We start from the raw sequence: 56,342 nt of genomic DNA, 5'->3' as shown, positions 1-56,342 counted from the left end.
ACAGCCTCACCGGCATGGAAGCGAGCTTGCGCTTCGTCGGCCCCGAGACGATGGAATCGAAAATCTTCTCGCGCCTCACCGCGTGGCAGAACTGGATCTTCCAGCGCCCGAACGCGGTCGGCGAGGAAGGCGCGCTGCGCCGCTACGGCAGCGGCCAGAAGCCGAAATTCGATATGACCAGAGTGTAGCGAATAGGGAGTGGCGAATAGCGAATAGGGGACTTCCATTCGCCATTCGCGAGCGAACAATTCGATCACAGCGATCAAGTAAGCCAGTCCCACACGGGAGGTCCTCCATGAACATCATGAACGTCGACTACTCGACCAAGATTCCGAACAACGTCAATCTGGCCGAAGACCGCCAGGTGCTCAAGGCGCTGGAAGGCTGGCATCCCGGCTACATGGACTGGTGGAAAGACATGGGGCCGGAAGGCTTCCAGGAATCGCTGGTGTACTTGCGAACCGCTTATTCGGTCGATCCGCGCGGCTGGGCCAAGTTCGACTACGTGCGCATGCCCGAGTATCGCTGGGGCATTCTCCTTGCTCCCCAGGAAGAGAACCGCGTCGTGCCGTTCGGCGAGCATTTTGGCGAGCCGGCCTGGCAGGAAGTCCCGGGTGAATATCGCGCCATGCTGCGCCGCCTGATCGTGATCCAGGGCGACACCGAGCCTGCCTCGGTCGAACAGCAACGCCACCTCGGCAAGACCGCGCCCTCGCTCTACGACATGCGCAATCTGTTCCAGGTCAATGTCGAGGAAGGCCGTCACCTCTGGGCGATGGTGTACCTGCTGCAGAAGTACTTCGGGCGCGACGGACGTGAAGAGGCTGACGATTTGTTACGCCGCCGTTCGGGTGACGCTGACTCGCCACGCATGCTGGGCGCCTTCAACGAGGCGACGCCGGACTGGCTGTCCTTCTTCATGTTCACCTATTTCACCGACCGCGACGGCAAGATGCAGCTGCACTCGCTGGCGCAGTCGGGCTTCGATCCCCTGTCGCGCACCTGCCGCTTCATGCTGACGGAGGAAGCGCACCACATGTTCGTCGGCGAGACCGGCATCACCCGCGTCGTGCAGCGCACCTGCGATGCGATGCGTGAAGCCGGCATCACCGATCCCACCGACATCGCGAAGGTCCGCGCGCTCGGTGTGATCGACCTGCCGACGATCCAGAAGAAGCTGAACCTGCATTATACGCTGTCGCTCGATCTGTTTGGCTCGGAAGTCTCGACCAACGCTGCGAACGCCTTCAACACCGGCATCAAGGGTCGCTATCACGAGACCCAGATCGACGACGATCATCAGCTCAAGAACGCGACCTATCCGGTGCTGAAGTTCATTGACGGCGAGATCAAGCTGGTGGACGAGCCGGCGCTGACCGCGCTCAACATGCGGCTGCGCGACGATTACAGCCAGGATTGCGTCAAGGGCATGCTGCGCTGGAACAAGGTGATCTCGACCGCGGGCTACCAGTTTCAGCTCAAGCTGCCCAACGTCGCCTTCCATCGCCATATCGGCGAGTTCAAGAGCATCCACGCGACGCCGGATGGTCTGTTGATCGACGACGCAAATTGGGCTCGGCGCAAGGACGAATGGCTGCCCTCCACCGCGGACGGCGACTTCATCACTTCGCTGATGCAGCCCGTCACCGAAACCGGCCAGTTCGCCTCCTGGATCTCGCCGCCGAAAGTCGGCATCGACAACAAGCCGGGCGATTTCGAGTATGTGAGGATCGAGTCGTAGGAGCTGGTTCTCTGCCGGCTGATAGACGCGAGGGAGGCGCAAAGCCTCCCATGTCGTCCCGGCGAAGGCCGGGACCCATAACCACAGGGAGAAGTTTGGCGGCGGGCTAGTTGTTCGGTACTCCTACCAACCGCAACCGATGGATCACGCGGTATGGGTCCCGGCCTGCGCCGGGACGACGCCGGAATTTGAGGCGCGGGCCGTTGCCTCAACTATCCCACCCGCTCCCCTTGATCCCCGGGTTCGCATAAACAATGCCACCGTCCACCGCGATGGTCGCGCCTACCACATAATCCCCTGCGCGCGAGGCGAGATAGATCGCCGCGCCCGCCATGTCCTCGTCGGTGCCGATGCGGCCCGCGGGCACGCGGGTCGAGACCTCGTCGGCATGATCGCGTGCGGCGCGGTTCATGTCGGATTTGAACGGGCCCGGCGCGATCGCGGTGACCACGACATGGTCGCCGATCAGCTTCACGGCCATGCGCCGCGTCAAATGGATCAGCCCCGCCTTGCTCGCCGCGTAGGAATAGGTCTCGCCCGGATTGACGAAGATGCCGTCGATCGAGGCGATGTTGATCACTTTCGCTGGTCGCTCTGCAGAGGCCGCCGCGCGCAGCGTGGGCGCCAGCGCCTTGGTCAGGAAGAACGGCGCCTTGACGTTGAGGTTCATCACCTTGTCCCAGCCGCTCTCCGGAAACTCGTCGAACTCCGCGCCCCAGGCCGCGCCCGCATTGTTGACGAGGATGTCGAGTCTTGGCTCGCGCTTCCCGAATTCGCTTGCGAGCAGCTCGGCACCGGCCAGCGTCGAGATGTCGATCGGCAGCGCGATGCATTCGCCGTCATACTGCGCGGCGAGCTCGTTCGCGGTCGCTTCGCAAGGCCCGGCCTTGCGCGCGGTGATGTAGACCTTCGCGGCCCCTGCGCTGAGAAATCCCGCCGCGATCATCTTGCCGATGCCGCGCGAACCGCCGGTCACCAGCGCGACACGGCCTTTGAGCGAGAACAGATCGTTGAACATGGTGCCTCCCTTTGTTGGCGACGTTTTGAGCGCGGGCGGGGAGGGGAGTCAAGGAAGGCGCCGCATCGTCGTCCTGGCGAAAGCCAGGACACATTACCCAAGGATTGAATTGCTTGAAATGAGCTGTGGCCCGAGCGCGTCGCAAAATGGACAGCGGTGGCAATGGGTCCAGGCTTTCGTCAGGACGACGTCCGGGTTCGGGCAGCGAAGACGGAGAGATTTAAGCCGCCGCGATCCTGCGGAAGCCGTTCCACATCGCGGTCGCGGCGCCCGAGGTCAGCACCGGCAGAATCCGCGTGTCCTGGTAATTGCCGTTGAGCGAGACCCGTGGCAGCGCGGTCATGTGGCCGGCGTTTTCGGCGAACAGCATGCCGGGCCGCGTCGTCACCGCAGTCTTGAAGCCGGCGGACGCAGCGAGCACGAATTCGCGCTCACCCGCCGCCTCGCGATCGCCATAGGGATAGGCAAGATGTTGAACGTTGCGGCCGAGCGCCTGCTCGATTCGCGCGCGGCTCACGGCCATCTCCTGCGTGGCGATCTCTTCGCTTTGCTTGGCGAGATTGCAATGGCTGATGGAATGCGCGCCGATCGTGACCAGGGGATCGGCGGCAAATGTCTTCACCTCGTCCCAGGACAGGCAGAGGCTGCGGCACAGCGCGGCGATGTCGACGCCGTACTTCGTGCAGAGCGCCTCGATCTCGCGCTTGAGATCGTGCTCGCCGGGCAGTGCGCGCAACCAGTCGTGCAGGCGGTCGAACGCCACCTGCTTGGCGGCTGGCGTCGTGGCATCGAGCCGCAGCGCGGCATTGCCGATTGTCACCTCGATCTGCTCGGCCTTGGCGATCACGGCCTCCAGCGCTTCCCACCACAGCCGACCCGTGCCCTCTGCGAAATCGCTGGCGACATAGACCGCCAGAGGCGCGTGAAATTCGCGCAGAACCGGCAGCGCAAAATCGAGATTGTCGCGATAGCCATCGTCGAGCGTGAAGGCGGCGAAGCGCCGGTCGAACCGGCGCCGCACGAGCCGCTCATGCAGCTCGTCCATGCTGACGATATCGATCTCGCGCGAGCGCAGATGGCACAGTGTCGCGCGCAGAAATTCGGGGGTGACTTCGAGATGCCTGTTGGGCTGGAACGCCGCGTCGCGGGCCGGCCGCACGTGATGCAGCATGAAAATGGCGCCGACGCCCGACAAAAGCGGGCGCAACAGGTGGTGGGCGCCGCTGAAATAGAGTGCTTCCAGCCCGGCGCGGATGACGTTGTTACGAAGTTGTTTCATGACCCGCTGGCGGACTTTGGCATTCCGTCTTCAACTTACGGAAGAACCCTTGAAGAAAAAGTTATTCCAATTGTCCACGCCCGGCCTTCGGAAGGGCGTCATTTCCGGTTTGACAGCCCGCCAAGGGTTTGTTTTGTCTCCGGTTCCAGAGTTCGGGTCGTCGAATGCAGAAGCTTTTCAGGTGGGCCAGCAAATGGTGGCCAGGGCTGATTCCCCTGGCCGTCATGTGGGGATTTGCGGCCTGGAATAATACTTCGCCGGTCGAGGCGGACCTTTCCGCCCGCAGCTCGGCGGCGCTAAAGGATACCGTTCTGGACAAGACCCGGATCGCAGTGGACGGCCGCGACGTCAGCCTGGCTGCGGACGCGTTTTCCGAGGAGGGTCGCCGCGACGCTGTGGTGGCTGTCGAGACCGTGCCCGGCGTGCGCCTGGTCGACGACCGGACCCGCCTCGTTCCCGAGGCAAAGCCCTTCGTCTGGAACGCCGAACGGGACGTGGTGCGGGTGACGCTGTCGGGCTCCGCGCCCCTGCCGTCGATGAAGGGCCGGCTGACCGAGGCGGCCCGCAAGGAGGTCGCCGGTACAGAGGTGGCCGATCAGATGGGGCTGGCGCGCGGCGCACCGCCGCGGTTCGAGGCGGCTGCGATGCTGCTGCTCGACCAGATCGGCAAGCTCAAGGACGGCAAGATCACGATCACGGACACCAAAGTCACTCTGTCGGGCATGGCGCGCGATCTCGGCGGCCGCGAAGCGGTCGCAGCGGCGCTGAAAAACCTGCCCGAGGGCTTTTCGATCGCCGCCAACGACGTCAAGGCGCCGCCTTACGTCTTCCAGGCCTACAAGGATCCGGTGGCCGCGACGGTGATGCTGACCGGCTATGTTCCCGACAACAACGTCCACGCGGCCATCGCCACCAGCGCGTCGCGGAAATTCTTCAACGAAAAGGTCGTCGACAATCTCAAGGCCAGCGTCGGCGCGCCCGGCTCCTTCAGCCCGGCCGTGGTTGCAGCGCTCGGCGCGCTGTCGCGCCTGTCGACCGGCACGCTGGTCGTGTCCGACCGCGAGGTGAAGCTGTCGGGCGATGCGCTGTATGAAGGTGCCGCCAACGACATCCGCGCCGGCCTCGGCAAGGATTTCCCGAAGAACTGGCAGTACAAGCCGGAAATCACGGTGAAACCCGCGGCCGGCCCGGTCGACGGCACCGTGTGCCAGCAATTGTTCTCGGAGCTCTTGGCCAAGGCCAAGATTCGTTTCGCGGCGAAGCGCGCCGACATCGATCCGGATTCCGCCGGCATTCTCGATCATCTGATCGAGACGGCACTGCGATGCCCCACCACCAATATCGAGGTCGCCGGGCATACCGATGCCGACGGCGAGGATTCCTTCAACCAGGCACTCTCGGAGAAGCGCGCGCAGGCGGTGATCGACTATCTGGTCAAGGCCGGCCTGCCTGCCAGTCGCTTCACCGCTGTCGGCTACGGCAGCACGCAGCCGGTCGCCACCAATGACAGCGAAGACGCCAAGGCGCAGAACCGCCGCATCGAATTTCTGGTGAGGTGACGATGCCCTATCTCGTCTCGTTCCATCTGGGCTGGCTGATAGGCTCGCTGCTGCTCGGCTTCTGCATGGGCTGGATCTCGGTGGTCCAACGCGGCAACGGCACCTCGAAGGTGACCGCCCGCTGGCTCGCCGTGCTTGCTGCCGGCCTGGTCGCGGCCTCGTTCGCGCATGTGGTCCCCGGCCGCTTCGGCTACTGGCTCGACCTCGGCCTGATCATGTTCGCCTGCTATCTCGTCGGCGGCGCCATCGGCGCCTGGCTGCGCGACCGGGTGGTTGCGCGCAGCATGCCGCCGGCCTGAGCGGCTGAGCTGAGGGGCAAACGCGCGCCCTCTATCGCGCTAATCACTTGCGCCGCATCAGATTGCCAGGCGTCGAAGTGGCGCTTGACATTAATACGTACGTACGTATTATGATGTCATGCCAAAGCCATCGCTCAAAGACGCCATCCTCGAAGCCGGCCTCAAGGTCATGTTCCGCACTGGCTATCACGGCACCAGCGTGCGCGATGTAACCACCGCCGCCGGCGCGCCGCAGGGATCCTTCACCAACCATTTCCGCTCCAAGGAGGCGTTCGCCTCCGAGGTGCTCGACCGCTATTTCGACCTCACCAGGGGCCTGGTCGCAGAGGCATTGCAGGACGTTTCGCTGAGCCCCCGCGCGCGGCTCAAGCGCTACCTCGACATCATCACGGGCAGGCTGGAAGCCGACGGCTTTGGTCGCGGCTGCCTGATCGGCGATCTCAGTCTGGAAGCGACCGGCAGCAGCGAGATGCTGCGCGTGCGCCTCGCCGACATCTTTGCCGAATGGCGCGTGCCGTTCGCCGCCTGCATCGCCGAGGCGCAGACCCGCGGCGAGATCGCATCCGATTTCGAGCCTGAGGAGCTCGCCGACTTCCTGCTCGCGTCCTGGCAGGGCGCGATCCTGCGCATGAAGGTCGACCGCAATCCGAAAGCGCTCCAACGTTTCAAGACCATCGCATTCCAAACCGTGTTCAAGGAGCTGACATGACCAAGCAGATCGAGATCAAGATTCGCAAAGCGTCCGTCCTCGGAAGCAGCATGGCCTATCGTGAGACGGGCCCGCAGAACGCGCCGGTCGCGCTCTTCCTGCACGGCAATCCGACCTCCTCGCACATCTGGCGCAACATCATGCCCTTGGTGTCACCGGTCGCGCATTGCCTCGCGCCCGACAACGTCGGCTTCGGTCAGTCCGACAAGCCCGACATCGCCTACCGCTTCTTTGACCACGTCCGCTATCTCGATGCCTTCATCGAACAGCGCGGTATCAAGTCGGCCTATCTGGTCGCGCAGGATTGGGGCACGGCGCTCGCATTTCATCTCGCCGCGCGCCGGCCGGATTTCGTGCGCGGCGTCGCCTTCATGGAGTTCATCCGTCCGATGCCGACCTGGCAGGACTTCCACTACACCGAGGTTGCCGCAGAGCAGGAGCATGCCGAGGCGGCACGGGCGGCCTTCCGCAAATTCAGGACGCCGGGCGAGGGCGAGGCGATGATCCTCGAGGCGAATGCTTTCGTCGAGCGCGTGCTGCCGGGCGGCATCGTCCGCAAGCTCAGCGACGACGAGATGGCGCCCTATCGCGCGCCGTTCCCGACACCGGAGAGCCGCCGGCCCGTTCTTGCGCTTCCGCGCGAACTGCCGATCGCAGGCGAGCCTGCTCACGTCTATGGCGCGCTCCAATCCGCGCATGCGGCGCTGGCCGCGTCGTCCTATCCAAAACTCTTGTTCACGGCCGAGCCTGGAGCTCTGGTCGCGCCGGAATTTGCCGAACGGTTTGCAGCCTCCCTGAAGCACTGCGCGCTGGTTCGTCTCGGCGCCGGCCTGCATTTCCTCCAGGAGGATCACCCCGAGGCGATCGGGCGCTCCGTGGCCGGCTGGATCGCGGGGATCGAGGCGGTGCGCCCGCAGCTTGCGGCCTGAGCAGATCGCTACCTCCGAACGACATGCTCATCGCGGCCGCTGGCGGGCGGCCGCGATGACGTCTGTGATGTCGCAGTGCAACCGGATGGATCGGGCGCGAGCCGTCGGCCACGTAATCGTGCGGGCCGCAGCGGCCTCGCGCCGCGCCACCCCCTCTTTCAACAGGGGAATCCGGCCCATAGATTGACGTCGGCTTAAGTCGTGACGGAACATTGTGCGGTCGAAATCATCAAAACTTCATGGCCACTGCGCAGGATTGCCATGGAGATTCGCGTCAGTCTTGCCGCCGAAAGCGCCAAACCGTGCATCAGGAGCCCGCAACCCTGCCTAAAATATTGAAGGCACGAGTTTTTGTTCGAATTGCCGAATTCCACTCCGCCCGGAAACGCGCTAGTGGAGGGATAGCGGGTATGCGCGATGCCGGGACCGGCAGCGAGGGTTCGTCGGGTGCCTGCGTGTCGTCCGCCTGTTCGCCGGCCACCCTGGCCGCTGAAGCGTTGTTCGAGGTTTAGATGCTGGAAGCCATACGCAGGGCGATGTCGTTTCTGCGCCAGAAGCAAATCCTGCATAAGCTTGGAGTTGTGATCAGCGTCGCGGTCATCGGCATCGCTTGCTATGTGCTCTACCACATGCTGCGCGGCATCGATGTCAACGAAGTCCTCGAAGCGATCAAGAGCACCGAGCCGAGCCAGATTGCGATGGCGGCGCTGTTCGTCGCCGCGGGCTATTTCACGCTGACCTTCTACGACCTGTTCGCCGTGCGCGCGATCGGCCACGCCCACGTGCCCTATCGGATCAACGCGCTCGCCGCCTTCACAAGTTATTCGATCGGCCACAATGTCGGCGCCAGCGTCTTCACCGGCGGCGCGGTGCGCTACCGCATCTATTCTGCCTACGGCCTGAACGCGATCGACGTCGCAAAAATCTGCTTCCTCGCCGGCCTGACCTTCTGGCTCGGCAATGCCGCGGTGCTGGGCCTCGGCATCTCCTATCATCCGGAGGCTGCGGCCTCGATTGACCAGCTTCCGGCCTGGCTGAACCGGACGCTGGCGATGATGATCATCGTCGGGCTGGTCGCTTACGTGGTCTGGGTCTGGACCCAGCCGCGGATGGTCGGCCGCGGGCCCTGGACCGTGATGCTGCCGGGCGGTCCGCTGACGCTGCTCCAGATCGCGATCGGCATCATCGATCTCGGCTTCTGCGCCCTCGCGATGTACGTGCTGGTTCCGGACGAGCCCAATCTCGGCTTCGTGGTGGTCGCGGTGATCTTCGTCTCGGCCACGCTGCTCGGCTTTGCCAGCCATTCGCCCGGGGGCCTTGGCGTGTTCGACGCGGCCATGCTGGTCGGTCTCTGGCAGATGGACCGCGAGGAGCTGCTGGGCGGGATGCTGCTGTTCCGCGTCCTCTATTATCTGTCCCCTTTCGTCATATCTGTAATCTTGCTGACGTTTCGCGAAGTTATCATCGGCGCACGATCGAAACGCCTGCAGCAGGCCGCGCTCAAGCTCGACCCCGGCCCCGCGCCTGAAGCCGCTTACGTGAGAAAGCGCAGCGACAGCGGCGCCTGACCGGCGCAAGATCCTTTTGGAGAAGCCCGCCCCGATGGCGATCGACGCCCCATCTTCTCCCTCCTCCCAGCCCTGGTCCGACCGGCTGCGGCACTCGACCGTCATCCTGATCGCTGCGGCGCTGGCGCTGTCGGTGGTGGTCTCGCTGGGCGAATTGCTGGCGCTGCATGCGATTGCGGTGTTTCTTTGCATCGCGGCCGCGGCGCTGATCCCGTGGCGCCTGCACGATACCGCCGCCTCCCGCGAAGAGACCCGCCGCGTCAACCCAGTCGAGAGCGCGGCAGTGGCCGCGGTGGTCGCCGGCATGCCCGATCCCGCGGTGTTGCTCGACCGCGCCGGCCGAGTCATCCATCTCAACGCCGCGGCCGCCCAGCTCGCGCCGGCGCTACGCCGGAATGAGCTCGCCCAGTTCGCGCTGCGTTCGCCCGAGATCATCACGGCGCTCCGCGAGTCGATCGCGACCACCGAGCCGCGGCGCGCGACCTATCTCGACCATGTCCCGGTCGATCGCTGGATGGAGCTGACCATCACGCCGGTGCCGGTGCCCACCACCTTCGGCGGCGCCGACAAATGCATGCTGATGACCTTCCACGACCAGACGCCGCTGCGCCGGGTCGAGGAGATGCGAGCCGACTTCGTCGCCAATGCCAGCCACGAGCTGCGCACGCCGCTGGCCGCGCTGTCCGGATTCATCGACACGCTCCAGGGCCAGGCCAAGGACGATCCCAAGGCGCGCGAGCGCTTCCTCGGCATCATGCACAACCAGGCGACCCGCATGGCGCGCCTGATCGACGATCTGCTGTCGCTGTCGCGGGTGGAGCTGTCGGCTCATGTTAGGCCCGACACCCTGGTCGACCTGCTGCCGATCATCTTGCAGGTCGCCGATGGGCTCGAGCCGCTGGCGCGGGAGCGCCAGGTCGAGGTCGAGACCCAGCTCCCCGAGAGCCCGGTGCTGATCGCGGGGGACCGCGAGGAGCTGCTCCGCCTGTTCGAGAATTTGATCGAGAACGCGCTCAAATACGGCGCTTCGGGCGGTCGCGTCATCGTGTCGCTGATATCAGGCGCCGCCCCTGATGGAACTCAGGAAATCCGGGTCCTGGTCCGGGATTTCGGCCCCGGCATCGCGCCGGAGCACCTGCCGCGGCTGACCGAGCGCTTCTACCGGGTCGATGTCGGCGACAGCCGCTCGCAGGGCGGCACGGGCCTCGGATTATCGCTGGTGAAACATATCCTTAACCGCCACCGCGGCCGGCTTTTGATCGAAAGCGTGCCCAAACAGGGCGCCATTTTCACCGCCTGTTTTCCCCAGGGCAAGCCCGCGGCTCTGAGCTAAATTCCAGCGATTTCAGCTGCTTAACACTGTCATCCGACTGTCACCAAACCTTCGTAAAAGCTCAGCTGTCCGCTCCTAAAGGGGCGGCACGGGGAGCGCGATCGGGCGCGGATGGCGCTTCGCTCCCCTGTATGGAGACCAGCATGAATTTCCTCAAAACACTCGTCGCTGCTGGCATGGTCGCCGCATCGACGACGGCGGCCTTTGCTGCCGATATCACCGGAGCCGGCGCGACGTTCCCGTTCCCGATCTATTCCAAATGGGCCGACGCCTACAAGAAGGAGACCGGCAACGGTCTGAACTACCAGTCGATCGGCTCCGGCGGCGGCATCAAGCAGATCCAGGCCAAGACCGTGACCTTCGGCGCCAGCGACGCGCCGCTCAAGGCCGAGCAGCTCGAGAAGGACGGCCTCGTCCAGTGGCCGATGGTGATGGGCGCCATCGTTCCCGTCGTCAACATCGAGGGCGTGAAGCCCGGTGAGATGGTGTTCGACGGCGAGACGCTGGCCAGCATCTATCTCGGCAAGATCACCAAATGGGACGACGCCGCGATCAAGAAGCTGAACCCGAACGTGAAGCTGCCCTCGGAAGCCATCACCGTGGTCCGCCGTTCGGACGGTTCGGGCACCACCTTCAACTTCACCAACTACCTCGCCAAGGCCAGCGCGGACTGGAAGAGCAAGGTGGGTGAAGGTACTGCCGTCGAGTGGCCGGTCGGCGTCGGCGCCAAGGGTAACGAAGGCGTGTCCGGCAACATCAGCCAGACCAAGAACTCGATCGGCTATGTCGAGTACGCCTATGCCAAGCAGAACAAGCTGACCTACACCGGTCTCGTCAACAAGGCCGGCAAGCCGGTGCAGCCCACCGTCGAAGCCTTCCAGGCGGCCGCCTCCAACGCCGACTGGGCCAAGGCTCCCGGCTACTACGTCATCCTGACCGACCAGCCCGGCGAGAAGTCCTGGCCGATCACGGCGGCGACCTTCATCCTCATGCACAAGGATGCCACCGACAAGGCGGCCTCGCAGGAAGCGATCAAGTTCTTCCGCTGGGCTTTCAAGAGCGGCGGCAAGGCGGCTGAAGAGCTCGACTACATCCCGATGCCGGACCCGGTCGTTCAGCTGATCGAGAAGACCTGGGCTGCCGAAATCAAGAGCTAGGTTCGCGACGCTCGTGCCCCGGATGCGCTGCGCCGCATCCGGGGCACGGACCAACAAAAAACGTATACTATTTGGAACAGGGGATCGGCGTGGCAGAGATGGCCGTTCAGAGCGATGTAATCGACGACGCCGGACCGTATGATCGCGCCAAGGCCTTGAGCGCGTTCAAGCTCGGCGACGTCACCTTCTACTGGATCACGCGGCTCTCCGCGATCTCGGTGCTTCTGATCCTCGGCGGCATCATCATTTCGCTGATCGTCGGCGCCTTCCCGGCGATGAAGGAATTCGGGGTCTCGTTCCTGTGGACGCAGCGCTGGGCGCCGTCCGCCGATCCGCCGGTGCTCGGCGCGCTCGGACCGATGTACGGCACGCTCGTCACCTCCTTCATCGCGATGCTGATCGCCATTCCCGTGGGTCTCGGCATTGCCATCTTCCTCACCGAGCTGTGCCCGCAATGGCTGCGCCGCCCGATCGGCATGGCGATCGAGCTGCTCGCCGGCATCCCTTCGATCATCTACGGCATGTGGGGCTTCTTCGTGTTGGGTCCGTTCCTGGCCAACACGTTCCAGCCCTTCATGATCAAGATCTTCGACGGCGTGCCCGTGCTGGGCGCGATCTTCGCGGGTCCCCCATCCTATCTCAGCCTGTTCAATGCCGCGCTGATCCTTGCCATCATGGTGCTGCCCTTCATCACCTCGATTTCGGTCGACGTGTTCAAGACGGTGCCTCCGGTCCTGAAGGAAGCCGCCTACGGCGTCGGCTGCACCACCTGGGAAGTCGTCCGCAGCGTGGTGATCCCCTACACCCGCGTCGGCGTCATCGGCGGCGTCATGCTGGCGCTGGGCCGCGCGCTCGGCGAGACCATGGCGGTGACCTTCATCATCGGCAACTCGTTCCGGATCTCGTCGTCGATCTTCGCCCCCGGCACCACGATCTCGGCGGCGATCGCATCCGAGTTCGCGGAGAGCGACGGCCTGCACCAGTCCGGCCTCATCCTGCTCGGCCTGCTGCTGTTCGTACTGACGTTCTTCGTGCTCGCAGCGGCGCGGCTGATGCTGATGCGGCTGGAAAAGAAGGCGGGGAACTAGCGCCATGAACCCGATCTATTCAAGCCGCCGCCGCAAGGACATCGTCGTCCGCGGGCTCTGCATCGCCGCGACCGCCTTCGGCGTCACCTGGCTCGCGCTGATCCTGATCACGCTGCTGTACAACGGAGTGGCGGGACTCAATGTCCAGCTGTTCACCGAGAACACGCCGCCACCGGGATCGAACGAGGGCGGTCTGCTCAACGCCATCGTCGGCTCGCTGATCATGACCGTGATCGGCGTCGGCATCGGCGCGCCGCTTGGCATGTTCGCCGGCACTTATCTTGCCGAATACGGCCGCAATGACCGGCTGACCTCGGTGATCCGCTTCATCAACGACATCCTGCTCTCGGCGCCCTCGATCATCATCGGCCTGTTCATCTACGGCGCGGTGGTGGTGCCGATGCGCGGCTTCTCGGCGATCGCAGGCTCGCTCGCGCTCGCGGTCATCGTGATCCCGGTGGTGCTGCGCACGACCGAGGACATGCTGCTGCTGGTGCCGAACGCGTTGCGTGAGGCGGCCTCGGCGCTCGGCCTACCGCGTTCGCTGGTGATCAAGCGGATCGCTTATCGTGCTGCCCGATCGGGTCTCATCACGGGCGTGCTGCTCGCGACCGCCCGCGTCGCCGGTGAGACCGCGCCGCTGCTGTTCACCGCGCTGTCGAACCAGTTCTTCAGCCTCGGCCTGAACAAGACGATGGCGAACCTGCCGGTCACCATCAACAACTTCGTGCAGAGCCCCTATGTCTACTGGAAGCAGTTGGCCTGGAGCGGGGCGCTGCTCATCACCCTGACCGTTCTTGCCCTTAATATTGGCGCGCGCATCCTTGGCGCCGAGAGGACCGCAAAATGAGTGATCTTTCCGTATCGATGAGCGCGGCCGGTGGGCTGCCCCACGCGCCGGTGCTGCCGGAGGCGCCGCCCAAGGTGACCGTACGCAACCTGAATTTCTATTACGGCGAGCACCACGCGCTGAAGAACATCAACCTGACGCTCGGCGCCAACCGCGTCACGGCGTTCATCGGCCCGTCGGGCTGCGGCAAGTCGACCCTGCTGCGCATCTTCAACCGGATGTACGACCTCTATCCCGGCCAGCGCGCCACCGGTCAGCTCATGCTCGATCAGACCAACATCCTGGACGGCAAGCTGGACCTCAATTTGCTGCGCGCCCGCGTCGGCATGGTGTTCCAGAAGCCGACGCCGTTCCCGATGACGATCTACGAGAACATCGCGTTCGGCATCCGTCTCTATGAGAAGATATCGAAGTCCGAGATGGACGGCCGCGTCGAGAAGGCGCTGCGCGGCGGCGCGCTGTGGAACGAGGTCAAGGACAAGCTCAACGCCTCCGGCCTGTCGCTCTCCGGCGGTCAGCAGCAGCGCCTCTGCATCGCCCGCACCGTCGCAGTGCGGCCCGAGGTGATCCTGTTCGACGAGCCCTGTTCGGCGCTCGACCCGATCTCGACCGCCAAGGTCGAGGAGCTGATCCAGGAGCTGTCCGAGGATTACACGATCGCGATCGTCACTCACAACATGCAGCAGGCGGCGCGCGTCTCCGACAAGACCGCCTTCATGTATCTCGGCGAGCTGATCGAGTTCGACGACACCAGCAAGATCTTCACGTCGCCGACCGACCGGCGCACGCAGGATTACATCACCGGCCGGTTCGGCTAGGAGACGCGACATGGGTTCTGAACATACCGCAAAGGCCTTCGATACCGACCTCCAGGAACTCACCCGCCTGGTCGCCGAGATGGGTGGCATCGCCGAGCGCATGATCGTCGAGTCCGTCGACGCGCTGATCCGCCGCGACGTCCCGCTCGGCCAGCGCGTCGTCGCCATCGACACCGAGCTCGACGCGCTGCAGAAGCGCATCGAGGAGCGTGCGGTGCTCACTATCGCCCGCCGTCAGCCGATGGCGGTCGATTTGCGCGAGATCGTCGGCGCCATGCGCGTCGCGACCGATCTCGAGCGCATCGGCGACCTCGCCAAGAACATGGGCAAGCGCGTCGCGGCGCTGGAGACGGACTTCCATCCGCTCAAGCTGTTCCGCGGCCTCGAGCACATGACCGACCTCGTGCAGCAGCAGGTCAAGTCGGTGCTGGACGCCTATGCCGCGCATGATCTGCCGGCGGCGATGGCGGTGTGGAAGGGCGACGAGGAGGTCGATGCCATCTGCACCTCACTGTTCCGCGAGCTCCTCACCTACATGATGGAGGATCCGCGCAACATCTCGTTCTGTATTCACCTGATGTTCTGCGCCAAGAACATCGAGCGGATCGGCGACCACGCCACCAACATCGCCGAGACCGTGTTCTACATGATCGAGGGCCAGGCGATCACCGACAAGCGGCCGAAGGGCGACATGACGACCTTCGCCAACACGGTACCGAACACCTGAAGACTTAAGGAGCGACGACCCGATGGGCGCACGCATTATGGTGGTTGAGGACGAGGAAGCTCTGACGGAGCTTCTCCGCTACAACCTCGAAGGCGATGGCTATGACGTCGAGACGGTGATGCGCGGCGACGACGCCGACACCCGCCTCAAGGAGCACATCCCCGATCTGATCGTGCTCGACTGGATGCTGCCGGGCCTGTCAGGCATCGAATTGTGCCGGCGGCTTCGCACCCGTCCCGAGACCAAGCAGCTCCCGATCATCATGCTCACCGCGCGCGGCGAGGAGAGCGAGCGGGTGCGGGGTCTTGCGACCGGCGCCGACGATTACATCGTCAAGCCGTTCTCGGTGCCGGAGCTGCTGGCGCGCGTGAAAGGCCTGCTGCGGCGCGCGAGCCCCGAGCGGCTCGCCACCGTACTTGCTTTTGGCGACATCGAGCTCGACCGCGACAAGCGCCGCGTGGCGCGCTCGGGTCGGCCGATCGATCTCGGTCCGACCGAATATCGCCTGCTGGAGTTCTTCCTGGAGCATCCGGGCCGGGTGTTCTCGCGCGAGCAATTGCTCGACAGCGTCTGGGGCCGCGACATCTATATCGACGAGCGGACCGTCGACGTACATATCGGCCGCCTGCGCAAGCTGCTCAATCTCGGCCGCGAGCAGGACCCGATCCGCACCGTCCGCGGCGCCGGCTACGCGCTGGATGATCGGTTTGCCAAGGCGGAGCAGGTGTAGGAGATTTTGCGGTGTGATGTTGGCAGGTGATCTAGCGCTGCCGCCACAATCTCCGATGTCGTCCCGGCGAAGGCCGGGATCCATAACCACAGGGCGCGGTTTGGCGAAGACTCGGAGTTACCCTTTCGCACAACAACTACGTGCTCGGAGTATGGGTCCCGGCCTTCGCCGGGACGACATTCATTATTTTTGAGCCGTCATCGCGTCACGGCTCGTGAAATCGAAACTGACTTACCGCGGACCCGGCTTCACCGGTGCGCGGCGCCGATCGGACGCCGGCTGGTAGGCAACGCGCGAGTGCTGGGCGCAATAGGGCAGGCCGGACAGCGCCCGGCCACCGCAGAAGAAGAAGTCCGGGCTCGAGGGATCGCCGACCGGCCAGTGGCAGGTCGCCTCGTTCAATTCCAGCAGCGACAGCCTCTGGCTCATCGGCACCACGTTGTCGTAGGTGACCGGATCCGGCTCAGCCTCGACCTCGAAGGCCTGCGCCAGCGCGGTGTTGCCGCGCGAGATCGGGCGGCTCACCCGCATCATGTGCTGCGCGGGGCGCGCCTTGCGCGGCCGGGGCGCTGCCGATGACGGGCTCTTGGCGCGGCCCGAAAGGCCGAGCCTGTGCACTTTGCCGATCACGGCATTGCGGGTCACATTGCCGAGCTCCGCCGCGATCTGGCTGGCCGAAAGTCCGGCCTCCCAGAGCTTTTTCAGCTGCTCGACGCGATCATCGGACCAGGTCAAAACCGTCATTGCACCCTTTCCCTCGCTGCGCGCCAGCCATCCTGGGGCCTCGCAGCGAATGCCTAAGCCTTCAAAAACCCGTGCCGCCAGAATCCCTTAAGGCTCGCCGGGCGTGACTAGAACGCCCGAACGTTTACGCCGGTACATAAGGACTTAGAGATCAGAACCACTGCACGAGATGTCGTATCTGACAATCCAAACGCTACAATATGGCGTGACTCCCGCGCAAGAGTCCGCCGACTCGCTTCCACATGTTCCGTGGTGAAATCCCGCAAAATCGGCACCGCAAGACTACGGATTCAGCGTTTCGCGAGGCTTTCCGGGCGGCATTGACACCGGTTTCACCGGGCCTAAGATAGTCGTGCGTGCCGCCCTCAAGAGGCGGCACGTTTCGTTTTCCGGGCCGGTCGATGGTGCGTTGCGCAATGCACGCACACCGTCCGCAACATTCAAGTGATCGTCATGACTAACAGCGTAGCGCCGCATTTGCTCCCCGTTTTCGCCAGGTCCGACCTCGGTTTCGAGCGTGGCGAAGGCTGCTGGCTGATCGCGACCAATGGCGAGCGCTATCTCGATTTCACCTCCGGGGTGGCGGTGAATGCGCTCGGTCATGCCCATCCGGCGCTGGTCGCGGCGTTGCAGGAGCAGGCCGCTAAGCTCTGGCACATGTCGAACCTGTTCCAGAGCCCGGACGGCGAAAAGCTCGCCGCGCGCCTGTGCAATGAAAGTTTCGCGGACTTCGTGTTCTTCTGTAATTCCGGCGCCGAGGCGCTGGAAGGTGTGATCAAGCTGGTCCGCCATCATCACTTCTCCAACGGGCATCCGGAGCGCTATCGCATCATCACGTTCGAAGGCGCCTTCCACGGCCGCACGCTGGCGACGCTGGCTGCGACGGGTTCGGCAAAATATCTCGAAGGTTTCGGCCCTCCGATGGAGGGCTTCGACCAGGTTGCGCATGGCGATATCGAGGCCGTGAAAAAGGCGATCGGTCCGCACACCGCCGGCATCCTGATCGAGCCGATCCAGGGCGAGGGCGGCGTGCGTTCGGCAACGCCCGCCTTCCTCAGGGCGTTGCGCCAGCTCTGCGACGACAAGGGCCTGCTGCTCGCCTTCGACGAGGTGCAGACCGGCATGGGCCGCACCGGCGATCTGTTCGCGCATCGTCGCACCGGCGTCACCCCCGACGTGATGTCGCTGGCTAAGGCGCTCGGCGGCGGCTTCCCGATCGGCGCGGTGCTCGCGACTGCAGACGCGGCTGCCGGCATGGGGCCCGGCTCCCACGGCTCGACCTTCGGCGGCAACCCGCTCGCGATCGCGGCGGCAAACGCCGTGCTCGACGTCATGCTCAAGCCCGGCTTCTTCGACCACGTGCAGAGGATGTCGCTGCTGCTCAAGCAGAAGCTCGCCTCCGTGATCGACCGTCATGGCGATGTCGTCAGCGAAGTGCGCGGCGAGGGCCTCCTGATCGGCATCAAGGCCGTGGTGCCTTCAGGCGATCTCGTTGCCGCCTTGCGCGCTGAAAAGCTGCTCACCGTCGGCGCCGGCGACAATGTCGTGCGTTTCCTGCCTCCTTTGATCGTCACCGAAGCCGAGATCGAGGACAGCGTCGGGCGGCTCGAGCGCGCCTGCACGGCGTTGTCCGGCAACAAGCGGGCGGCAAGCTGATGAACAAGTCGCCCGACAAAACACCCAAGAAAACACCGAAGCACTTCCTCGATATCAACGAGCTGCCGCTGTCGGAGCTCAAGCGCATGCTGGCCGCGTCCACCGCGATGAAGGCGAAGCAGAAGGCGCATCAGCCGGTCAGGCCGCTCGAAGGCAAGACGCTGGCGATGATCTTCGAGCGCCCCTCGACACGGACGCGGGTGTCTTTCGACGTCGCCATGCGCCAGCTCGGCGGCGAGCCCATCATGCTCACCGGCGCCGAGATGCAGCTCGGCCGCGGCGAGACCATCGCCGACACCGCGCGCGTGCTGTCGCGCTATGTCGATGCCATCATGATCCGCATCCTTAATCACGATGCCCTGCTGGAGCTTGCGGCGAACGCCACCGTACCCGTCATCAACGGCCTGACACGGCGCTCGCATCCCTGCCAGGTGATGGCCGACCTCATGACGTATGAGGAACATCGCGGCCCGATCGAGGGCAGGACCGTGGCCTGGACCGGCGACGACAACAACGTGCTGGCGTCCTGGGCGCACGCCGCCGAGCGCTTCAAGTTCCAGCTCAATGTCGCGACGCCGCCGGAGCTCGCGCCGAAAAAGGCGATGCGCGACTTCATCAAGGCGACCGGCGCGCCGATCATGCTCGGTACGGATGCCGAAGCGGCCGTGCGCGGCGCCGATTGTGTCGTAACCGACACCTGGGTGTCGATGGGCGACAAGGAAGGCGAGCACCGCCATAACGTGCTCAAGCCATATCAGGTCAATGCCCAGCTGATGTCGCTGGCCAAGCCCGATGCGCTGTTCATGCACTGCCTGCCCGCCCATCGCGGCGAGGAAGTCACCGACGAGGTGATCGACGGTCCGCAATCCGTCGTGTTCGACGAGGCCGAAAACCGCCTGCACGCACAGAAGGGCATTCTGGCCTGGTGCTTCGACGCGGTGAAGTAACGCGGCCGATGAAGCAGGTTTGGATCGTCGTCCTGGCGAAAGCCAGGACGACACTGAGTGTGCCGCGCTTGTTTGCGATCCAATCGTTGCCTGGAACACTCAGCCCGCCCCCCTTCCAATTCCGCCTTCCGACCCCAGATAAAGCGCCATGGTTTCCCAATCCCCAGACATGAAAACCGGGCCCGAAGGCCCGGTTCGCGCGCCATCCGCAGTTCCGATCGATGACGCCGTGCTGCCCTACGAGGTCGACGCGCTCGACGTGCGCGGTCGCCTGGTGCGGCTTGGTTCGGCGCTCGACGAGATCCTGACCAAGCACGATTATCCCGCGCCGGTCGGCAAGCTGCTCGGCGAGGCCATCGTGCTGACTACGCTGCTCGGCTCCTCGCTGAAATTCGAGGGCCGCTTCATCCTCCAGGCCCAGACCGACGGTCCGGTGTCGTTCCTGGTCGTGGACTACCAGGCGCCGGATCGCCTGCGCGCCTATGCCCGCTACGACGCCGCGCGCCTCGGGGATGCAAAAGATTCCGGCGCGCTGCTGGGCCACGGTCATCTCGCCATGACGATCGACCAGGGCCCCGACATGAGCCGCTACCAGGGCCTGGTCGCGCTCGACGGCGGCAGCCTCGAAGACGCCGCTCACGAATATTTCCTGCGCTCCGAGCAGATCCCGACCCGCGTGCGTCTCGCGGTGGGCGAGGAGTGGCGTTCGAACGACGGCGGCAAGCATCGCTGGCGTGCCGGCGGCATGCTGATGCAGTTCCTGCCGAAGGCGCCCGAGCGCGCGCGGCAGGCCGATCTGCATCCCGGCGATGCGCCCGAAGGCGTCGAAGTGCATGCCGTCGCTGAAGACGATGCCTGGGTCGAGGCGCGCTCGCTGATCGAAACCGTCGAAGACGTCGAGCTGATCGATCCCGAGCTGTCCGGCGAGCGGCTGCTCTACCGTCTCTTTCATGAGCGCGGCGTGCGCGTGTTCAATCCGCTGGCCTTGAAGGCGCAATGCTCCTGCTCGCGCGATGCGGTCGCATCGATGTTGAAGAGCTTTTCGCCCGACGACCGCGCCGCGATGGTCAAGGACGACAAGGTCGTCGTCACCTGCGAGTTCTGCTCGTCGGTGTACGAGTTCACACCGGATGAGGCGGGCGTGGAAGACGCGTAGGCTGCCCCTCCGTCATTGCGAGCGGAGCGAAGCAATCCAGGATCTCTCCGAGGAAAGACTCTGGATTGCTTCGCTGCGTTCGCAATGACGAGGTTCGGGGAAGCCGCGTGCCAGGCGCTCGTACACCGTACGACACCGCGCTAATTCAACACCCGCTTGTTGTCCGGGCTGTCCAGCGAGAACGTCGGCACGTCGATCTCGAAGCGCTCGCCGGTTGCGCTGACCATCTGGTAGCGGCCGGTCATGAAGCCCGAGGCGGTCGTGAGCGGTACGCCGGAGGTGTATTCGAAGCGTTCGCCGGGGGCGAGCGTCGGCTGCTCGCCGACCACGCCCTCGCCCTTCACCTCCTGCTGCCGCCCGGTGGCGTCGGTGATGATCCAGTGCCGCGTCTTGAGCTGCACGGTCTCGTCGCCGGAATTGGTGATGACGATGGTGTAGGCCCAGAAATAACGGGAGCGGTCGGCCGACGACTGCTCCGGAACAAAGTTCGGCTCGACGGTCACTTCGATCTGGCGGGTCACGGCGCGGTACATGATTGCCATCATACCGAAATCCGCCCGGGAACCAAACGCCGGAGGCGGCTTTAGCGACATCGTCCCGCCAGAATTCGCAGGGAAGTACACGTCCAAATGTACTTGCAAATGTATTTGCATGTGATCCGGTCGCTTTGCGAGATGACGGCCGGACCGGTACACTCCTTGCCACATCGCGATTTGCGGAAGGGTTTTTAGGCCCCCGATGACCATTGCCGACCAAGTGACGGGATCGACGATCGCGGGAACTGCTAAGCCTGTGGAGGCCAAGTCCGCGGGGGCAAAGCGGCGCGCGGCCGCGCCGGCCATTTCGCTGCCCGCCATCGGCGAGCGCGAGCTCCGGCTCGACCTGTTCCGCGGCCTCGCGCTGTGGCTGATCTTCATCGACCATTTGCCGCCGAGCCTTCTGACCTGGTTCACGATTCGCAATTATGGCTTCAGCGACGCCACCGAGATCTTCATCTTCATCTCCGGCTATACCGCCGCCTTCGTCTACGGTCGGGCGATGCTGGAGTCCGGCATCGTCGTCGCCACCGCGCGCATCCTGCGGCGCGTCTGGCAGATCTATGTCGCCCACGTCTTCCTGTTCACGATCTTCCTCGCCGAAATCTCCTACGTCGCGACCAGGTTCGAGAACCCGCTCTACACCGAAGAGATGGGCATCATGGATTTCCTCAAGCAGCCCGACGTCACGATCGTGCAGGCGCTGCTGCTGCGCTTCCGTCCCGTCAACATGGACGTGCTGCCGCTCTACATCGTGCTGATGCTGGCGCTGCCCTTGATCCTGTGGCTGATGAAATGGCGCCCCGATGTGACGCTCGGTCTCTCCGTCGCGCTCTACGCGGTGACCTGGGAATACGACCTCTATCTGTCGGCCTATCCGAACGGCTTCTGGGCCTTCAATCCCTTCGCCTGGCAATTGCTGTTCGTGTTCGGGGCATGGTGCGCGCTTGGAGGTGCGCGACGCATGTCGCGCATTCTGGCTTCGCGGGTGACGATGTGGATCGCGATCGCCTATCTGGTCGCGGCATTCTACGTGACGCTGACCTGGTATGTGCCGCAGCTCTCCCACTTCATGCCGAAGCGGCTCGAGCAGTGGATGTATCCGATCGACAAGGCCGACCTCGACGTGCTGCGCTTCACGCATTTCCTGGCGCTGGCCGCGCTCACCGTGCGCGTCCTGCCGCGGGACTGGCCGGGCCTGAAATCGCCCTGGCTGCGGCCGCTGATCCTGTGCGGCTCGCATTCCCTGGAGATATTCTGTCTCGGCGTCTTCCTCGCCTTTGCGGGCCATTTCATCCTGGCCGAGGTCTCGGGCGGCCCGGTCATGCATGCGCTAATTAGTCTCTCCGGAATCCTGATCATGTGGGCCATGGCCTGGCTGATTTCGTGGTACAAGCGGGTGGCTGATAAGAGCGGTTCGAAAACCAAAAGCGCCGTCGGCAGCGCCGATATGGCGGGAGGGGGCTGATGAAGGCGAAGGTTTTCCTGAGCCTGATCCTGCTGTGCGGTGGTCTCGCCGCGCCTCCGGCGCGCGCGGGCGATGCTGCGTCTGCTGCTTCAGCCGCGCCTGCAGCCTGTGAATTGCCATCCTATCTGCTCAGCAGCGAAAGCCAGCTTCCCAAGGTCGCCGATGCCATCAAGGCCGGCAAGCCGCTCGAAATCCTGGTCATCGGCAGCCGTTCGACCACGATTCCGGCTTCCGAGGACGCCTCTTATCCCGCGCGGATGCAAGCTATCCTGAAGGACAAGCTGCCGCCGTCCGAGGCGGTGCACGTCTCCGTAGAAATACAGAGCAAGAAAACGGCGGAGGAGGCGGCCGCCAGCTTCGTTAAGCTGATGGAAGCAAAAGCGCCTACTTTGGTCATCTGGCAGACCGGGACCGTGGATGCTATCCGAGCCATTGATCCCGACGATTTTCGTGGCGCGGTGACCGAAGGGGTTGTTGCGTTGCAAAAGGCAGGGGCTGACGTCGTCTTGATGAATTTGCAGTACAGTCCGCGTACCGAAACCATGATTTCGGCGCCGCCATACCTCGACAATATGCGGGTGGTGGCGCAGGAGCACGATATTCCGCTGTTCGATCGTTTCGCGATCATGCGGCAGTGGAATGATCAGGGGCAGTTCGACCTGTTCAGCCCGTCGCGCGGGCCTGAGCTGGCGAAACAGGTCCATGATTGCCTTGGCCGGGCGTTGGCACAGTTCGTGATCGACGCTGCCCATCTGGAGCCGGCCCAGCAGCAAAATTGAGGTCTAGCGTTAATGAGTTCTCTCCGCCCTTTTTGCCTGACGGCATGGCTGGCTGTGCCCGCAGCAGCGCTGCTGCTGGTGCTGAGTCCGGCCTCGCAGTCGCACGCGCAGACGCAGGCCGCGCAGGCAACGCCGGCCCCGCAGCAGTCGGCTAATCCGGCTCCCGCTTCGCCGTCCCAGACCACCGTCGCAGCGACGTCCCCCGATCAGCGTGGCATTACGGCGCGCGCCATCGACAAGGTGAAGCAGGTCGCGAAATCCGCCGGCGACATTTTCAGCCGCGTCCCCTGCCTGTCGCCGAAGGGCGGCTCGAAGGCAATGGGCTCGCTGCCGCATGTCGCGGGCAAGCTCGTCGCCGGCCAGCCCGTCGTCATCGTCGCATTCGGCTCGTCGTCGACCGCGGGATTCGGCGCGAGCTCGCCTGAGTTCAACTATCCCAATCGCCTTGCCGCACAGCTGCACCGGCACTATCCGACCGCGGACATCACCGTCGTCAATGCCGGCGTCGGCGGCGAGGACGCGCCCGAGATGATGAAGCGCCTCCAGAAAGAGGTGATCGATGTGCATCCGGATCTGGTGATCTGGCAGGTCGGCACCAATGCCGTGCTGCGCAATCTCGATCCCGGCGAGACGGCCAAGCTCGTGGAGGACGGCATCGCCAGCATCCAGGCTGCCGGCGGCACCGACGTCGTGCTGGTCGATCCGCAATATTCGCCCGCCGTCAACCAGCGCGCGGACAGCGCCGGCAAGATGGTGAAGCTGCTCGGCAAGGTCGCCGAGCTCCGTCACGTCGGCATCTTCCCGCGCTTTGAGGTGATGCGCGACTGGCATGAGAAGCAATCGATTCCGGTCGAGAGCTTTGTGATCGCCGACGGCCTGCACATGAACGATTGGGGCTATGCCTGCTTCGCCCAGCTCCTCGGCGACGACATCATCCGCTCCGTCGGCCAGATCAAGCTCGGCGTCAACGTGCCCGGGGACGTGCGGACGTACCGGCCGATGTGACTTGTCGTCCCGGCGAAGGCCGGGACCCATACCGCGTGATCCATCAATGGTGCGCGGTGTTCGTGCCGCGCCCCTTAACTCTGGGTCTTCGCCAAACTGCTTCCTGTGGTTATGGGTCCCGGCCTTCGCCGGGACGACAATAATTCACGCCTTCTCCAGTGCGGCGGTCAGATCCTCGATCAGATCATCGGCGTGCTCGAGCCCCGCCGAGAAGCGGATGAAACCCTCGCTGATGCCGAGCGCGGCACGGTCCTCTGGCTTCAAACGTTGATGCGTCGTGGTCGCCGGATGCGTGACGAGGCTCTTGGCGTCGCCGAGATTGTTCGAGATCTTGGCCAGCTTGAGCTCGTTGAGCACGCGGAACGCCGCCTGCTTGCCGCCCTTGACCTCGAGACCGACCAGCGTCGAGCCGCCGCGCATCTGCTTCTTCACCAATGCAGCCTGCGGATGATCGGCGCGGCCGGGAAACACCAGCCGCGAAATCTTCGGATGGCTTGCCAGCACGTCCGCGATGCGCGCCGCCGTCTCGGTCTGCGCGCGCACGCGCACGGCGAGCGTCTCCAGGCCCTTGAGCAGGACCCAGGCGTTGAACGGAGAGATCGACGGGCCGGTCTGGCGCATGAAATTGTGGATGTGCTCGGCGATGAACGCTTCCGAGGACAGGATGATGCCGCCGAGACAGCGGCCCTGGCCGTCAATGTGCTTGGTGGCGGAATAGACCACGACGTCGGCGCCGAGCGCGAGCGGGCTCTGCCAGATCGGGGTGGCGAACACGTTGTCGACGACGAGCCGCGCGCCGCCGCTGTGTGCGATCTCGGCAATGCCGGGAATGTCGAGCACGTCGAGCGTCGGATTGGTCGGGCTCTCCAGGAAGAACGTCTTGGTGTTCGGCTTCATGGCGCGCTGCCACTGGTCGAGATCGAGGCCGTCGACGAGCGTGGTCTCGATGCCGTAGCGCGGCAGCAAATCCTGCACGACGTAGAGACACGAGCCGAACAGCGCGCGCGAGGCCACGACGTGATCGCCGGCCTTGAGCGGCGCCAGGATCGCTGTCGTCACCGCGGCCATGCCGGTCGCGGCCGAACGTGCCGCTTCGGCACCTTCGAGCTCGATCATGCGGCGCTCGAACATCGCAATGGTCGGATTGGAGTAACGTGAATAGATGAAGCCGGGGTCCTCGCCCTTGAACCGCGCCTCGCACTCCTCGGCGCTGTTGTAGACGTAGCCCTGGGTCAGGAACAGCGACTCCGAGGTCTCGCCATATTGCGAGCGCAGGGTGCCGGAATGGACCAGGCGGGTTTCGGGACGGTAGTGCGCGGTGGGCGCCGGGGGCTTCGACATAGGATCTCCTCTGCGTGACCATCGAAATGGTCACAAAAAAACCGGCCTGGAATATCTCCACGGGCCGGGATCACAGAGGTCCCCGGCCTGTTTAGCGACTTATTTAACGTGGCTGCAAGCCGGCCGGCTCAAATCACCACGGGATAAGTCATGCTCATATTCCGCAATGCCCTTTCCGTCAAGACGTCCATCGGATAGCCGTAAAACGCTATTATTTCCCCGTGTGTCGGGATGAATTGGACCCCTATGAGGACCCCCGGTTGACGTTCACGGTTGCCGCCGACGCCAATGGTATCCTGCCCGACCGCATGATCGCGGCGATGGCGGAGGGCGGTCTCATCCTGCCCGCATACGATTTCGTCGAGAGCCAGATCCAGCCGGCGAGCCTCGACCTTCGCCTCGGCGACATCGCCTATCGCGTTCGCGCCAGCTTCCTGCCCGGTCCCGGCGCCACCGTCGCCGAGCGCATCGACGAGTTGAAGCTGCACGAGTTCAGCCTCGCCGACGGCGCAGTGCTGGAGACCAACTGCGTCTACATCGTGCCGCTGCTCGAAAGCCTCGCGCTGCCGCCGGAGATCGTCGCGGCCGCCAACCCGAAAAGCTCGACCGGCCGGCTCGACGTCTTCACCCGCGTGATCGCCGATGGCACCCGCCGCTTCGACATGATCGGCGCCGGCTATCACGGCCCGCTCTATGCCGAGATCAGCCCGAAGACGTTCCCGGTGCTGGTCAGCGAAGGCTCGCGCCTGTCGCAGGTGCGCTTCCGCACCGGCGACGCCATCCTCAACATCGACGACCTTGAGGCGCTGCACGCGACCGAGCGTCTCGTCGATATCGACGATGCCGATCTCACCGGCGGCGTCGCCGTCTCTGTTGACCTTTCCGGCGAGAAGAGCGGGGGCTTCGTTGGCTACCGCGCCAAGCGCCACACCGGCGTCATCGACGTCGATCGTCGCGCCGGCTATTCCGTCGACGAGTTCTGGGAGCCGATCTCGGCCCGTCCCGACGGCAGCCTGATCCTCGATCCCGGCGAGTTCTATATCCTGGCGTCGAAAGAGGCGGTGCAGGTGCCGCCCGATTACGCCGCGGAGATGGTGCCGTTCGATCCGCTGGTCGGCGAGTTCCGCGTGCATTATGCCGGATTCTTCGATCCCGGCTTCGGCTATGCCGGTGCCGGCGGGCTGGGCTCGCGCGCCGTGCTCGAAGTCCGCTCGCGCGAAGTGCCGTTCATCCTCGAGCACGGTCAGATCGTTGGCCGCCTCGTCTACGAGAAGATGCTGGCCCGTCCCGACGCCATGTACGGCCAGCGCATCGGCTCAAACTACCAGGCCCAGGGCCTGAAGCTGAGCAAGCATTTCCGGGTGTAGCGATAGCCTCGCCCTCCGCTGTCATGCCCCGGCTTGACCGGGGCATCCAGTACGCCGCAACCTATCGGTTCGATGACATCCGCTTCTCGCCCGATCAAGTCGGGCGATGACACCGAATCTGTGTCAGGATGAGAAGCGAAATCCGGGCTACGTCCGAGGTGGCGAAATGACAGATCAATCCCAACTGGACGCAAAAATTCTCGACGACGTTGCAGACGCGCTGATCTATTCGGATCGCTCCGGCACGATCATGCGCTGGAATCGCGCATCGTCCGCACTGTTCGGCTTCTCCGCGGACGAAGCGCTGGGCCAGAATCTCGACCTGATCATTCCCGAACATCTGCGCGCCGCGCACTGGAAAGGCTTCGAGGCCGCGCTTGCCAGCGGCGCGATGAAGCTTGCGGGCAAGCCGACACTGACCCGCGCGCTGCACAAGGACGGACGCAAGCTCTACATCGAGATGACCTTCGCGCTGGTGCGGGACGCCGCTGGAGTGGTGCAGGGATCGGTGGCGATGGCCCGTGACGTGACCGAGCGCGTCGAGCGCGAGCGTGCCGCCAAAGCTGCGCAAAACTAAGCCTCGCAAAATTCGTGATGCGGAATTGGCGAGCCGGCGTGCAGGGCGCCCTGCGTGCGGCTCAGCTTGTCCGTCACTGGATGCAGTGACACACTCGATCAAAACAACGATCGGGAGCGAACATGACCGCCGCATCAGACCCCGCGCAGGAAGCTCAATGGAAACGCTGGCGCGCCGTTGCGGATCTCTATCACGCCTATTTCACCGGTCTGATCCTCACCGTGGTGACGCGTCGCGGCACGGCGGATGCCGCCGAGTTCGTCTTTCGCGTGTTTCGCCGCCAGCAGCAGGAGCGCTTCCTGCCGGGGCTGGAGAAGCTCGGGCTGAGCCATCTGCCGCCCGCCGTGGCGGCCGCGCAATATCACTACCTCTCGAACTGGATCGGCGGCGTGCACGTCGAATACATGCATGAGAGCGATCGCAAAGCCTGGATCCGCTATCCACCGCCGCGCTGGATCTGGAAGGGCACCGCGATCTGCGGCGTGCCGGGCGAAGTCTCACGCGCGATGCTGCGCGGCTGGCATGCCAACAACGGTGTGGCGCTCGGCGATACCAGATTGGGGTTCGTCTGCACCAAGCAGAGCGTCGACGGCCAGGACGGGCTCGAAGGCTACTATTATCAATATGACCAGCCGCTCGAACTCGACCAGCGCCTCGTGTTCGCGCGGCATCTCGAAGCGCCGCTGTTCGATGCCGCCGCGGCTCCGGCATTGCCGGTCGCAAGCTGGCCGAGACCGCGACTGGAAAAAGCCTATCGCAACTACGCCATGGAATATGTGCGCACCGCCGCGCCCGTAATGGTGCAGCTGTTCGGTCCGGAGGATGCGGGTTATCTCCTGCACCTCACCGGCAAGCTGATCGGGATGCAATATTTCGATGAGGTCGCTGCGGCGCTGTCGATGGGCCGCGGCGGTGCGAGCGACTTCGCGACGTTCCTCAACGCGCTGTTGGTCGCGCAGGACGATGCGGCTGAGACGACGCAATCCGAAGGCACGTTTGAAATTCGTCAGCAGAGCTGGAAGTTGATGGACGGCGTCGCCGATTATCACCCCACCTGCGCCAAGGTGCTGGCAGGGTTGTTTGAAGGGCTTGCGGCCGGGTGCGGGCGGCACATCGGCGTGCACCTGTCCCCGACACCGGGCGGCCGTCCGCCATTGCTCTGGCGCATCGGTTAATTCCTCCACGAAATGCGCTGCCGCAGGGCACGCCTGCACCTGGCGCAGGAGGAATCGCTGCGCGTCGTGCTAACAAACCTCTCGTTGCGCCCTGCGCGCGAACCAATTCATTGGCACACCTAAGCATTGCTGCGCCGCAAATGGCGCTTTCGCCCGGAGAGGACATGTCAGACATCGCCGAGATTCCGGTCGATGAACAAGAGCGTCCGCTGCCGCCGCCCCCGCGCCCCGTGAGGAGCGCGCTGACGGACGGGCCGATCCTGCGCACGTTGCTCGGACTGGCGTGGCCCAACGTTGTCGCGCTCTCCGCCGGTACCTGCACAGTGATTGCGGAGACCTCCTATATCGGACGTCTTGGTGTGGAAGCGCTGGCCGCGATGGCGCTGGTGTTTCCGACAGTGATCCTGACCATGACCATGTCGGGCGGTGCGATGGGCGGCGCGGTAGCCTCCGCCATCGCGCGGGCGCTCGGCGCCGGCGATCGCGAGCGTGCCGGGACGCTCGCCGCGCACGCGCTCTTGATCGGCATCAGCTTCGGCCTCGTCTTCATGCTGGGCATGCTGATCTTCGGACCCAAGGTGCTTGAGATGCTCGGCGGCCGCGGCGAGGTGCTGACGCATGCGATCGCCTACACCCAGGTGTTTTTCGGCGGCGCCGTGCTGCCTTGGCTGCTCAACACCATGGCCGGGGTCCTGCGTGGCACCGGCAACATGAAGCTGCCGTCGCTGTTGATCCTCAATTCTGCGGCCTGGCAGATCGTGCTCGGCGGCACGCTCGGCCTTGGGCTCGGCCCGGTGCCGCAATTCGGCATGCGCGGCGTCGCCGCCGGCGCGCTGATCGCCTATTGCATGAACATCGGCGTGATGGGCTGGTACCTGTTCTCCGGCCGCGCCCGCGTGACGCCGAAGCTGCGCGGACTTCGCATCCAATGGGCGATGTTTTTCGACATCCTGAAGGTCGGCGCCATCGCCTGCTTCTCGCCGCTGCAATCGGTGCTGACGATCTCGATCTTCACTCACATGCTAGCGAAATTCGGCACCGCGATCCTCGCCGGCTACGGCATCGGTGCGCGGCTGGAATTCCTGCTGACCTCGATCGCGTTCTCGTTCGGCATCGCCTCGGTGCCGATGATCGGCATGGCGGTCGGCGCCGGCCGCATCGCCCGCGCCCGACGCATCGCCTGGATCGCGGCCGCGAGCGCCTTCGTCGCCGTCGGTGCACCGGCGTGCCTGGTTGCGATCTTCCCCGATCTCTGGGTCAACATCTTCACCGACAGCGCGACCGTGCGCGCCACCAGCCATCAATATTTGTCGACGGTGGCGCCGTTCTACGCCTTCATCGGCCTCGCCTCGACGATGTATTTCTCGTCGCAGGGCGCAGCCAAGGTGATCGGCCCGGTGCTGGCGCAGACCGCGCGGCTGATCTACATCTCGGCGGTCGGCTGGTGGCTGTCGACGCATGACGCCACCGCGCAAAGCTTCTTCTGGCTGGCGGCGAGTTCGATGGTCGTGCTCGGCCTGCTCTCGTGCTCCAGCGTGGTGCTGACACGCTGGGGACCGCGCCAAACCAAACCTGCGATCAGGCCGGCTCTGTCGGCCGCTGCGGACTAGCGGTGCCTGTGGCGGCGATGGCCGCCACCGCCGCCGACATTGGCGAGCCGCATCAGTTGCGGAATCATCGCCATCATGTCGCCGCCACCGGCACCGCCGAGCATGCCCATGATATCGCCGCCGCCTATGCCGCCCATTCCGGTCGGCATTGTGCCGCCTGCGCCCGCGTAGCCGCCGTAATTGGGTGCACCGAAACCACCGCCGAAGTTACCTGCGTTGAGGCCACCAATTCCGCCGCCGCCATTCTCCATCATGCGGCTCATCATCGGGCCCATGGTCTGCATCATCATGCCGAAGCGGCGCTTGCCCATCTTGGCCTTCATCATCTCCAGCATCGGTGCCATCTGCGTCATCATGTCCTCGCCGCCGGCACCGCCGCCGCCGAGGAACTGCGCCTTTGCCGGCGCGCTCGAAATCGAAAACATCAGCAGCACGGCGGCCGCCTGGCAGATCACCTTGTCCGCACCTCTCATGGCCTGCTCCTCGCGTGCGTGGCGCCGCCGGGAGAGCGGAGCCAACCGGACGCACGGCGCCATATTGCGGACGAGGGTTTGGCTCTGTGAGAAAGATCACGCAGCTGCTGCTGCTGGAAACGCCCGGTGTATGGCGGCAACGGCGTCCTTGGTCTGTCCCTGCACATAGGGCGCGAGCTCGTTCGGCAGCATGTCGATGATCCAGACCAAGCGGCATCTCGCCTCGCCCTCCGCGATCACCTGCACCGAGGCGCTGTAGTGCTTCAGACGCTCGTTGTTGATCGCGTAGACCAGCCGCTGCCGCGCATCGTCGCAATCGACCAGCACCTCGCGTGCCACTGATCCGTTGGCGAAGGTGACGATGCGCGCGTCGCCGTCGAGCGTGCAGGCCGTGACGAAGCCCGGCGCCAGCCGCCGATGCAGCGCACCGAAATCGCGCACCGCATCCCAGAGGTCGCGCGCCGGGGCGGGGAGGGGAATGTCGTTGTGGATGGAGGCCATGGTTGAATCCTGGTTGAGTCTTTGATGTAGAGAGGCGAGCGATAGCGCCGTCATCTCAGCTGTCATCGCCCGACTTGATCGCGCGATCCAGTATTCCAGTGGCCGCTGTGATGAAATCGAGAAGCTGCGGCGTACTGGATGCCCCGGTCAAGCCGGGGCATGACAATGTGTGTGGTGAGGCCTGCCGCACTCACACACAAACCGCCTCGACATTGTTGCCGTCGGGATCGATCAAAAACGCCGCATAGTAAGTCGGGCTGTAATCCTTGCGCGGGCCGGCGCCGCCATTGTCGCGGCCGCCGCTCTTCAAGCCCTCGCTGTGGAATGCCTTGACCGAATCATGATCCCCGGCGCGAAAGGCGATATGGGCGCCATCGGCCTTGCGTCCCTTGTTCAGGTGCAGCCATAGCCCGGGTTCGCCCTTCGGCCCGAAGCCGGCATAACCGTCACCGCTCGAGCACAGGACATAACCGAGCGGCGCCAGCACCGCGGTGTAGAAGCGCGTGGCGGCGTCGAGGTCGGCTACGCGCAATCCGATATGGTCGTACATGGTCGTCTCCATTTCCAAAGCGCGCCGCAATCGGCGCGCGCCGGAGACGAACCTAGTCAGTTGAGGGCAAGCTGTTCTTGGAGAATCTTGCGCTCGCCCTTCGAGGCCTGACGGAACTTGGTAGGCGACACGCCGGCGGCGCGGTGGAAGGTGCGGACGAAGTTGGAGAGATCGCCGAACCCGACGTCATAGGCGATGTCGGTGACGGCGATGTCATCGTCGGTCAGCAGCCGCGCCGCGTGCCGCAGCCGCGAGCGCACCAAATATTGATGCGGGGTGACGCCGAGCACGGCGGAGAACAGCCGCAGGAAGTGGAAGGGGCTGAGGCCTGCCTGCCGCGCGGCCTGTTCGAGGTCGACCTCGGCATGCGAATTGGCGTCGATCCACAGCGCGGCTTCCACGGCGCGGCGGCGGTCGCGCGCGGTCGGCCTCGTCGGCTTGCGCGCCTTGCCCGAGACGACATCGACGAAACGGCCCGCGAGGATCTGGCCGACCTCGTCGAGACCGAGGTCGCTGTTGCCATCTGCCGCCGTCTGGGCGAGTTCGCCCAGCACCATCAGCTCGGGCAGAGGCGGCGTCGCGCCGACCTGCCAGACGTCGCGACGGCCGCCGAGCGCGTCGACCAGATCCTCGCTGAGGAAAAAGGACAAGCAGACGTCGCCGGCGACATGCTCATGCGTGCAGGTGTATTCCTCGCCTGGCGCGCCGACCAGCATCGAGCCCGCCACCAGATCGAAGAACCCGGCGCGGCAATGACAGCCAAAGCTGCCCGCGCGGACATAGGCGATGGAATGGCCGGTGCGGCATTCCGCAAACGGGCTGTCGTCCGGTCCCGCGTCGCAGCGAAACTCGGAGACGGTCATCGAGGGGGTGGTCAGCAGCGTTGTTGCATCCATGCCACCTATCTAGGTGGAGGGTCTCGGTGGGGCAACGGGCAGCAGCACGTCGAACAGCGTCTTGCTGGCGATCGGATGGGCGCCCTCCAGCGACAGCAGCCGCCGCTTGGAGATCACCCCGCCATAGGGCGAAAGCCGGTCGGTGTAATTGCCGGCCTCCAGCACCCGGTGGCAGGGCACGATCAGCATGTAGGGATTTTTCGCGATCGCCTGGGCCACCGAATGCGCGGCGCCGGAGGCGCCCAGCGTCTTGGCGATCTCGTGATAAGTGCGCGTCTCCCCGCGCGGGATGGCGCAGGCCGCTTCATAGACCCGCCGGTTGAAGCCGGGCACCCCGCTCGCGTCCAGGCTGACCTCGGAAAAATCAGCATCGCTGCCTTGCAGCAAGCCCACGATGCCCTCGATCGCGAACTCGGCGTTGGCGGAAGGCCGCTGCTCGCGCGCCTCGGGATGGACCCGGAAAATCCGGCGGCGGGAGTCGATCTCCCGCGCCTCCGGCAATTGCACGGCGACTATACCGGTGCTGCTCCAGATGATGCCGCAGCGCCCTATGGTCGTCTCGAATATCGCGTAGCCACGCCCCACCATGCACACGCCCCACTCAGTGCACGTCTCCCCAGACAGGCGATCATAACACCGCCACAATCCGGCGCGCACCCAAAATCTTACCGGAAACTTAAGAAGGGTCGGGCGGGCTGCGCCAAAGCGCTTGGCGAGATGCGCCGTCTCGGCTAATCAGAGCGGGCGCGAGCTGCGCATCCGCGGGCGTAGTTCAATGGTAGAACGGCAGCTTCCCAAGCTGCATACGAGGGTTCGATTCCCTTCGCCCGCTCCATCCTGCTTCGCGCCAAGGCGCTTCGCAGGACGTCGATATTCCGGCAGCGCGAAGCAGGATGCCCTTCGAAGCTTGAGCGACGAAGCCCGATGTTCTCTCGCGTGCGTCAGACCAAGTTTCCAATATATTAGCCCCTCGTGACCGGCACCCGCCGCTCTCTCGGCTAAGCTCCTCTCGCCTGGTGGCTTGCGGTCACCGCGCCGCGCCGCGTTCGGATGAAAGTCAGGACTTACAAGGAATGGACCAGCAAAAGCTCGATCGCGCGATCGGTCGTCGCTTGAAGACGCTGCGGACGCAGGCCGGCATGACGCTGAATGAGCTTGCCACGCGGTCCGGCGTCAGCCGGGCCATGATCGGGCGAGTGGAGCGGGCGCAGAGCAGTGCGACGGCTGCGCTGCTGGGAAAACTTTGCGCCGCGCTCGACGTGTCGCTCAGCGACGTCGTCGCACTGGCCGAAAAGCCGCCGGAGCGGCTGGTGCGGCTCGCCGACCAGCCGCACTGGCGCGATCCCGACAGCGGCTATCGCCGTCGGCACGCCTCGCCGACGGACGCGGCGAGCGGCATCGAGATCATCGTGGTCGATTTGCCGGCGGGTGCGCGGGTGCCGTACAGCCCCTGGGGGCGCAATGCCTTCACGCAGCAACTGCTGATGCTGGAGGGCGCGATCGCCGTGCATATCGACGCCAAGGCAGTTCGCCTGCGCGAGGGCGACTGCCTCGACTTCGATGTGATGCGCGCGGTGATCTTCGAGAACGAGACCAGACAGGACGCCCGCTACGTCATCATCACGCGCCGCGGCGCGTCCTACGGCAAGATGTGAGCCCCTGACGATGCAGATCCGCACCGGCGACACCTTTGATCCGCGCGTCATCGCGCTGCTCGATCATCACGTCACGGCGGCGCGGGCGCAGACCGCACCGGGCAGCGCCCATGCGCTCGATCTCTCTGGGCTGCGCGCGCCCGACGTGGCGTTCTGGACCGGGTGGGACGGCGAGACGTGGGTCGCCGTCGGTGCGCTGAAGACGCTGTCAGCCGAGCATGGCGAGGTGAAGTCGATGCATACGCTTCAGACCACGCGGCGGCGCGGCTTTGGCGGCCAGATGCTCCGCCACATTATCGTGGAGGCCCGCGCGCGCGGCTTGACGCGGCTCAGCCTCGAGACGAGCTCGTGGGACTATTTCAAGCCGGCGCACGCGCTCTACCAGGCGCATGGCTTTGTCCTGTGCGGCCCGTTCCAGGGCTATGTCGAGGATCCCAACAGCCTGTTCCTGACCCTGGATCTGTCGGCGAGCCGTTAGCTCAGGAGCGCGTCTCCTCGATCCTGTCGAGCACGCGCTCGGGGGCGATGTCGCGGCTTGCCTCCTCCAGATCCCGCTTCGCATCGGGCTGGACGTCGAGCCGCTCGGCGATTTGCGTGAGGAGGCGGGCTACCTTGGTCAATTCGTGCTCGGCGAGAAGGCTGATCTGGAGATCGAGATCGGCGCGCTTGTCCGCTGCTGCGCTCATGCGGTTCTGCGAGATCAGCACGAATGTCGACAGGAAGATCGCCTCGACCGAAGCAATCATCGCCAGCACCACGAAGCTTTCGTCCCAGGCCGGGATTCCCGGCAGCCAATGCAGATTGGCGATGATCCAGAAGCCGAACACCGCGACATGGAGGTAGACGAACGCCATGCTGCCGGTGAACGCCGTGATCGCATCGGCAAGTTTTTCCTGACCCCTGGCACCGCGCTGCTCGCGGCGGCGGCGCTCGACCAGGGCCTGGATGTTGCGCTCGAGCGTCGGGCTCAATCCCTCGCCGGGATCATGGGTGATATCGTTATGCACGCGGCAGCAACGGCGGACGGAAGAGGCTGTTCCTAGGTTCGGCTGCGGGAAAATGCGTGCCGTCCCTCAAAATGAGTTGCGTACCTCAAAACACCTCTGCTAGCCTTCAGTCATGGCCGATACGCTCACCACGACCGCGCTGACGCTGAAGGACATCGCCCGCCAGGCCGGCGTCAGCCTCGCGACGGTGGACCGCGTCCTGCACAATCGCCCGGGCGTGCGGCCGGATACCGTCCGGCGCGTCAAAGAGGCGATCGAGCGCAATTCGTTCCAGCCGCATGTGGCCGCCGCCGAGCTCGCCCGCGGCCGCGCCCGCCGTTTCGCCTTCGTGATGCCGTCGGGGCCGAACCCGTTCATGCAGCAGATCCAGGATTATCTCGGCGAGATGTCGGGCTGGCTGTCGTCCCGCCGCCTCGGCGTCGAGACGGTCGCAACCGACGTGTTCGATCCGTCCGTGCTCGCGGCTTCCCTGGAAGGGCTCTCGGATGATTACGACGGCGTCGCCGTGGTGGCGCTGGATCATCCCGGCGTCCGCGCCGCGATCGACGATCTCGTCGATGCCGGCACCAGTGTCGTGACGCTGGTCTCGGACGTGCCGTCGTCGCGCCGGCACCATTATGTCGGCATCGACAACATTGCCGCGGGGCGCACCGCCGGCGCGCTGGTCGGGCGGCTGGTCGGACAAAAGTCCGGCAAGGTCGCGATCGTCGCGGGCTCGCAGGGCCTGCGCGACCATGCCGAGCGCATTTTTGGCTTCAACCAGGTGATGGCGTCGGAATTCCCCGGCCTCGGCGTGCTGCCGGTGCTCGAAGGACGCGACGAGGACGCGCGTTCGGAACAATTGTTGGCGCGGCTGTTGAGCCGGCATGCCGACATCGTGGGTCTTTACAATGTCGGCGCCGGCACGCAAGGCGTCGCCAACGCGTTGAACGAGAAGGCGTTGAGCGATGCCGGCCGCGACAGGCAGGTGGTGTTCGTCGGGCACGACGTCACCGCGCTGACGCGCCGGCTGCTGCTGCAGGGCGTGATGCATGCCGCGATCTCGCAGAACCCCGGACATGAAGCGCGCGCCGCCGTGCGCGTGCTGCTCGCGCTCGCCCGTGGTGAGCCGATCTTGCGCGAACAGGAGAAGATCAGGATCGACATCGTGATGCGGGACAATCTGCCTTAGCGTCAGGTGGAATTCGAAACGACCCGTTGCGGATAAGGCGACTTTGAGTTCGCGCACCGCAACAGGCGAAAGGGAGGATGGCGTGTATCTCGGTATCGACATCGGCACATCAGGTGTGAAAGCGGTGCTCGTGAGTGAAGCCGGCGCGGTTGTCGCGACGGCGGCGCGCGAGCTTGCGCTGTCGCATCCCGCGCCGCTGTGGTCCGAGCAGGATCCCGATGGCTGGGTCGATGCGGCGGTCTGCGCGGTTGACGATCTTGCCGCCCGCCATCCGCGCGAGGTCGCGCGGGTGCGCGGCATCGGGCTGTCGGGCCAGATGCACGGCGCGACGCTGCTGGACGAGGACGGACGGCCGCTGCGTCCCGCGATTCTCTGGAACGACGGCCGCTCGCACGCCGAATGCGTCGCGCTGGAGCGGCGCTGCCCGTCGCTGCACACGATCGCCGGCAACCTGGCCATGCCCGGTTTTACCGCGCCGAAGCTGCTCTGGGTCGCCAGGCACGAGCCGAAAATCTTCGCGCGCGTCGCAAAGGTGCTGCTGCCGAAGGCCTATGTCCGCTATCGCCTGACCGGCGAGATGATCGAGGACATGTCGGACGCGGCCGGCACGCTGTGGCTCGATGTCGGTCTGCGCCGCTGGTCGGCCCTGCTGCTGCATGCCACCGGGCTCGATCTCCATCATATGCCGCGCCTTGTCGAAGGCAGCGAGGTCAGCGCGACGCTCGCGCCGGACTACGCGCAACGTTGGGGCATGGCTAGGGATGTCGTGGTCGCCGGCGGCGCCGGCGATAACGCCGCGAGCGCGATCGGGCTCGGCGCCATCGCGCCGGGCGATGCGTTCCTGTCGCTGGGAACCTCAGGTGTGGTGTTCCGCGTCACGGATCGGTTTGCACCGGCGCCGGCCTCGGCAGTCCATGCGTTCTGTCACGCACTGCCCGGCCGTTGGCACCAGATGGGCGTGATGCTGTCGGCGGCGGCGTCGCTGGCCTGGCTCGCGGGCGTGATGGAGGTTCCGGCCGCAGCGCTGCTGGCGCCGCTCGGCGAGCGCGTCGATGGACCGAGCCCGGTCAAGTTCCTGCCTTATCTCGACGGCGAGCGCACGCCGCACAACGATGCCGCTGCCAGCGGTGCCTTCGTCGGCCTGCGCGGTGCGACCGGGCGCTCCCAGATCGTTCAGGCCGTGCTCGAAGGCGTCGCATTCGCCGCGCGCGACAATCTGGCGGCGCTGAGCGCGGCCAGCGGACCGCTTGCCGAGGTCGATCTCGTCGGCGGCGGCTCGCGCTCGCCGCTGTGGGCGCAGATCTGCGCCGATGTGCTCGGCATTCCCGTCCACCGCGTCGAGGAGGGCGAGGTCGGGGCGGCACTCGGCGCCGCCAGGCTCGGCCGGCTCGCCGCCACCGGCGAAGACGCGGCTGCGGTTTGCACCCGTCCCCGGCGGCTCGCGAGCTTTACGCCTCGCGCATCGGTCAGCGCGGCCTATGACGAGGCCTATCGCCGCTGGCGCGAGCTTTATCCTGCGTTGAAGGAGTGTGCCTAAGTGAATGCGTCAGCGAAATTCTTCGATACAAGCGTACCTGTCGCCTTCGCCGGCAAGGATGCGGGCAACGCGCCCGCCTTCCGCTGGTACGATAAGGACCGCCTCGTTCATGGCCGCAGGATGGAGGACCATCTGCGCTTTGCGGTCTGCTATTGGCATTCGTTGTGCTGGCCCGGCGGCGATCCCTTTGGCGGCGAGACGTTCCTGCGGCCCTGGCATAACGGCACCGATGCGATGGCGCAGGCGCGCGCCAAGGCCGACGTCGCCTTCGAGCTGTTTCGCTTGCTCGACGTGCCCTTCTTCACCTTCCACGACGTCGATGCGGCGCCGGAAGGCAACTCGCTTGGCGAATCCGTCGCCAACCTCAATGCCATCGCCGATCTGTTCGAAGCGAAGATGGCCTCGAGCAAAGTGCGCCTGCTCTGGGGCACCGCCAATCTGTTCACGCATCGCCGTTACATGGCGGGCGCGGCCACCAATCCGGACCCCGAGATATTCACCTATGCCGCCGGCCAGGTCCGCGCCGCGCTGGAGGTGACGCACCGTCTGGGCGGCCAGAACTACGTGCTGTGGGGCGGGCGCGAGGGCTACGAGACGCTGCTCAATACCGATCTCAAGCGCGAGCTCGACCAGCTCGGCCGCTTCGTCTCGCTGGTCGTCGAGCACAAGCACAAGATCGGCTTCAAAGGACCGATCCTGATCGAGCCGAAGCCGAAGGAGCCGACCAAGCACCAATATGATTTCGACGTCGCCACCTGCTACGGCTTCCTCGCGCGTTACGACCTGCTGAAGGACGTCAAGCTCAACATCGAGCAGAACCATGCCATCCTCGCCGGCCACTCCTTCCATCACGAGGTTGCGCTCGCGGAGGCGTTGGGCGTGTTCGGCTCGCTCGACATCAACCGCGGCGATGATCTGCTTGGCTGGGACACCGACCAGTTCGCGATGAACGTGCCCGAGCTTGCCCTGGTGTTCCACGAGCTCCTGAGCCGCGGCGGCTTCACCTCCGGAGGGCTGAATTTCGACGCCAAAATCCGCCGCCAGTCGATCGATCCCGACGATCTGATCCACGCCCATGTCGGCTCGATGGATGCCTGCGCGCGCGCGTTGCTTGCCGCCGCAGACATGCTCGATTCCGGCGCGCTCACTGTGCCGCTTGCGAAACGCTACGAGGGATGGGCGGGGCCCGAGGGCAGCGCCATTCTCGGCGGCCAGCGCTCGCTCGCCGAACTTGCCGACCGCGCGCATGGCCCGGGCTTTGACCCGCAGCCGCGCTCGGGCCGGCAAGAATATCTGGAATCCCTCGTCAACCGCTACGTCTGAGGAAGGCCGCTGATGACAAATGCACAAGCGACACCGGTCCTCGAGCTGACCGGCATCGGCAAGGAGTTCGGCGCGATCCGCGCGCTGCATGATGTCGACATGCAGGTCCTCCCCGGCGAGGTCGTCGGCCTGATGGGCGACAACGGCGCGGGCAAGTCGACGCTGGTCAAGATCATCGCCGGCAATTTCCGCCCCAGCCACGGCGAAATCCGCTTCGCCGGCAGCGCGGTTCATTTCAACCGGCCCGTCGATGCCCGCGGCGTCGGCATCGAGGTGGTCTATCAGGACCTTGCGCTGGCCGACAATCTCACCGCAGCGGCCAACGTCTTTCTCGGCCGCGAGCTGAAGCGCAGGATCGGGCCGTTCGCGTTGCTCGACCACAAGGCGATGGCCGCGCGTGCACTGGAGCTGTTCGGCGAGCTGCGCTCGGAGACGCGCCCCGACGATCTCGTCAAGCAGATGTCGGGCGGCCAGCGCCAGGCGGTTGCGATCGCGCGGACGCGGCTCTCCAACGCGAAGCTGGTCATGATGGACGAACCCACGGCCGCGATCTCGGTCCGCCAGGTCGAGCAGGTGCTCGGCCTGATCCACCGGCTGAAGGAGCAGGGCGTTGCCGTGATGCTGATCTCGCACCGCATGCCCGACGTGTTCGCGGTGTGCGATCGCGTGATCGTCATGCGCCGCGGCGAAAAGCGGGCCGACAAGCCCATCCACCAAACCTCTCCCGAGGAAGTCACCGCCCTGATCACCGGCGCGAAGGAGGCGGCGTGATGGCCATGCCCATGGAATCCCCGATCAGCTTCACCAATGTCGGCCGGATCAGATGGTGGCAGCGCGGCATCTTCGCGTCCCAGACCGGCTATGTCCTGCTCGCACTCGCCGTGCTGCTGGTGGTCATGCATTTCGCCAGCCCGTACTTCTTCACCGAAGGCAACATGCAGAATGTGGCGAAGAATTTCTCCTTCATCGCCATTGCCACCCTCGGCGTCACTTTCGTGATCATCACCGGCGGCATCGATCTGTCCGTAGGCTCCATGATGTGCTTCTCCGCCATGGTCACCTCGATGGTGATGACCGAGCTGTCGGCGCCCGGCTCGCCCGCGGGCTCCCTGTTCGTGCACATGGCGGCCGACGGCAAGACCGTGCTCGCCAATGTCCCCGGCCTGATCCTGCTGGTCTCGCTGCTCGCCGGCCTCGGCGTCGCGCTGCTCGCCGGCCTCGTCAACGGCTTCTGTATCGCGGTGCTCGGCCTGTCGCCGTTCGTCACCACGCTCGGCATGCTCTCGATCGTGCGCGGGCTCGGCTATGTCGTCTCCAACGGACGCGGCAGCTTTCCGGGCGGGCCGGATGCCGGTTATTTTTACGCGCTTACCTCGGGCGACGTGCTCGGCGTGCCCGTGCCGTTCATTTATCTGATCGTCCTCGCGCTGGCGATGGCCGTGGTGCTGCATCACAGCTCGTTCGGCCGTCACGTGTTCGCGCTCGGCGGCAACGAGAAGGCGGCCGAACTCACCGGCATCCCGGTCGTGCGGGTGAAGATCGAGGTCTATGTGATCTGCGCGCTCGCCGCAGGCCTCCAGGGCATCATCATCTCCGGCTGGCTCGGATCGGCGCCGGCCAACATGGCGACGTCCTACGAGCTCAACGTGATCGCTGCGGCCGTCATCGGCGGTGCCAATCTCGCCGGCGGCATCGGTGGTCCACTCGGCGCCATCGTCGGCTGCGTGCTGCTCGAGGTGATCCGCAACGGCCTCGTGCTCGCCCAGGTCAGCTCCTACTGGCAGCAGACGCTGGTGGGCGTGATCATCATCCTGGCCGTATTGGTCGACCGCATCCGCTCGCGGATGATCTGAAACGACGTCGTTCCGGGACGGCAACGAAAATGCCGCCTGTCCGCTTCCCGGACGATCTCAAGAGGACAGGCGCCAAAGAAGGGTGGAGGAGACGATGAGGAAATTTGTTCTTGCCGGAATCGCCGTCGCGATGATGGCTACCCCGGCGTTTGCCGCAAACTACCGGTTCGTGATCGTGCCCAAGGCGATGAACAATCCGTTCTTCGACTTCGCGCGAGACGGCTGCCTGAAGCGTGCCAAGGAACTCGGCAATATCGAGTGCATCTACAAGGGGCCGGTCGAGCACGAGCCGGCGACGCAGGCCCAGATCATCCAGGACTTCGTCACCCAGAAGGTCGACGGCCTCGCCATTTCGGTTGCCGACGTCGCGGCGATGACCAAGTCAATCGACGCGGCGACCGCCGCCGGCATCCCCGTCATCACCTTCGACGCCGATGCGCCCGGCGCCAAGCGCATCGCCTATATCGGCACCAACAACAAGGAGTTCGGCGTCGCCCTCGGCAAGCAGCTCCTGAAGCTGCGGCCCGACGGCGGCAAATACGCCATGGTCTCGGGCGGTCCCGGCGCCAAGAACCTCGCCGAACGCGTCGACGGCGTCCGGGAGGCGCTGAAGGGCTCGAAATGGACCGAGGTCGCGGGCTCTCCGACCTTCTGCAACGACGATCCCGCGCTGGCGGTTCAGCAGATGACTGACATGCGCACTGCGACGCCCGATCTCGCCGCGATCGTTCCCATCGGCGGCTGGCCGATGTTCGCCCCCGAAGGCTTCAAGGCCTTCGCGTCCAGGTACAAGAAGGATATCGATTCCGGCAAGTTCACGCTTGTCGTCGCCGATACGCTGAAAATGCAGCTCGAGCTGTTGCGCGATGGCTATGCCAATGCGCTGGTCGGCCAGCGTCCGTTCGAGATGGGCGAGAAGGCGATGGACACGCTGCTCGCCATCAAGAAAGGCGAGAAGGTGCCGGAGATCGTCTATACCGGCCTCGATCTCGTGACCAAGGACAACGTTGCGCAGATGTTGAAGTAGGAGCGTCGCCAGCCCCGCGCTCCTCGCGTGCCTCTCCCGCTTGCGCTTTTCGCAAGCGGGAGAGATGATTTTGGCTGTTGGGGAAGACTGTTGAGGCAATGGGAATGAAAAGGTCGCCGCTCGGCTCTCTCGATGTCACCTCACTCGGCCTCGGTTCCGCCCCGCTTGGCGGCTTGTTCACCCCCGTCAGCGATGCCGATGCGGAAGCGACGATCGCCCGCGCCTGGTCGCTCGGAATCCGCTTCTTCGATACCGCGCCGCTCTACGGCTTTGGTCTCGCGGAGCGACGCCTTGGCGCATTCCTGCGGCGACAGCCGCGTGATTCCTACGCCATCTCGACCAAGGTCGGCCGTCTGCTGCGCGCGCCCGATGGCACTGCCGTGGAGGACGAGCATTACAAGGGTACGTCGCGCGAGCGGCCGGTGTTCGATTTCAGTTATGACGGCGTGATGCGATCGGTGGAGGAAAGTCTGGTGCGGCTTGGGCTCGACCGCGTCGATGTCCTGCTCGTGCATGATCCCGACGATCATTACGACGACGCCGTCGCCGGCACCTTCCGCGCGCTCCAGCGCCTGCGCGCTGCCGGCACCGTCAAGGCGATCGGTGCCGGCATGAACCAGTCGGAAATGCTGGTCCGGTTTGCAGAGGCCGTTCCGGTCGACTGCTTCCTGCTCGCCGGCCGCTACACGCTGCTCGACCAGGGCGCGCTGGATGCGCTGTTCCCGGTCTGCGCCTCCAAGAACATCGGCATCCTGCTCGGCGGCATCTACAACAGCGGCATCCTGGCCAATCCCCACACGGGCGCGAAGTTCAATTATCAGGACGCCGATGCGGCACTCGTCGCTCGTGCGCTCGCGCTCGACGAACTCTGCCGCAAGCACGGCACCGAGCTGAAAGCCGCCGCGCTGCAGTTCTGCATGGCCCATCCGGCAGTCACGGTCGCGGTGATGGGCGCGCGCAACGCCGCGGAAGTTGCCGATAACATCGCGATGTCGGAGACGGCGGTGCCCGCGGCGTTCTGGCAGGAGCTGCGTGCGCGAAAATTCGTCGACGCCCGCGCGCCATTACCGGGCGGAGCGTAAGGCATGATCGTCGACGCTCATCAGCATTTCTGGGATCCCGCGCGGGCCGACTATCCCTGGATGGACGCGCCCGAGCTCACGCCGATCCGGCGTGCCTTCGGTCCGGCCGATCTCGCGCCGCTTTTGAGCGCGAACGGCATCGATGCGAGCATCCTGGTGCAGTGCCGCTCGGAGCTCGCGGAGACCGAGGAATTCTTGCGGATCGCGCATGCGACGCCCTCAGTGATCGGCGTCGTCGGCTGGGTTGATCTGACCGATGCTGCACTTGGCGAAACGCTGGAGCAGTTGCGCGCCTCGCCCGGCGGCGACAAGCTGGTCGGCATCCGCCACCAAGTTCATGACGAGGCCGACCCAGAGTGGTTGTTGCGCGAGGACGTCCAGCGCGGCCTCACGGCCGTGTTCGCGCACGATCTCGCCTACGATTTCCTGGTCCGCACCCGCGAGCTGCCGGCCGCGATCGCAACCGCACAAGCCTTCCCGCAGGCGCGCTTCGTGCTCGACCACGCAGCCAAGCCGCCGATCGCCGATGGCGGAAGCGACGAATGGTCCGAGCGCATCGCGGCTCTCGCGGCGTGCGGCAATGTCTGGTGCAAGGTCTCGGGGCTGGCGACGGAAGCGGTGTGGAGCGACTGGGATGCGGAACTGCTGTTTCCGTTCGTCGCGCACGCCGCGACATGCTTTGGCGAGGATCGCCTGATCTTCGGCTCGGATTGGCCGGTATGTTTGCTCGCGGGGAGCTATGGGGAGATCAAGAATGCGCTTGAGGCCTGCCTGATGAAGCTCGGGCCGCAGGTGCGGGAGAAGGCGTTCGGCGTGAATGCGAGAGCTGCGTATCGGCTGGCGATGAGTTGAAGTCGTCAGCGCGCGTCGCTCAGTGTTTGTCCCCAAACACCCGATTCAGCGCCGCATCGTACGTCGTCTGCACCAGCTCCGGATGCAGCTTCGCCAGCGTCTCCATCATCACGCCGGAATTGATCTCGAGCACGCGCCAGACGCCGTCGACGTGCACGAGGTCGATCGAGGCGAAGGTGATGCCGATGGCATTGGCGGCGTCGATGGCGAGCTTTGCGCAGGCTGTGCGAAGATCGCCGTCCTGCATCAGCACGGGCTTTGCACCCGCATCGAGATTGTGCCGCCAATCCGAGCCACGCTGCTTGCTGTAGACGACGAGTGGCACATCATCGAGCAGTACCACGCGAACTTCGTCCTCGATCACGACATAAGGCGAGAGCACGAGACCGGCGCTCATCGAAAAGGCTTCGCCAACCGCACGATCGAGCTCTGTTTCCGTCGTTACCCTGAAGACGGATCGTCCCGATGTCCCCTCGTTCGGCTTCACCACCACGCCTTGCGGATTGTCGTGAAGCAGCGCCAGCATTCCCTCTCGCCAGGCGACGCCGACAACCTTCTCGCCCAACTTGGGATTCAGGAACAGGCGATGGGGAATGCAGGGTACGCCCTCGAGGGCGAGCACCTCGGCGGTGGCCGATTTGTCGTTGGCTAGACGATGCGCGATGGCGCTGTTGAGGCCGACGTCGTAGCCGAACGCGAAGAGGCGCTGCTCGCCCCGGCGCATCGCGAGCAGCCAGCCATCGGCGCGGACATCGAGCGCGATGCCGTGGGTCGCGCAATAGCGCTTGATCGCCTGGACGAAGATCCGCTCGCCGCTCGCCATGTGTCTCAGTCGCCAGTCGCAGTCGCCAGTTCCAGTCGATGTTGTCGCCAAAAGCCGCAAAAATGCGGAAAACGGCGCCAGACCGGCGATAAATCAGAGCTATTCTTAATGAAATTCTCGCGAGCGCCACGGAAATTTAGTGCTGTATTCGAGCCCCGGATGGAAAAGAAATTGCCCTCCGCATGCGCCGGACAGCAGATCCATTAATGATGTGACCATTTCCGCCGCAAATGCCGGTTTGACCGGCATCAATTGCATCCGGAACGAGGTTGATTATTGGTCTCAATGGCGTAGATCACACACGCGAAATCCTCCGCCATGGCAATGGTGTCCGCTCCGCTTTCAGGGGCAGGGCAACGCTTTTTGCCCTAAAACCGCAATTATTCGGAATATCGAAAATCATGAGCGCGTTTTACCGAGAGAAGGTTCTTTCCGTCCAGCACTGGACCGACACCCTGTTCAGCTTTCGCGCCACCCGCGATTCCGGCTTCCGCTTCCAGAACGGCCAGTTCGCGATGATCGGCCTCGAGGTTGAGGGCCGCCCGCTGCTCCGCGCCTACAGCATGGCGAGCGCCAATCACGAGGAAGAGCTCGAGTTCTTCTCGATCAAGGTTCAGGACGGCCCGCTGACGTCGCGTCTCCAGAAGATCAAGGAAGGCGACACCATCCTGGTCGGCCGCAAGGCGACCGGCACGCTGATCACCGACAATCTCATTCCCGGCAAGCGGCTGATGCTGCTCTCGACCGGCACGGGCCTGGCGCCCTTCGCCAGCCTGATCAAGGATCCCGAGGTCTACGACCAGTTCGACAGCATCGTGCTGGTGCATGGCTGCCGTCAGGTCTCCGAGCTCGCCTATGGCGAGAAGCTCGTCGCCGGTCTTCGCGAGGACGAACTGTTCGGGGAGTTGCTCGCGGACAAGCTCATCTACTACCCGACCGTGACCCGCGAGCCGTTCAAGAACCGCGGTCGCATCACCGACCTCATCAGCTCCGAGCAGATCTTCAACGACATCGGCCAGGGTCCGCTCGACATCGCGACCGACCGCATCATGATGTGCGGCAGCCCTGCGATGCTCGAAGAGCTGAAACTGATGTTCGAGGGCCGCGACTTCGTCGAGGGCTCCGGTAACAAGCCCGGCCATTTCGTGATCGAAAAGGCGTTCGTCGAGCGGTAATCGCCGCGTTCTCTGGTCGTTCCGGCCTAGAGCGCAATTGCGCACGGGGGCCGGGATGACCGCGGTGAGTGTGGTCGTCGGCCCAGCCTCTGCTGCACCGCAAAAGCCCGCCCATCGGGCTGATTGATTTATCCCCGCCGAATTCGCTAGCGTGAAACAACCGCCGCGTCATATCCGTATGACAGGCGCGGGCGTATCGTACCGCCTCATGCTGGCGAGAGGATGGGAATCGTGGCCGACGAGCATAAGACGCAGGAATCGCCCAACGTATCGCCCAAACGACTGCCGCTGGCGGAAGAGGGGATCATGGAAACCCTGCTGCTGCCATTCTCCCCACGGTTCATCGTCCTGACGATCTGCGCGGTGGTCACCGCGCTGCTGATCGGCATCGGCATCGCCGACCGCAAGATCTTCGACATCCTGCTGATCCCGATCCTGATCTTCGGCGCCTTGACGCTGCTTGGCGTCCGCGACCTCATGCAGAAGGGCCACGCCGTTCTGCGCAACTACCCGATCTCGGCGCATATCCGTTTTTTGCTCGAAGAGATACGCCCGGAGATGCGGCAGTACTTCTTCGAGAGCGAGAAGGACGGCATGCCGTTCTCGCGCGACATCCGTGCGGTGGTCTATCAGCGCGCCAAGATGCAGCTCGACAAGCGTCCGTTCGGCACCCAGGAGGACGTCTACCGCCAGGGTTATGAGTGGATGCATCACTCGGTCTCGCCGAAGACGCATGCCGAGGAGAAATTCCGCGTCACCATCGGCGGTCCGGATTGCGCCAAGCCGTATTCGGCTTCGGTGTTCAACATCTCCGCGATGAGTTTTGGCGCGCTCAGCCCGAACGCCGTGCGCGCGCTGAACGCCGGCGCCAAGAAGGGCGGCTTCGCGCACGACACCGGCGAGGGCGGCTTCAGCCCCTATCACGCGGAGATGGGTGGCGACATCATCTGGGAGATCGGCTCGGGCTATTTCGGCTGCCGTCATCTCGACGGCGCCTTCGATCCCGAAGCCTTCGCGCGCGTCGCGAGCCAGGACCAGATCAAGATGGTCGAGCTCAAGATCAGTCAGGGCGCCAAGCCCGGTCATGGCGGCGTGCTGCCGGCGGCGAAAGTCTCGGAGGAGATTTCCAAGATCCGCGGGGTCGCCATGGGCGAGGATTGCATCTCGCCGGCCTCGCATCGCGCCTTCTCGACGCCTGTTGGCATGATGCAGTTCATCGGCGAGATGCGAAGGCTCTCCGGCGGCAAGCCGACCGGCTTCAAGCTGTGCATCGGCCATCCCTGGGAATTTTTGGCGATCTGCAAGGCGATGATCGAGACCGGCATCTATCCCGACTTCATCGTCGTCGACGGCAACGAGGGCGGCACCGGCGCCGCGCCGTTGGAGTTCATGGACCATCTGGGCATGCCGATGCGGGAGGGGGTCAGTTTCGTCCACAACGCGCTGATCGGCATCAACGCGCGCGACCGCATCAAGATCGGCGCCTCCGGCAAGATCGCGACCGCGTTCGACATGGCACGCGCCATGTCGATCGGCGCGGACTATTGCAATTCGGCACGCGGCTTCATGTTCTCGCTCGGCTGTATCCAGTCGCTGAGCTGCCACACCGACCGCTGCCCGACCGGCGTCGCGACCCAGGATCCGACGCGGGCGCGCGCGCTCTATGTGCCGCTCAAGATCGACCGCGTGCACAATTATCACCTTGCCACGCTGCACTCGCTGACCGAGCTCATCGCTGCGGCCGGTCTCGAACATCCGCAGCAGCTGCGCCCGATCCACTTCTCCCAACGCACCTCGACGACGGACGTGAAATCTTTCGCGCAGCTCTATCCGTCGCTGCGTCCGGGCGAGCTGCTCGAAGGCACCGAAGACCCGCGCTTCCGCGATGCCTGGCGTATGGCGCGGACGGAGACGTTCCAGCCGGCGCTGTAGGGCGCCGGTCCACTGGCAAAGCCGCAGGCCCCGCGCGTAAAGGCATCGCGATGTGGGCTGCGTTTAACGCCTGGTTCAACTTTGGGTGTAGATTGTCCCCATGGACGAGCGGCGCGACAAGGCAAGGCATCGCGTGCTGAAGGCCGGAACGATCGAGTTCGGCGGCGGCGGCGCGATCGACTGCACCATCCGCAACCTGTCCGATACCGGCGCCGCGCTCGACGTCAGCAGTCCCGTCGGCATCCCCGACCATTTCAGCCTGTTCGTCCAAGCCGATGGAAAACATCTCGCCTGCACTGTGATCTGGCGCAAGGAAAAGCGGATCGGCGTGAGGTTCGGGTGAGGGTCTAGCGCAACACGTCGCCGCTCGCTCACCCCGTCTCTACTTCGCTCCGCCGGCTCGCGAGAATCTTGTCGATCCTCCGCCCGTCGAGATCGACCACCTCGATGTGCCAGCCGCCGAAGTCGAAGGCGTCGCCGACACCGGGCAGCACGTTGAACTGTTGCAGCACCAGGCCGGCGACCGTGTTGTAACGGTGCGGCGGCAGTTCGATGCCGAGCAGCTCGCCGAATTCGTCGACCGGCATCCAGCCTGAGACCAGCAGCGAATCGTCCGCGCGCTTGACGTAGGCCGGTTCCGGCGGGCCTTCCTCGGAATGGAAGGCGCCGACGATCGATTCCAGAATGTCAGCCGTCGTCACGATGCCTTCGAAGGCGCCGTATTCGTCGTAGACGAGGCCGACATGCACCGGCGCAGCCTTCAGGATCGCCAGCACGTCGCGGGCATCGGCCGACGCGGGAATGCCGGGCGCCTCGCGAACTAGCACCCGCAAATCCGGCGTGCGCTCGTTCATGAAGGCGACCAGCAGGTCCTTGGCCTGAAGCACGCCAATCGGCTTGTCGCGGTCGCCGTCGGACACCGGAAAGCGTGAATGCGGGCTCTTGGCGATGGTCGCTTGAATGCTCTCCGGCGTATCGTTCAGGTCGATCTCGTTGACCTCCGTGCGCGGCGTCATGATCGCGCCGACCGGCCGGTCGCCGAGTCGCATCACGCCCGCGATCATCTCCTTCTCACCTGACTCGAGCACGCCCGCGCTTTCGGCTTCGCTGACTAGATGATGGATTTCGTCTTCCGACACCTTCTCTTCGGACTTGCCGCCATGGCCGAGCAACGTGAGGATCAGCTTGCCGGAGAGATCGAGCAGGAAGACCAGCGGCAGCGAGACCTTCGCAAGCACGTGCATCGCGGGTGCAACCCTGACCGCGATGCTCTCGGGGTCGCGCAGCGCCACCTGCTTCGGCACCAGCTCGCCGACGATCAGGGTGGCGTAGGTGATGAGCGTGACAACCAGGCCCACGCCGACGATGTCGGCAATTCCTGCGGACAGGCCGAGCTCGAGCAGCCATTGCGTCAGCCGCTGTCCGAGCGTCGCGCCCGAGAACGCGCCGGAGAGGACGCCGACCAGCGTGATCCCGATCTGCACCGTCGAGAGGAATTTGCCGGGATCGGCCGCGAGCGTCAGCGCCCGCTCGGCGCCCCGGACGCCCTTGGCGGCGAGCATCGACAGCCGGGCCGGACGTGACGAGACCACGGCCAGCTCGGACATGGACAGCAAGCCATTGATGACGATCAGGACGACGACGATAGCGAGTTCGGCCGAGAGCATTGATGTTCCGAGGTAAGGGAGTGTGGCGCGGATGGCAGCACAGGCATTGATATAGGTATTCGAGCAAAAAATGCCGATGATTCTGTCGCATCCGGCACCGCGAGGGAACCTCGGCGACGCCGTCCCGGAAGGTGCTCGAAGCCCAATACCCCGCGGAACTACGGGCATGCCGTTGCTTAACGGGCTCTTAGCGGCAACCGGCTAGGTTTTCGGCATTTGCAGGAATGTATTCGGGGGATCAGATGCGGATCGGGAAGCTCTTTGCGCTGTCGATGCTGACGGTGACGGTGTTTGCAGTCGTCCTTGGCGCCGAGGTGCTGATACCCCAGGCGCGTATCTTCGCGAACCGCTCCGACGCGATCAAGACGGTCGACGCCTTTGGTGCGACCCTGACGGTCAGTCAGCACATTGCTAGCCTTCGTGCCCCCTACATCTCCCCGATTTTCCAGGAGAACGCTGCGACGCAGGTCCAGATCGAAGCCGCCGCGAAGGCCGCGAAGGCGGCCGATGCCGCGTTCGAGGGGGCAAGGCGCGCCATCATGGTGCTGGATGATTCCGGAGCGATGATCGAAAACCTGGACCGTACCGCGCGGCGGCTCAAGGATATCACCACGGCGGCAGATCGCGCGATGAGCGTTCCGCTGGCGACACGCGACAGCGCTGCGACCAAGGGCTTCCTGCCGGGCGTTGCCGAGGTCATCGGCAATATCGAGCCGATCATGAACCGGCTCGAAGCGAAGGTCATCAATGCCGATTCCTCGCTTGCGGCGCTGTTGGGCCTGGCGCGAACGGCGCAGGATCTGCGCGTCTCGGCCGGCAGTCGCGCCGCCTCGCTGTCGCCGGCGCTGAGCGCACGCCGACCGCTCACGGCGGCTGAATTTTCGCTGATGGATAGGATGCAGGGACGTGTCGAGGCCGACCGCGAGCGCATCGAGGCCGGTATCGACCAGCTCGGAAGCCCGCCCCGCATCGCCACCGCGCTGAAGGCGGCGACGGATTCCTATTTCGGGAAAGCAGCCGCTGCCGTGGACAAGGAGATGCCTGCGGCACGTGGCGACGGCAAGTACGGCATCAACGCCGAAGAGCTGGCCACAGTCATTGTGCCCGCCATCCAGATGTTCTACGGCGTGCGCGATGCCGCGTTGGCGGAGGCTGCCGAGCGCGCCTCGGCCGCGCGCGACGGCGCGCTTGCGATGCTCGCGCTCGCGGGCGTGGCGGTGCTGGCGCTGCTGGGGACACTCGGTGGCGTGACCATGATGCTGCGCCGGCGCGTGGTGACGCCGCTGAGCCGGCTCGCGGACGTGATCGCAACGCTTGCCGCTGGGCAGCACGAGGTCGAGATTCCCGTGACGGGCCGCAATGACGAGATCAGCCAGGTGGCGGGCTCGCTCCAGCACTTCAAGGACTCGCTCTCCGCCAAGAAGGCCGCCGACGAGGCCGCCGCGGTCGAAGCCGAGGCGAAACTCCGGCGCAGCCAGCGCATGGACCAGATCGCGCGCGATTTCGAAGCGTTGATCGGCGACGTCATCAACACGGTGTCGTCGGCTTCGTCGGAGCTGGAAGTGTCGGCGGGAACGCTGACGAGCACCGCCGATCAATCGGAAAAGGTCACCGCGACCGTCGCGGCCGCCTCCGAGCAGGCCTCCACCAACGTGCAGACCGTTGCCGCGGCCGCGGAGGAAATGGCGTCCTCGGTCGACGAGATCGGCCGGCAGGTCCAGGATTCCGCGCGCGTGGCTAGCGAAGCGGTGCAGCAGGCAGCGCGGACCAACGACTATGTCGGCGAGCTCGCCAAGGCTGCCGGCCGGATCGGCGACGTGGTCGAGCTCATCAGCCAGATCGCGGGCCAGACCAATCTTCTTGCGCTCAATGCGACGATTGAGGCGGCGCGCGCCGGCGAGGCCGGGCGCGGCTTCGCCGTGGTCGCCTCCGAGGTCAAGGCGCTCGCCGAGCAGACCGCCAAGGCCACCGGCGAGATCAGCCAGCAGATCACGGGTATCCAGAGCGCGACGGAGGATTCGGTCGGCGCCATCAAGTCGATCGGCGACACGATCACCCGCATGTCGGAGATCGCATCGGCGATCGCCTCTGCGGTCGAGGAGCAGGGCGCAGCGACGCGGGAGATTTCCCGCAACGTGCAGCAGGCGGCACGCGGCACCCAACAGGTCTCCGCCAGCATCGTCGACGTGCAGCGCGGCGCGAGTCAGACCGGATCGGCCTCCTCCACCGTGCTCGCGTCCGCGAAGTCGCTGTCCGGCGAGAGCAGCCGTCTCAAGATCGAGGTCGGGAAATTTCTGGACGCGATCCGGGCCGCCTAAGAAGGTCATTGTGAAGGTAAGCGGCTTCACCTAGGCTCGCGCCACCGGGGATGTCGCAGCCTCCCCGTGAAGTGGTGATCCCACGCAAGCGCTGCTCGCTGATGTTTGGAGCGAGCAATGGACGGGATCACGATCGAGCTACCGCTTTTCCTGTTGGCCACCTTCGCCGGCGCGTTCGTCGCCGGCCTCTCCGGCTTTGCCTTCGGCCTCGTCGCGGCATCGCTGTGGCTTTACGTGCTGACGCCGCTTCAAAGCGCCAGCCTGATCGTCGGCTTCGGCCTCCTGGTGCAGGGCTACTCGGTCTGGAAGCTGCGCAGCGCGCTCGACTGGCGCCGGCTGTGGCCCTTCATGATCGGTGCCCTCCTGGGCGTGCCGTTCGGCGTGTCACTGCTGACCTCGGCCGATCCAAAGAGCGTCCGCATCGCGGTTGGGGCGATCCTGATTGTCTACAGCCTCTACGCGTTCTTCAGGCCGCAGCTCAAGGTCGCGACCATCGTGCCGCCGGCCGCCGACATGACGATCGGTTTCGTCAACGGCCTGCTCGGCGGCCTGACCGGCCTCGCCGGCATCATCATCACCATCTGGTGCAATCTGCGCGGCCTGCCCAAGGATGTTCAGCGCGCCACGTTCCAACCGGTCGCGGTCGTGGTGTTTGCCATTGCGGCGCTGCTGCTGGGCGCCAAAGGTTCGTTCACGCTGGAGACCGCAAAGCTGTTCGCGCTCGGCCTGCCGTTTCTCCTTGCGGGAACGTGGCTCGGGCTGAAACTGTTCGGCCGCATCGACGAGGCCACATTCCGCAAGATCGTGCTCGCGCTGCTGTTCGTCTCCGGCGTCGCGCTGTTGTTCTGAACCGCGCTCAGAACTCGCCGTGCAGCCGGCCGGAGAATACCGACACCGGGCCGCGGTCGGCGTTGTAGGCGGGGTTGACGATGAGCTGGTAGTCGGCGGTGAGGGTGAGACTCTTATTCAGCGCGTAGGCGTAATAGGTTTCGAGGATGCGCTCGCGGCGGTAGTTGAGCGCGCCATCGCCGATGAGAACGCCAAGGCCACCGGCAGCCAGGAAGTCGCGATAATCCTGCGAGATGGCGTTGACGGCGCCACCGACGCCGATCACGTCATCGGGCCGGCCCCATTTCGTGCCCTTGATCGACAATCCCGCGGACAGGCTGCGGTGAATGTCGGTGAAGGCTAGCGTCTCCGTCTTGCCGTCGTTCCAGCTCCAACGGCTGAACAGACCGACATCCTCGGTGATCGCCTGCTCGAGGTTGAGCACGTAGCCATACTTCAGACGGCCGCGCCGGGTCTGTGCGATGTCGAGGTTGAGCGCGGGATTGTCCAGCGTCTCGCGGAAGCTGCCCATGTTGGCGCTGTCGAGCCAGCCTATGGTCCTGAGCTTGCCGGGTTGGCCGAGCAGCGAGAAGCGCGTTTCGAGCTCGAGCACGTACTGGCCGCGCTCGCCGACCCTGGTGTCGAAATGATTCGAATTGGACTCGGCGACCATCAGGAAGTAGCCGCCGCGCAACGCCCACTGCTTCTGGTTCAGCTCGGCGGTGACGCCGTAGGTGAGGCCGACCTTGTCGGCGGAATAGTCGAAGGCGCCTGGCGCCCACAGCGACCAGTTCATGAAGTCCTTGCGGGTGTCCTTGGCGTAGGCGTTGCCGTCGAACACGTCGACCACCGGGAATTTGCCGGCCTGCACCGTGAGCCTGGATACGTCGACCTTCTGTCCGAGCTGCAACTGGCCGCTCGCAAGCTCTTCCTGCTCGCCGCCAAAGCCGAATGTCTGGCGCACGAACAGGCGCGATGTGTTGTAGTGCGGATAGGGGAAGTTCGACTTCTGCGCTTCGCCGTTGGGGAAACCGGCCGCGCCGACCGTGTCGTTCAATCCAAATCCCTGCAGCAGTTCGGGATTGTAATAGACCTCGCCGCCGTCCCAGAGCCGCGCGTTCAGGAACAGACTGTTGCTCCAGGTCGCCTTGGCCTGTCTTGATGGCGAGAGCGAATTCGGCCCGGTGTAGAGGGCGGGGAACGACGGGTAGCCTTGCGGCAGATACGTGCTCTGGCCGTGGATCTCCCAGCGATGCGATTCCGTGTCGATCAGCGAACCGATCCCGGAACTCTTGGGATTGTAGCTCGGCATGCCCGGCCAATCGACCTTGCGGTTGAGGCCGAGCCGGATCGACTGCAAGTCGAGCGATGAAGAATTGTATTGGGCGCCTGTGGAGAAGGCGACATTGGCGCCGTCGAAGCGGCTGTAGAGATATTCGACCCGTGCACTCCAATGCGGCGCGAAACCGTATTCGATGCCGCCACCCGCGATCCAGCCGGGCCTCGTGTTCAGGATTTTCGGGACTTCGCCTGCGGCCGGAGTGTCGAAATAGCGCTCGCCCATCCAAGCAAAGCCGCCGGTGGCGTAGACCAGCCAGGTACCGCTGGTGTAGCCGACGCGGCCGCGCAGGCTCGCGGTGTAGTCCCATTGCTGCGTGACGGTGTTGGCGGGTGTCGCGAGAAAGGAAACGATCGAGTTCGAGGTGATGTAGTTCGGAAACGAAAAATCGCCTTCGACGCCGACAAGCCAGCCGGAATTGAGCCGGTAATTGTAGCCGGCCTGCACGCCGCCGATCATGCCGCTGAAGACGCCGCTGTCGTTGATCCCGGTGCCGTCGTTCAGCGCAAAGCGCGACGAACCGAGGCTGTAGCCGGCATGCGCGCCGATATAGAGGCCGGTCCAGTCATAGACCGCCTTCAAGGCCGGTGCCTTCAGCGGCAGATCGGCCGCGCGGCCAGCGACGGGAAAAGCCAATACGCCCGAGGCAATCGCCGCGGCCGTTCGCAAATACCTGTAACGGTGACCCCTCAACGTCAAAACGCACGCCCCCAACGCGAATGTGTCCACCCGCCGCACTATCCCTGCCGATTCGCGGCGACCCTGTCATCAGGCTTGGATGCTCCGCGATCGAACGAGATGATCTCGATCCGGCGCGACTTCTTCCCAAGCCCCTGAGCTTGTTGTGAACCTTATTGCGATTAATTCGCAATAGCAACTGATGCGGATTGCCGCAGAGGATGGTTCCCACCTCGGTGTGACGGGACTGCAACATCGGTTTGACCGGGAGGCGAGAAATCTTGGCCTGGGAATAGGGGGCTGAGTCCTGGTTGGAGACATATCCAGGGCAGACAAATGCGAGAAGCCGGAAAGGTCGGCGGTCGCTTGCCGCCTAACGATCAGACTGCTAGCAGCCGCGGCAGATGCCCTTGATCTTCTTGTTGAGCATCGCGTCGTCCTTGCTCATTTGCTTGTCGAGGGAGGAGGCATCCTTGATGGGCGGACTGCTCGTATCCTTGCTTGCCGGAACGATCGTATTCCACCGCTCCTGCCAAAGCATCTCGCCGATCGTGCAGAGAACCCGCGGCTCCTTGTCGACAGACGGGGCAGTCGATCGTTTCGGAGTGAGGCCTGCGACCTCGAGCGCCAGCTTGGTCCGGATCGCCCCGTTGAAATTTTCGCGATCGATGATCGGCACGACAAAAGAGCCAGGTCCGCCGATGACGCAATCCTCGTAGTACCAGTCGATGTGCTCGATATGGCTGATATCGGTCGTCCCGTTCGGCGTCGCATTGATCAAGACCGGCAGGCCGGTGATGACGATGCCCTGCTGCAACGCTGCGTCGCGCGCTGTGGCGACTGGATCGCCCACGTTGTTGGGACCGTCGCCCGAAATGTCGATGATCTGGCGCGAGCCACGGTATGGGTTCTGCTCGAACAGCGGCATGGCGAACTTGATCGCGCTCGAAATCGACGTGCGCGACCCTCGGAGGATTGGTGCCTTCATCAGCTCGTCTGCGAAAGCGTTGGCCGCTTCCGGTCCGTCGATCTGTCGCCAGGGGACGACTATCTTCTGGTCGTTCGTGGCTGACCATTCGAAATAGCTCAGCGCGATCTTGCCGATTGGGCCGGCCCGCAACGCCTGAAGAAATTCCCGCGAGGCGATGGCCTTGGAAAAGCCGTCCCGTTGAGCTGCCAGGTCTTCCATTTCCATGGAGTAGGAAATATCGACCGCGATGACGAGTTCGACGTCCACGGCGGGCCGGCTGTCGCCCGGAGGCACTCCATGCGCCTGCGGCGCCGTCTCGGAAGATGCTTGCGTCGATGTCAGGATCGCAATCAGGATCGATCCAACCAAGACCCGCCAATTCACGCTCGCCCTCCAGCTACCCATTCACATTCTGACACGCGAAACGTGCAATCGGAAGGGCAGTCTGGGCCAAGCCGTAGCAGAGCGGTCCTGGCGCTAAAACGGTTGACCCCGCCCGGGGGGACATCCGGGCGGGGT

General features: G+C 64.7%; 55 protein-coding genes, 1 tRNA gene and 1 riboswitch (1 of these 57 running past the window's edge). Of the genes, 40 read left to right on the top strand and 16 right to left on the bottom strand.

Translation table 11 applies throughout. The annotated features are described in order from the left end of the window. Both boxC and boxB read left to right on the top strand, forming a co-directional pair. A protein-coding gene (gene boxC, locus GWG67_RS07375) for a 2,3-epoxybenzoyl-CoA dihydrolase (RefSeq protein ID WP_275168459.1) crosses the window boundary here: on the top strand, positions 1-188 show its final stretch. It extends 1,501 nt beyond the left edge of the window; 188 of the gene's 1,689 nt are visible here — the last part of the coding sequence; its start codon lies off the left edge, out of view; the stop codon is at positions 186-188. Positions 189-304: 116 nt separating this feature from the next. Next, positions 305-1,741: a benzoyl-CoA 2,3-epoxidase subunit BoxB gene (gene boxB / locus GWG67_RS07370; RefSeq protein ID WP_275169134.1), complete on the top strand. Its 1,437-nt coding sequence runs from the start codon at positions 305-307 to the stop codon at positions 1,739-1,741. Between the two features lie 208 nt (positions 1,742-1,949). On the opposite strand, the gene GWG67_RS07365 is transcribed toward boxB, so the two are convergent. Then, complete coding sequence (locus tag GWG67_RS07365; protein WP_275168458.1) at positions 1,950-2,759, bottom strand: SDR family oxidoreductase; 810 nt, start codon at positions 2,757-2,759, stop codon at positions 1,950-1,952. A gap of 220 nt (positions 2,760-2,979) precedes the next feature. Beyond that, on the bottom strand, positions 2,980-4,038 hold the full coding sequence (locus GWG67_RS07360; RefSeq protein ID WP_275168457.1) for a polysaccharide deacetylase family protein: 1,059 nt from the start codon (positions 4,036-4,038) through the stop codon (positions 2,980-2,982). Between the two features lie 164 nt (positions 4,039-4,202). On the opposite strand from GWG67_RS07360, the gene GWG67_RS07355 reads away from it, so the two are divergent. From GWG67_RS07355 to phoB, 12 genes are all read left to right on the top strand, one after another. Further along, positions 4,203-5,597, top strand: a complete 1,395-nt coding sequence (locus GWG67_RS07355; protein ID WP_275168456.1) for an OmpA family protein — start codon at positions 4,203-4,205, stop codon at positions 5,595-5,597. Positions 5,598-5,599: 2 nt separating this feature from the next. Next, complete coding sequence (locus GWG67_RS07350; RefSeq protein ID WP_275168455.1) at positions 5,600-5,896, top strand: hypothetical protein; 297 nt, start codon at positions 5,600-5,602, stop codon at positions 5,894-5,896. A gap of 118 nt (positions 5,897-6,014) precedes the next feature. Next, the gene (locus GWG67_RS07345) at positions 6,015-6,605 is read left to right on the top strand and encodes a TetR/AcrR family transcriptional regulator (protein WP_275168454.1); all 591 of its coding nucleotides are present in this window, start codon (positions 6,015-6,017) and stop codon (positions 6,603-6,605) included. Beyond that, complete coding sequence (locus tag GWG67_RS07340) at positions 6,602-7,534, top strand: haloalkane dehalogenase (RefSeq protein WP_275168453.1); 933 nt, start codon at positions 6,602-6,604, stop codon at positions 7,532-7,534. The genes GWG67_RS07345 and GWG67_RS07340 overlap by 4 nt, the downstream gene beginning before the upstream one ends. A gap of 512 nt (positions 7,535-8,046) precedes the next feature. Then, positions 8,047-9,102 (top strand): lysylphosphatidylglycerol synthase domain-containing protein, encoded by a 1,056-nt coding sequence (locus GWG67_RS07335; RefSeq protein WP_275168452.1) that lies wholly within the window; start codon positions 8,047-8,049, stop codon positions 9,100-9,102. 34 nt (positions 9,103-9,136) lie between these two features. After that, positions 9,137-10,435, top strand: coding sequence for an ATP-binding protein (locus tag GWG67_RS07330; protein ID WP_275168451.1), 1,299 nt, complete (start codon positions 9,137-9,139; stop codon positions 10,433-10,435). Between the two features lie 143 nt (positions 10,436-10,578). Continuing rightward, a complete protein-coding gene (gene pstS, locus GWG67_RS07325) occupies positions 10,579-11,592 on the top strand; it encodes a phosphate ABC transporter substrate-binding protein PstS (RefSeq protein WP_275168450.1) in 1,014 nt (337 codons plus the stop codon). 98 nt (positions 11,593-11,690) lie between these two features. Continuing rightward, positions 11,691-12,680 carry a phosphate ABC transporter permease subunit PstC gene (pstC, locus tag GWG67_RS07320; protein WP_007615692.1) on the top strand — a complete coding sequence of 330 codons (990 nt, stop codon included), beginning with the start codon at positions 11,691-11,693 and terminating at the stop codon, positions 12,678-12,680. Between the two features lie 4 nt (positions 12,681-12,684). Next, positions 12,685-13,530: a phosphate ABC transporter permease PstA gene (gene pstA / locus GWG67_RS07315; protein WP_275168449.1), complete on the top strand. Its 846-nt coding sequence runs from the start codon at positions 12,685-12,687 to the stop codon at positions 13,528-13,530. After that, the gene (pstB, locus tag GWG67_RS07310; protein ID WP_007597875.1) at positions 13,527-14,348 is read left to right on the top strand and encodes a phosphate ABC transporter ATP-binding protein PstB; all 822 of its coding nucleotides are present in this window, start codon (positions 13,527-13,529) and stop codon (positions 14,346-14,348) included. The genes pstA and pstB overlap by 4 nt, the downstream gene beginning before the upstream one ends. Positions 14,349-14,358: 10 nt before the next feature. Then, positions 14,359-15,075 carry a phosphate signaling complex protein PhoU gene (gene phoU, locus GWG67_RS07305; protein ID WP_018456067.1) on the top strand — a complete coding sequence of 239 codons (717 nt, stop codon included), beginning with the start codon at positions 14,359-14,361 and terminating at the stop codon, positions 15,073-15,075. Between the two features lie 22 nt (positions 15,076-15,097). Then, complete coding sequence (phoB, locus tag GWG67_RS07300; RefSeq protein ID WP_007597871.1) at positions 15,098-15,805, top strand: phosphate regulon transcriptional regulator PhoB; 708 nt, start codon at positions 15,098-15,100, stop codon at positions 15,803-15,805. 231 nt (positions 15,806-16,036) lie between these two features. Here the strand turns inward: phoB and GWG67_RS07295 are convergent, their stop codons facing one another. Beyond that, positions 16,037-16,549, bottom strand: coding sequence for a GcrA family cell cycle regulator (locus GWG67_RS07295; protein ID WP_007597869.1), 513 nt, complete (start codon positions 16,547-16,549; stop codon positions 16,037-16,039). 453 nt (positions 16,550-17,002) lie between these two features. Here GWG67_RS07295 and GWG67_RS07290 point away from each other — a divergent pair, with 453 nt between their 5' ends. The 3 genes from GWG67_RS07290 to GWG67_RS07280 all read left to right on the top strand — a co-directional run bounded on the left by GWG67_RS07290 (position 17,003) and on the right by GWG67_RS07280 (position 20,308). Continuing rightward, a complete protein-coding gene (locus GWG67_RS07290) occupies positions 17,003-18,205 on the top strand; it encodes an aspartate aminotransferase family protein (RefSeq protein WP_275168448.1) in 1,203 nt (400 codons plus the stop codon). After that, entirely contained in the window at positions 18,205-19,152 is a 948-nt protein-coding gene (gene argF / locus GWG67_RS07285) for an ornithine carbamoyltransferase (protein WP_275168447.1), read from the top strand. Before GWG67_RS07290 ends, argF begins: the two co-directional genes overlap by 1 nt. Before the next feature lie 148 nt (positions 19,153-19,300). After that, positions 19,301-20,308: an Hsp33 family molecular chaperone gene (locus tag GWG67_RS07280; protein ID WP_275168446.1), complete on the top strand. Its 1,008-nt coding sequence runs from the start codon at positions 19,301-19,303 to the stop codon at positions 20,306-20,308. Positions 20,309-20,448: 140 nt separating this feature from the next. On the opposite strand, the gene apaG is transcribed toward GWG67_RS07280, so the two are convergent. Beyond that, positions 20,449-20,853: a Co2+/Mg2+ efflux protein ApaG gene (gene apaG / locus GWG67_RS07275; RefSeq protein ID WP_156948545.1), complete on the bottom strand. Its 405-nt coding sequence runs from the start codon at positions 20,851-20,853 to the stop codon at positions 20,449-20,451. Positions 20,854-21,046: 193 nt separating this feature from the next. On the opposite strand from apaG, the gene GWG67_RS07270 reads away from it, so the two are divergent. Genes GWG67_RS07270 through GWG67_RS07260 form a run of 3 tightly spaced genes read left to right on the top strand, consistent with a single transcriptional unit; the run spans position 21,047 to position 24,096 of the window. Then, complete coding sequence (locus GWG67_RS07270) at positions 21,047-22,312, top strand: OpgC domain-containing protein (protein WP_275168445.1); 1,266 nt, start codon at positions 21,047-21,049, stop codon at positions 22,310-22,312. Next, positions 22,312-23,091, top strand: a complete 780-nt coding sequence (locus GWG67_RS07265; RefSeq protein ID WP_275168444.1) for an SGNH/GDSL hydrolase family protein — start codon at positions 22,312-22,314, stop codon at positions 23,089-23,091. The genes GWG67_RS07270 and GWG67_RS07265 overlap by 1 nt, the downstream gene beginning before the upstream one ends. A 12-nt stretch (positions 23,092-23,103) precedes the next feature. Further along, the gene (locus GWG67_RS07260) at positions 23,104-24,096 is read left to right on the top strand and encodes an SGNH/GDSL hydrolase family protein (RefSeq protein ID WP_275168443.1); all 993 of its coding nucleotides are present in this window, start codon (positions 23,104-23,106) and stop codon (positions 24,094-24,096) included. Between the two features lie 144 nt (positions 24,097-24,240). Here GWG67_RS07260 and GWG67_RS07255 read toward each other — a convergent pair whose 3' ends face one another. Further along, entirely contained in the window at positions 24,241-25,437 is a 1,197-nt protein-coding gene (locus tag GWG67_RS07255) for an O-succinylhomoserine sulfhydrylase (protein WP_275168442.1), read from the bottom strand. A 70-nt stretch (positions 25,438-25,507) separates the two neighbouring features. Then, positions 25,508-25,587, bottom strand: a riboswitch (SAM riboswitch). A 110-nt stretch (positions 25,588-25,697) separates the two neighbouring features. Here GWG67_RS07255 and GWG67_RS07250 point away from each other — a divergent pair. From GWG67_RS07250 to GWG67_RS07235, 4 genes are all read left to right on the top strand, one after another. Further along, positions 25,698-26,804, top strand: coding sequence for a 2'-deoxycytidine 5'-triphosphate deaminase (locus GWG67_RS07250; protein WP_275168441.1), 1,107 nt, complete (start codon positions 25,698-25,700; stop codon positions 26,802-26,804). A 166-nt stretch (positions 26,805-26,970) separates the two neighbouring features. Beyond that, entirely contained in the window at positions 26,971-27,381 is a 411-nt protein-coding gene (locus GWG67_RS07245) for a PAS domain S-box protein (RefSeq protein WP_275168440.1), read from the top strand. 122 nt (positions 27,382-27,503) lie between these two features. Next, positions 27,504-28,556: a hypothetical protein gene (locus tag GWG67_RS07240; protein WP_275168439.1), complete on the top strand. Its 1,053-nt coding sequence runs from the start codon at positions 27,504-27,506 to the stop codon at positions 28,554-28,556. A 164-nt stretch (positions 28,557-28,720) separates the two neighbouring features. Next, positions 28,721-30,166, top strand: coding sequence for an MATE family efflux transporter (locus GWG67_RS07235; protein WP_275168438.1), 1,446 nt, complete (start codon positions 28,721-28,723; stop codon positions 30,164-30,166). Here GWG67_RS07235 and GWG67_RS07230 read toward each other — a convergent pair. The 5 genes from GWG67_RS07230 to GWG67_RS07210 all read right to left on the bottom strand — a co-directional run bounded on the left by GWG67_RS07230 (position 30,163) and on the right by GWG67_RS07210 (position 33,174). Further along, complete coding sequence (locus GWG67_RS07230) at positions 30,163-30,639, bottom strand: hypothetical protein (protein WP_275168437.1); 477 nt, start codon at positions 30,637-30,639, stop codon at positions 30,163-30,165. The genes GWG67_RS07235 and GWG67_RS07230 overlap by 4 nt on opposite strands. Before the next feature lie 96 nt (positions 30,640-30,735). Next, positions 30,736-31,140, bottom strand: coding sequence for an SRPBCC family protein (locus tag GWG67_RS07225; RefSeq protein ID WP_275168436.1), 405 nt, complete (start codon positions 31,138-31,140; stop codon positions 30,736-30,738). 190 nt (positions 31,141-31,330) lie between these two features. Then, positions 31,331-31,690: a VOC family protein gene (locus GWG67_RS07220; protein WP_275168435.1), complete on the bottom strand. Its 360-nt coding sequence runs from the start codon at positions 31,688-31,690 to the stop codon at positions 31,331-31,333. Between the two features lie 56 nt (positions 31,691-31,746). After that, positions 31,747-32,586, bottom strand: coding sequence for a helix-turn-helix transcriptional regulator (locus GWG67_RS07215; protein WP_275168434.1), 840 nt, complete (start codon positions 32,584-32,586; stop codon positions 31,747-31,749). 9 nt (positions 32,587-32,595) lie between these two features. Next, positions 32,596-33,174, bottom strand: coding sequence for a methylated-DNA--[protein]-cysteine S-methyltransferase (locus GWG67_RS07210; RefSeq protein WP_275168433.1), 579 nt, complete (start codon positions 33,172-33,174; stop codon positions 32,596-32,598). A 173-nt stretch (positions 33,175-33,347) separates the two neighbouring features. Here GWG67_RS07210 and GWG67_RS07205 point away from each other — a divergent pair. The 3 genes from GWG67_RS07205 (at position 33,348) to GWG67_RS07195 (ending at position 34,719) form a co-directional block, all read left to right on the top strand. Beyond that, positions 33,348-33,421 (top strand) — tRNA-Gly (locus GWG67_RS07205). Between the two features lie 238 nt (positions 33,422-33,659). Then, positions 33,660-34,241, top strand: coding sequence for a helix-turn-helix domain-containing protein (locus GWG67_RS07200; RefSeq protein WP_275168432.1), 582 nt, complete (start codon positions 33,660-33,662; stop codon positions 34,239-34,241). Positions 34,242-34,251: 10 nt separating this feature from the next. Further along, positions 34,252-34,719, top strand: coding sequence for a GNAT family N-acetyltransferase (locus GWG67_RS07195; RefSeq protein WP_275168431.1), 468 nt, complete (start codon positions 34,252-34,254; stop codon positions 34,717-34,719). A 1-nt stretch (position 34,720) separates the two neighbouring features. On the opposite strand, the gene GWG67_RS07190 is transcribed toward GWG67_RS07195, so the two are convergent. Beyond that, the gene (locus GWG67_RS07190) at positions 34,721-35,248 is read right to left on the bottom strand and encodes a DUF1003 domain-containing protein (protein ID WP_275168430.1); all 528 of its coding nucleotides are present in this window, start codon (positions 35,246-35,248) and stop codon (positions 34,721-34,723) included. A gap of 112 nt (positions 35,249-35,360) precedes the next feature. Here GWG67_RS07190 and GWG67_RS07185 point away from each other — a divergent pair, with 112 nt between their 5' ends. The 8 genes from GWG67_RS07185 to GWG67_RS07150 all read left to right on the top strand — a co-directional run bounded on the left by GWG67_RS07185 (position 35,361) and on the right by GWG67_RS07150 (position 44,093). After that, on the top strand, positions 35,361-36,419 hold the full coding sequence (locus tag GWG67_RS07185) for a LacI family DNA-binding transcriptional regulator (RefSeq protein WP_275168429.1): 1,059 nt from the start codon (positions 35,361-35,363) through the stop codon (positions 36,417-36,419). An 82-nt stretch (positions 36,420-36,501) separates the two neighbouring features. After that, a complete protein-coding gene (gene xylB / locus GWG67_RS07180; protein ID WP_275168428.1) occupies positions 36,502-37,956 on the top strand; it encodes a xylulokinase in 1,455 nt (484 codons plus the stop codon). After that, positions 37,957-39,279, top strand: a complete 1,323-nt coding sequence (gene xylA, locus GWG67_RS07175) for a xylose isomerase (protein WP_275168427.1) — start codon at positions 37,957-37,959, stop codon at positions 39,277-39,279. 12 nt (positions 39,280-39,291) lie between these two features. Continuing rightward, on the top strand, positions 39,292-40,050 hold the full coding sequence (locus GWG67_RS07170; protein WP_007597833.1) for an ATP-binding cassette domain-containing protein: 759 nt from the start codon (positions 39,292-39,294) through the stop codon (positions 40,048-40,050). Then, positions 40,050-41,132 (top strand): ABC transporter permease, encoded by a 1,083-nt coding sequence (locus tag GWG67_RS07165; RefSeq protein ID WP_275168426.1) that lies wholly within the window; start codon positions 40,050-40,052, stop codon positions 41,130-41,132. Before GWG67_RS07170 ends, GWG67_RS07165 begins: the two co-directional genes overlap by 1 nt. Before the next feature lie 94 nt (positions 41,133-41,226). Further along, positions 41,227-42,159: a sugar-binding protein gene (locus GWG67_RS07160; protein WP_275168425.1), complete on the top strand. Its 933-nt coding sequence runs from the start codon at positions 41,227-41,229 to the stop codon at positions 42,157-42,159. Between the two features lie 104 nt (positions 42,160-42,263). Continuing rightward, complete coding sequence (locus tag GWG67_RS07155) at positions 42,264-43,241, top strand: aldo/keto reductase (protein ID WP_275168424.1); 978 nt, start codon at positions 42,264-42,266, stop codon at positions 43,239-43,241. A 3-nt stretch (positions 43,242-43,244) separates the two neighbouring features. Continuing rightward, positions 43,245-44,093, top strand: a complete 849-nt coding sequence (locus GWG67_RS07150; protein ID WP_275168423.1) for an amidohydrolase — start codon at positions 43,245-43,247, stop codon at positions 44,091-44,093. Positions 44,094-44,112: 19 nt separating this feature from the next. Here GWG67_RS07150 and GWG67_RS07145 read toward each other — a convergent pair whose 3' ends face one another. Beyond that, positions 44,113-44,916 (bottom strand): RimK family alpha-L-glutamate ligase, encoded by an 804-nt coding sequence (locus GWG67_RS07145; protein ID WP_275168422.1) that lies wholly within the window; start codon positions 44,914-44,916, stop codon positions 44,113-44,115. 105 nt (positions 44,917-45,021) lie between these two features. Then, on the bottom strand, positions 45,022-45,165 hold the full coding sequence (locus GWG67_RS07140; RefSeq protein WP_275168421.1) for a hypothetical protein: 144 nt from the start codon (positions 45,163-45,165) through the stop codon (positions 45,022-45,024). Positions 45,166-45,317: 152 nt separating this feature from the next. Between GWG67_RS07140 and GWG67_RS07135 the strand changes: the two genes are divergently transcribed. From GWG67_RS07135 to GWG67_RS07125, 3 genes are all read left to right on the top strand, one after another. Then, positions 45,318-46,091, top strand: coding sequence for a ferredoxin--NADP reductase (locus GWG67_RS07135; protein WP_007597827.1), 774 nt, complete (start codon positions 45,318-45,320; stop codon positions 46,089-46,091). A gap of 222 nt (positions 46,092-46,313) precedes the next feature. Next, positions 46,314-48,023, top strand: coding sequence for an FMN-binding glutamate synthase family protein (locus GWG67_RS07130; RefSeq protein ID WP_275168420.1), 1,710 nt, complete (start codon positions 46,314-46,316; stop codon positions 48,021-48,023). Positions 48,024-48,123: 100 nt separating this feature from the next. Beyond that, a complete protein-coding gene (locus tag GWG67_RS07125; RefSeq protein WP_027565868.1) occupies positions 48,124-48,366 on the top strand; it encodes a PilZ domain-containing protein in 243 nt (80 codons plus the stop codon). Positions 48,367-48,394: 28 nt separating this feature from the next. On the opposite strand, the gene GWG67_RS07120 is transcribed toward GWG67_RS07125, so the two are convergent. Next, entirely contained in the window at positions 48,395-49,690 is a 1,296-nt protein-coding gene (locus tag GWG67_RS07120) for a hemolysin family protein (RefSeq protein ID WP_275168419.1), read from the bottom strand. A 242-nt stretch (positions 49,691-49,932) separates the two neighbouring features. On the opposite strand from GWG67_RS07120, the gene GWG67_RS07115 reads away from it, so the two are divergent. Then, positions 49,933-52,008, top strand: a complete 2,076-nt coding sequence (locus GWG67_RS07115) for a methyl-accepting chemotaxis protein (RefSeq protein WP_275168418.1) — start codon at positions 49,933-49,935, stop codon at positions 52,006-52,008. 117 nt (positions 52,009-52,125) lie between these two features. Further along, on the top strand, positions 52,126-52,857 hold the full coding sequence (locus GWG67_RS07110; RefSeq protein WP_275168417.1) for a sulfite exporter TauE/SafE family protein: 732 nt from the start codon (positions 52,126-52,128) through the stop codon (positions 52,855-52,857). Positions 52,858-52,864: 7 nt separating this feature from the next. On the opposite strand, the gene GWG67_RS07105 is transcribed toward GWG67_RS07110, so the two are convergent. Together GWG67_RS07105 and GWG67_RS07100 are read right to left on the bottom strand one after the other, a co-directional pair. Then, positions 52,865-54,844, bottom strand: a complete 1,980-nt coding sequence (locus GWG67_RS07105) for a carbohydrate porin (protein ID WP_275168416.1) — start codon at positions 54,842-54,844, stop codon at positions 52,865-52,867. A 397-nt stretch (positions 54,845-55,241) separates the two neighbouring features. Further along, positions 55,242-56,207: a DUF1194 domain-containing protein gene (locus GWG67_RS07100; RefSeq protein ID WP_275168415.1), complete on the bottom strand. Its 966-nt coding sequence runs from the start codon at positions 56,205-56,207 to the stop codon at positions 55,242-55,244. Between the last annotated feature and the right edge of the window lie 135 nt (positions 56,208-56,342).

Origin of the sequence: Bradyrhizobium sp. CSS354, assembly GCF_029051725.1 — a bacterium.
Taxonomy (GTDB): domain Bacteria; phylum Pseudomonadota; class Alphaproteobacteria; order Rhizobiales; family Xanthobacteraceae; genus Bradyrhizobium.
This window is presented reverse-complemented; position numbering and strand designations above follow the sequence as displayed.

Bases quoted from the DNA above. Each gene is read 5' to 3' on its own strand.
- boxB (WP_275169134.1), top strand. From the start codon at position 305: ATGAACGTCGACTACTCGACCAAGATTCCGAACAACGTCAATCTGGCC.
- GWG67_RS07365 (WP_275168458.1), bottom strand. From the start codon at position 2,759: ATGTTCAACGATCTGTTCTCGCTCAAAGGCCGTGTCGCGCTGGTGACC.
- GWG67_RS07360 (WP_275168457.1), bottom strand. From the start codon at position 4,038: ATGAAACAACTTCGTAACAACGTCATCCGCGCCGGGCTGGAAGCACTC.
- GWG67_RS07355 (WP_275168456.1), top strand. From the start codon at position 4,203: ATGCAGAAGCTTTTCAGGTGGGCCAGCAAATGGTGGCCAGGGCTGATT.
- GWG67_RS07350 (WP_275168455.1), top strand. From the start codon at position 5,600: ATGCCCTATCTCGTCTCGTTCCATCTGGGCTGGCTGATAGGCTCGCTG.
- GWG67_RS07345 (WP_275168454.1), top strand. From the start codon at position 6,015: ATGCCAAAGCCATCGCTCAAAGACGCCATCCTCGAAGCCGGCCTCAAG.
- GWG67_RS07340 (WP_275168453.1), top strand. From the start codon at position 6,602: ATGACCAAGCAGATCGAGATCAAGATTCGCAAAGCGTCCGTCCTCGGA.
- GWG67_RS07335 (WP_275168452.1), top strand. From the start codon at position 8,047: ATGCTGGAAGCCATACGCAGGGCGATGTCGTTTCTGCGCCAGAAGCAA.
- GWG67_RS07330 (WP_275168451.1), top strand. From the start codon at position 9,137: ATGGCGATCGACGCCCCATCTTCTCCCTCCTCCCAGCCCTGGTCCGAC.
- pstS (WP_275168450.1), top strand. From the start codon at position 10,579: ATGAATTTCCTCAAAACACTCGTCGCTGCTGGCATGGTCGCCGCATCG.
- pstC (WP_007615692.1), top strand. From the start codon at position 11,691: ATGGCCGTTCAGAGCGATGTAATCGACGACGCCGGACCGTATGATCGC.
- pstA (WP_275168449.1), top strand. From the start codon at position 12,685: ATGAACCCGATCTATTCAAGCCGCCGCCGCAAGGACATCGTCGTCCGC.
- pstB (WP_007597875.1), top strand. From the start codon at position 13,527: ATGAGTGATCTTTCCGTATCGATGAGCGCGGCCGGTGGGCTGCCCCAC.
- phoU (WP_018456067.1), top strand. From the start codon at position 14,359: ATGGGTTCTGAACATACCGCAAAGGCCTTCGATACCGACCTCCAGGAA.
- phoB (WP_007597871.1), top strand. From the start codon at position 15,098: ATGGGCGCACGCATTATGGTGGTTGAGGACGAGGAAGCTCTGACGGAG.
- GWG67_RS07295 (WP_007597869.1), bottom strand. From the start codon at position 16,549: ATGACGGTTTTGACCTGGTCCGATGATCGCGTCGAGCAGCTGAAAAAG.
- GWG67_RS07290 (WP_275168448.1), top strand. From the start codon at position 17,003: ATGACTAACAGCGTAGCGCCGCATTTGCTCCCCGTTTTCGCCAGGTCC.
- argF (WP_275168447.1), top strand. From the start codon at position 18,205: ATGAACAAGTCGCCCGACAAAACACCCAAGAAAACACCGAAGCACTTC.
- GWG67_RS07280 (WP_275168446.1), top strand. From the start codon at position 19,301: ATGGTTTCCCAATCCCCAGACATGAAAACCGGGCCCGAAGGCCCGGTT.
- apaG (WP_156948545.1), bottom strand. From the start codon at position 20,853: ATGATGGCAATCATGTACCGCGCCGTGACCCGCCAGATCGAAGTGACC.
- GWG67_RS07270 (WP_275168445.1), top strand. From the start codon at position 21,047: ATGACCATTGCCGACCAAGTGACGGGATCGACGATCGCGGGAACTGCT.
- GWG67_RS07265 (WP_275168444.1), top strand. From the start codon at position 22,312: ATGAAGGCGAAGGTTTTCCTGAGCCTGATCCTGCTGTGCGGTGGTCTC.
- GWG67_RS07260 (WP_275168443.1), top strand. From the start codon at position 23,104: ATGAGTTCTCTCCGCCCTTTTTGCCTGACGGCATGGCTGGCTGTGCCC.
- GWG67_RS07255 (WP_275168442.1), bottom strand. From the start codon at position 25,437: ATGTCGAAGCCCCCGGCGCCCACCGCGCACTACCGTCCCGAAACCCGC.
- GWG67_RS07245 (WP_275168440.1), top strand. From the start codon at position 26,971: ATGACAGATCAATCCCAACTGGACGCAAAAATTCTCGACGACGTTGCA.
- GWG67_RS07240 (WP_275168439.1), top strand. From the start codon at position 27,504: ATGACCGCCGCATCAGACCCCGCGCAGGAAGCTCAATGGAAACGCTGG.
- GWG67_RS07235 (WP_275168438.1), top strand. From the start codon at position 28,721: ATGTCAGACATCGCCGAGATTCCGGTCGATGAACAAGAGCGTCCGCTG.
- GWG67_RS07230 (WP_275168437.1), bottom strand. From the start codon at position 30,639: ATGAGAGGTGCGGACAAGGTGATCTGCCAGGCGGCCGCCGTGCTGCTG.
- GWG67_RS07225 (WP_275168436.1), bottom strand. From the start codon at position 31,140: ATGGCCTCCATCCACAACGACATTCCCCTCCCCGCCCCGGCGCGCGAC.
- GWG67_RS07220 (WP_275168435.1), bottom strand. From the start codon at position 31,690: ATGTACGACCATATCGGATTGCGCGTAGCCGACCTCGACGCCGCCACG.
- GWG67_RS07215 (WP_275168434.1), bottom strand. From the start codon at position 32,586: ATGGATGCAACAACGCTGCTGACCACCCCCTCGATGACCGTCTCCGAG.
- GWG67_RS07210 (WP_275168433.1), bottom strand. From the start codon at position 33,174: ATGGTGGGGCGTGGCTACGCGATATTCGAGACGACCATAGGGCGCTGC.
- GWG67_RS07200 (WP_275168432.1), top strand. From the start codon at position 33,660: ATGGACCAGCAAAAGCTCGATCGCGCGATCGGTCGTCGCTTGAAGACG.
- GWG67_RS07195 (WP_275168431.1), top strand. From the start codon at position 34,252: ATGCAGATCCGCACCGGCGACACCTTTGATCCGCGCGTCATCGCGCTG.
- GWG67_RS07185 (WP_275168429.1), top strand. From the start codon at position 35,361: ATGGCCGATACGCTCACCACGACCGCGCTGACGCTGAAGGACATCGCC.
- GWG67_RS07170 (WP_007597833.1), top strand. From the start codon at position 39,292: ATGACAAATGCACAAGCGACACCGGTCCTCGAGCTGACCGGCATCGGC.
- GWG67_RS07165 (WP_275168426.1), top strand. From the start codon at position 40,050: ATGGCCATGCCCATGGAATCCCCGATCAGCTTCACCAATGTCGGCCGG.
- GWG67_RS07160 (WP_275168425.1), top strand. From the start codon at position 41,227: ATGAGGAAATTTGTTCTTGCCGGAATCGCCGTCGCGATGATGGCTACC.
- GWG67_RS07155 (WP_275168424.1), top strand. From the start codon at position 42,264: ATGAAAAGGTCGCCGCTCGGCTCTCTCGATGTCACCTCACTCGGCCTC.
- GWG67_RS07150 (WP_275168423.1), top strand. From the start codon at position 43,245: ATGATCGTCGACGCTCATCAGCATTTCTGGGATCCCGCGCGGGCCGAC.
- GWG67_RS07145 (WP_275168422.1), bottom strand. From the start codon at position 44,916: ATGGCGAGCGGCGAGCGGATCTTCGTCCAGGCGATCAAGCGCTATTGC.
- GWG67_RS07140 (WP_275168421.1), bottom strand. From the start codon at position 45,165: ATGCCGGTCAAACCGGCATTTGCGGCGGAAATGGTCACATCATTAATG.
- GWG67_RS07135 (WP_007597827.1), top strand. From the start codon at position 45,318: ATGAGCGCGTTTTACCGAGAGAAGGTTCTTTCCGTCCAGCACTGGACC.
- GWG67_RS07130 (WP_275168420.1), top strand. From the start codon at position 46,314: ATGGGAATCGTGGCCGACGAGCATAAGACGCAGGAATCGCCCAACGTA.
- GWG67_RS07125 (WP_027565868.1), top strand. From the start codon at position 48,124: ATGGACGAGCGGCGCGACAAGGCAAGGCATCGCGTGCTGAAGGCCGGA.
- GWG67_RS07120 (WP_275168419.1), bottom strand. From the start codon at position 49,690: ATGCTCTCGGCCGAACTCGCTATCGTCGTCGTCCTGATCGTCATCAAT.
- GWG67_RS07115 (WP_275168418.1), top strand. From the start codon at position 49,933: ATGCGGATCGGGAAGCTCTTTGCGCTGTCGATGCTGACGGTGACGGTG.
- GWG67_RS07110 (WP_275168417.1), top strand. From the start codon at position 52,126: ATGGACGGGATCACGATCGAGCTACCGCTTTTCCTGTTGGCCACCTTC.